Origin of the sequence: Streptomyces chumphonensis (assembly GCF_014779715.1) — a bacterium.
Lineage (GTDB): Bacteria > Actinomycetota > Actinomycetes > Streptomycetales > Streptomycetaceae > Streptomyces > Streptomyces chumphonensis.
In genome coordinates, this window is record NZ_JACXYU010000005.1 from 170242 (window position 1) to 226951 (window position 56710).

The window sequence follows — 56710 nt, forward strand, 5'->3', positions numbered from 1 at the left end:
GCTCCTTCACCGCCACGGTGCGGCCCAGGACCTCGTCCCGCGCCCGCCACACCGTCCCCATGCCGCCCCGGCCCTGGACGCCGCCGAGCCGGTACCGGCCGGCGAGCAGACGTCCGGTCTCCCGGCCCCTGGCGACGGCCCCGCCGTCCTCCGACCCGTCCTCGTCCGCCTCGCCGGGCGGTGCGTCCTCGGTGACGGGCGCCGCGTCGGACCCGGAGGCGGATGCGGCGTCATCCTCGCGTGCGGACCGGGCGTCGGACGAGGTGCCGGACGGGGCATCGGTCGAGGCGCCGCGCTCCGACGCGCCGACGGGCTTGTCCCCGGCGGCTTCGCCCTCGTCCGCGCCCTTCTCGTCGCCCACCTCGGGCTTCTCGCCGCTCCGGGCAACGTCCCCGCGCGCGGTGGCGTCCGTGTTCCCGGTGCGTTCTCTGCGCTTGGCGGCGTCCGTGCCGTCGGTGGCGGCGTCGGCCTTGACCGTCCTGCCGTCGTCCTCGCCCATACTTCCCCTCGCGATCGCCCGCCCAGCAAGTCGACCCATTGTCACCCATGCGGCGGGCACCGAAGGAACAACCCCGGTGCGGGCGGTGGGTGAGAGGCCGTGGGCGCGAAGCGGTGAAGGGAAGGGGCCCGCTCACCCCCCGACGATCTCCGGCGCCCCGAGGCGGGCCGCGTCGGCGGTCTGGTCGTCGGGCTGGCGCTGCGACTCGCGCTCGGCCTCAACCCGCTTCTGGTAGTGCTCCACTTCGCGGGCGATCTGCCCCTCGTCCCAGCCCAGCACGCCGGCCATCAGCTCGGCGCATTCGCGGGCGCTGCGCGTCCCCCGGTCGAAGGTCTCGATCGAGATGCGCGTTCGCCGCGTCAGCACGTCGTCCAGGTGCCGCGCCCCCTCGTGCGAACAGGCGTAGACGATCTCGGCCTTCAGGTAGTCGTCGGCGGCGGGCAGCGGCTCGCCCAGGTGCGGTTCCCGCTCGATGAGGTCCAGGACCTCGTCGGCCAGCGTCCCGTAGCGGTTCAGCAGGTGCTCGACCCGTGCGACGTGGAGGCCGGTGCGGGCGGCCGTCCGCGCCCGTGCGTTCCACCGCGCCGCGTAGCCCTCGGCCCCGGCCAGCGGCACGTCCTCCGTGCAGCAGGCGGCGACCCGGTGGTCGAGCCCGCGCACGGCCTCGTCCACCGCGTCCTTCGCCATCACCCGGTACGTCGTGTACTTGCCGCCCGCCACGACGACCATCCCCGGCACCGGGTGCGCGACGGTGTGCTCGCGGGACAGCTTGCTCGTCGCGTCCGACTCCCCGGCCAGCAGGGGACGCAGCCCCGCGTAGACCCCTTCGACGTCGTCGCGCGTCAGCGGGGTCGACAGCACCGAGTTGACGTGTGCGAGCAGGTAGTCGATGTCGGCGCTGGACGCCGCCGGGTGGGCCTTGTCCAGCTCCCACCCGGTGTCCGTCGTCCCGATGATCCAGTGCCGGCCCCACGGGATGACGAACAGCACGCTCTTCTCCGTGCGCAGGATCAGGCCCGTGGACGAGTTCACCCGATCGCGTGGAACCACCAGGTGAATCCCCTTGGAGGCGCGGACGTGGAACTGCCCGCGCTCCGCGATCAGCCCCTGGGTGTCGTCCGTCCACACCCCGGTCGCGTTGATGACCTGCTGGGCCCGCACCTCGAACTCACCGCCCGCCTCCAGGTCCTTCACCCGCGCCCCGACGACCCGCTCCCCCTCCCGCAAGAAGCCGACGACCCGCGCGCGGTTCGCCGCGTGCGCCCCGTACGAGGCCGCCGTGCGCACGAGCGCCGTCACGAACCGGGCGTCGTCCGTCTGCGCGTCGTAGTACTGCAACGCGCCCGCGAGTGCGTCCTCACGCAGGCACGGCGCCACCCGCAGCGCCTTCCGCCGGCTCAGGTGCCGGTGCAGCGGCAGCCCGCGCCCCCGCCCGGAGGACACCGACATCGCGTCGTACAGCGCCACGCCCGATCCGGCGTACCAGCGCTCCCAGCCCCGGTGCTGCAACGGGTAGAGGAACGGCACCGGCTTCACCAGGTGCGGGGCGATCCGCTCCAGCAGCAGCCCGCGCTCCTTCAGCGCCTCCCGCACGAGCGCGAAGTCCAGCATCTCCAGGTAGCGCAGCCCGCCGTGGATGAGCTTGCTGGACCTGCTCGACGTCCCCGACGCCCAGTCCCGCGCCTCCACGATGCCCGTCGACAACCCGCGCGTGGCGGCGTCCAGCACCGTGCCGGCGCCGACCACCCCGCCGCCCACCACGAGAACGTCCAGCTCCCGTTCGGCCATTCGGGCGAGGGACTCGGCCCGCTCCGCCGGTCCCATCGTCGCTGTCCTCATCGTTGCCTCCCGGGTGTCGCACCGTCGTCAGGCCCACACGTCGATGCTCCCCCATGACGCCGACCTTGACCCGCTCGTTGTCCACAGCCTGCGTAATCCACCATATCTGTCATATATGCGCTTAACCTGACGTAGCGGTTCATAGCGCTGGCCGCCCGGGGACACGTCAGGGGAAGGGAATCGCCGTCATGCCCGCAGATCTCGCCGTGGTCGGCCTCGGACATCTCGGCCTCCCCGCCGCCCAGGCAGCGACGGCGGCGGGCATCAGCACCATCGGCTACGACGCCGACGAACGCGCCGTCACCGACCTGGCCACCGGACGCCAGCCGCCCTGCGGCACCCTCACGGCCGCCGACATCCGCCGCATGCTCGCCACCGGCTTCGCCCCCACCGCTGACCCGGCGGCCCTCGGCCGCGTCCGCACGGCCCTCCTCTGCGCCCCGACCCCGCTGGGGGCCGACGGCGCCCTGGACCTCACCGCCGTCCGCGCCGCCGCCACCACCCTCGCCGCGCACCTGCGCCCCCGGACGACGGTCGTCGTCGAGTCGGCCGTCTACCCCGGCACCACCGAGACCGAGATCCGCACCCTGCTCGAACGCGGCTCCGGCCTCCGCGCAGGCCACGACTTCCACCTCGCGGTCTGCCCCGCCCGCCTCGACCCCGGCAACCGCGCCTTCCGGCACGGCGCCGTCCCCCGCGTCATCGGCGGCTACACCCCCGCCTGCACCGAGGCCGCCGCCGCCGTCTACGGCCGCCTCACCGACAAGGTGGTACGCGCCCGGGGCCTGCGCGAGGCCGAGACGACCCACCTGCTGGAAGTCAACTACCGGCACCTCAACATCGCCCTGGCCAACGAGATGGCGATCCTCTGCCACGACCTGGACGTCGACCTGTGGGACGTCATCCGCTGCGCCGAGACGAAGCCCTTCGGCTTCGCCCCCTTCCGCCCCGGGCCCGGCGTCGGCGGCCACGCCGCGCCCGTCGACCCCAACTACCTCGCCTACCGCAACCGCACCCTCGGCCACCCGCTCCGCCTGGTCGAGCTGGCCCGCGAGGTCAACGACCGGATGCCGCGCTACATCACCCAGCGCGCGACGACCCTGCTCAACGAACACGGCAAGTCCGCACGCGGCGCCCGCATCCTCCTCCTCGGGGTCACCTACAAGCCCGACCTCGCCGACCAGGCCGGCTCCCCCGCCCGCGAGATCGCCACCCGCCTCCTCGACCTCGGCGCGCAGCTCAGCTACCACGACCCGCACGTCCCGCAGTGGCACGCGGCCGGTCGCCCCATCCCCCGCGCCGACAGCCTCTACGACACGGCGGGCGCCGCCGACCTCACCCTCCTCCTGCAACCCCACCGCACCTACGACCTCGCGGGGCTGGCCGCCAAGGCCCAACTCCTCCTCGACACCCGCGGCACCACCCCGACCGGCACCGCCTACCGGCTCTGACCACCTCCGCAGGCCGCGTAGGAGAAACTCCCTTCCCCCACCTCACGGCCGAAAACCGTGCACGCCCCCGTTCGACACGATGGCGTGAGAGAACCCCGTGTCCCGGTTCCTCACCTCACACCCGACGTTGAGCACCGTGCCCGCCGCGCGGCGGGCACGAGAGGAGAGACGACGTGAGGAAGAACGTGACGGGCCGTCGCCTGGGCTTCGCCGTTGCCGCCCTGGCGCTGGCCGCCACCGGCCTGACCGGAGCGGCCGGGACGGCGGCCGCCGACACCACGGTGCGGACGGTGATGGGTCCCGAGATGAAGGCCGGCGAGACCAGCTACGCCCAGTGCCCCGAGGGCACCCAGCTCATCGGCGGCGGCTACGCCGCGAACGGCGCCTTCGCCAACAACGGCGACCTGCTCGACACCGTCGACGTCTCCGCCCCCTCCGCCTACCGGCAGGGCGCCTGGGCCGCCCAGATCCACACCGGCACGATCAGGGCGTACGCGCTGTGCGACAGCGCGTCGGCGCCCACGAAGGCCGTCGCCGGACCGTCCGTCGACTCCTCCCAGACGTCCTACGCCCAGTGCCCCGAGAACACGAGCCTGATCTCCGGGGGCTTCGTGATGAGCCCGTCCTACAGCTACGGCGGCGCCGCCTACGACATGATCGAGGTCAACGCGCCCTCCCAGTACCGGCAGAACGCCTGGGCCGCCAAGGCCGCCAGCGGCTACGCCGCCGCCTACGCCCTCTGCCGCAGCTGACCCCGCACACCCCACCCCCGGCCCGGCGCCCCCAGCGCCGGGCCGCCGTACGTTCAACGCTCCCCCTCAGCCACCCCACCACGCCGTTCCCGCCCCGTAGCCCCCTCGCACCGGCCACAGCGGCACGGCGGCCACCCGGAGAACTCCGGAACCCACCCCTGCGCCGTCGGACGCCTCACCTCGCGCGTCGAGAGCACCGTCCGCCTGCCGTCCGCGCCGACGCGGTAGACCGTCATCGTCATCATGGCCGCTCCTCCTCCGCGAGGTCCGCGCAGAGGGCACGCGGCATCCCGTGCCAGATCCCGGTCACTCCCCCGGACACCGCGACGACGACCAGCATGACAGCGGCCGCTTCCACCACGCCCCGCGTCACGCCATCCCCTCCGCCCTACACGCCGCGTTGAGCTGGGAAGCCACCATCTCGGGACGGACCATGACCGTGACGTCGTCGTCGCCGGGCAGCCAGACAACACAGCGTGCCCCGCCCGACAGGAACGGCGACGACCAAACCAACACAACCACCCTGCCTCTGACGACGCGTGCGGGCCCGGCAGAACTGCCGCCCCGACGCCACCCCAAGCGCCCCACCTCTCCCCTGAAGCCCCCCATTCTTCGCAACACGACACCGCCCCTTCATGGAGTCCGAACACCAACCGCTCCAGACTCGCGGTGAACGGCGCACTCACACGGCGGCTGACAAGACGTCATGTCGGCGACGACTAGGGCGTCATTTCGGTGTCATAGGCGACGCAAGCGGCGTACCGTAGCGAGGCATGACGACACCGAACAGCGCTCTGCGTGCCGCCCGGATGGGACTCTTGATGAGTCAGGACGACCTGGCCCGCGCGCTACGCGAAGCAGGCGTACCGGGCGCCTCCAAGCGACTCGTCCAGAGGTGGGAGGCCGGGACGATCACCAGCCCGCGCCCCCTGTACGCCAAGGCCCTCGAACGCGTCACCGGACTTCCCATCGAAGCACTCGGCTTCCCCCCGATCGCCGCCCTCGCCCGCGTCACGGACGACGGCCACGGCGGTCACGACACGGCCCCCGCCCCTACCGCAACAGGCTTCCGCCCCTCCCCCTCACCCACCACATCGACCGCCTCACCCCGCACCAACTACTCCGGCGTCTGGCTCTCACGCTACGAGTACTTCAGTTCCGGCCGGGACGCCGTCTTCACCGGCCTGCACTACGTCGTGATCCTCCAACACGGAACCCGCCTGACCGTCCGCAGCCTCCCCGGCTCTTCACCGTCGCCCCTGACGATGGACCTTGAGGCCGACCGGAACATCGTCACCGGCACCTGGACCGAGCAGACCGCCGACGACAGCTACTACCGAGGCGCCCGCTACCACGGCGCCGTCCAGCTCCTCGCGGAACCCACCGGCCGCCGCATGACCGGCAAGTGGGTCGGCTTCGGCAAGGAGTTCGACATCAACACCGGCCCCTGGGAACTCACCCTCCAAGACTCCTCCACGACCAAACCCACCCTGGACACCTACAACCGCCAACCACTGAATAACTCCACCACTGCGTGAACATATCCAAGTAATACTAACGCACGCATCACACCGACGACCACATAGCCCTACACGGACTCTTGAGAGATGCAAAAATTTACAAGTTTCTTCTCTCGGATAGCATTCCAAACAGAGTCTCGCTTCACCAATCCGAGCCACTCCCCGAAGCGCGCCTCGTCCTCATAGAAGCACCAGGAACTGTGGCTTGCCAGGGATGACAGAGACGCGTCAACTGAATACTGGTATTCAAGCTGAACTTGCGAGTACCCCTCATGCTCTCCCCCAGCGTCAACGATTTCCATCTGCCGCACGAACCCCACGGCAAATACAGGCTCAGAGTACCAGTTCACTTCGCCATACTGGAAAAGAAAGCCATCCGAATCGGACTCGTTCGGCACGTCGAACTGAACTCGCGCGAAACTAGCGATAGCATCCATGGCATCTTGGAAATTGGGAACCCCTGACCCTGAGGTCAACTCGTCAACGATACTTAGCAGAACGCTTTGTGCAGAGTCGACTGGTCGCTTCATCGATCGTACCCCTCGAACTGATCTATGGCGAATTAGAGAAATCGTAGACGCACTGAAATGGACTACACCTCAAGCTTAGGGCCACCTCCCGTCCTGCAACTGACCTCGCAGATGTTGTAGAACGTCTCGAGCCTCTTTTGCATTTCTCGCACCGCCGATCATCTTGTTTACGTAAGCGTAGTAGTCGTTCGTGTGTATTCGCGAGTGAACGGACGCACCTGTCGGGTTTGCCGACTTGGACCCGCGTGGCAAGAACACACCGTTACTAGCATCGTTGATGTCTATTCCGAAGCTCGCGAGTCGCTGACGTGCAGCTGCAGCCTTCGGCGAAGTACTGGCCACGATATGATGCGCAGCAGATTCCGCAGGCCGCGCGGCACCACTAGCTTGAAGGTTGTCGCTGAGAATCTTGGCATTACTGGAACAGTTCGCATTGTGAACGAGGACGGCAGTTGCCCCGACCAGCACATAGTACGTGTGCTGCTCGCTGATTGTCAGGTTGTGGACTACTGAGTGAGCAGCGCTACGCCTGATGGCTGAGATCTGAACCTTGGTGCCTGCGCTCGTTTGCAGCCATTGCCCTGGTTTCAAGTCCTCGGCGTCGAGCCACGCTTCGGCTTGAGGGACCCAGAATGGGTGCTTGGCTGTTGCAGTCAGCGTGTTTGTGGACTCTCCACGATCGTCATCGGAAGTCTTAACGGTTATGCGGATAAGTTCTTTTTGGCCTTCGCTCTTGATGACCGCAGTTACCGTTTGGCTGCTCGTTTCGCCAGACGATGCGTCGCCAGCAAGTACGCGATCACCGTTCGCCAACTCTTCGATGGGTTTGACGGAACCGTCAGCCATGAGAACGCCGGTGTCTGGAACGAAGCTATTGCAACTCCCTCGTCGCAGTGCAGGCGATCGGCCGGGTGTAACGCCGAAGGCGCCAAAACCCATAGATACCGCGCCTGAGATGGTCCACATCTCGTCCGGGCAACCGCCGGCCTCGTGACAGGCGAAACCAACCGCCTGATAGACGGTGTAAGCATTGGAAGGCACTGATGTGTCCTCGTAGCACCTACCGTCTGGGCGGTAGCACAGTTCCTTCAGCTTGGAGAAGAGAGAGTCACGGAATTCAGGGACGATGCCCTTGTGTTCCACGGGGACGTAGACGCTGTGATAAACGAAAATGTAGCCGTCCCCATCCCAGTCAACGCCCGTGGAGCCTTCCTCTTCATAAGTGGAAACCTGACTCTTCCAGTCGTTGTAATACGTCTTCTGCTGCGTGAGCAGACCCTTGTACGCCGGGGTAGGCCGATTGTTGGCGTCACGGAGGCCCTGGTGCTGCTGGGTGCTGTGCAGTACCTGCTGGTTGCCGTAGCCCTGGCCCGTCGCGTCGTCCCAGATCATGAGGCCCGTGGGGTCGGAGAGGGTGACCGGGTTGTTGTTGGCGTAGGCGTAGCCGTTCATCTGGAGGGGGTCGGTGATGTCGATGATCGGGTCGACGGAGATGAAGCGGCCGGTGGTGGGGTCGTACTCGCGGGCGCCGATGTGGGTCAGGCCGGTGAGGGGGTCGTCGATGCCGGTGCCGAGGAAGGAGTCGCGGCCGGGCCAGGCGGTGGGCTCCTCGCCCCGGGAGTTGCCGAAGGGGTCGAACTTCCGCCGCGCCACCGTCATGTTCGCGTCCAGCGTCACCGCCGTCGTGGCCGTGTTGTGGTGGTCCGAGGCCAGGACGGACAGCTCGTGGTCGTCCAGGTCGGCGCTGCCGCCGGTGGTGCGGACGGTGGTCGGCGCGCCGGGGTGGGTGTAGTAGCGGCGGGCCTCGATCGCGCGGCCGGCGGTGTCGACGGTGACCTGGGCGTCGCCGAGGAAGAGGGTGGAGTCGGTGGCTGTCGTCTCGATGAGGCGGTTGCCGTCGGCGTCGTAGAGGTAGGAGACGTCGTCGACGCCGTCGCCGGTGGTGTCGGTGGCGGTGAGTTTGTTGTCGGGGTTCCACGTGAGCTGTTGTGTGTCACCTCCGATCTGGCGCTCCGTGGTGTTGCCCGTGGTGTCGTAGGCGTAGGTCTGGAGGCTTTCGACGGTCCCGGTGGCGTCGACCTCGGTGGAGTTGACGGCGGTCAGGGCGTGGGGCTGGGGGCCGTCGTAGCTGTAGGTGTGGGTGTCGGTGAGCGCCGGGTCGGTGAGGTCGTGCTCGGTGAGCCGGGTGCGGTTGCCGATGGCGTCGTACTCGTAGGTGTGCCAGTAGCCGTCGCCGTCGGGGCCGAGGGTGAGGTCCGCGGGGTCGGGGGCGGAGTCGCGGGCGCCCGTCGCGCGGGGGCAGCCGCCGGTGGCGGCGGTCCAGGCGTGGCGGAGCTGGCCGATGGCGTTGTAGCTGAAGCACTGCCGGTCGCGCATGACCGGGGTGGCGATGTCAGTGATGTAGGTGACGTTGCCGACGATGTCGTAGCCGTACCAGTTGTCGGACAGCCGGTGCGGGCCGGACTTCTCGCGGTCGGTGACGTGGCGGTCCAGGCGCCGGGTGTTCGGGTCGTACTCGTAGGTGGACCAGATCCGCTGCGGCGCCTCGCCGGAGACGGTCCGCAGGACCTCGCCGTAGGGGCTGTAGTGGGTGCCGCCGGTGTACCAGTCCAGCCCGGAGGTGGTGATCGGTGAACCCTCGCCGTTGTAGCGGGTGATCACCTTCTCGGAGTGCAGACCGCCCGGCGTGGAGGGCAGTGTGCTGGTCTCCGGCTTTCCGGTCTCGGTGTAGGTCTGCCGGTACTCGTAGGTGCCCGCCAGGCCCGCCGTCTTCGGCGTCATGGGGATGGTGAGGCGCGTCCCCGTCGGCCGGTACTCGAGGTCGTAGCCGGTGACTTCGGTGGTGTACGCGGCGCCGTCGGTGTAGCGGGTGGAGGCGACGGGGAGGCCCTCGGCCTGGAGGAGGGTGTCGTAGGTCCAGGTGGCGACGAGGGGGCCGGTGGCGGAGTCGTCGCGCAGGTGGGTCTTGCGGCCGAGGACGTCGTAGGTGGTGTGACGCGTCTGGCCGCGCGAGTCGGTGCTGGTGACCTGGCGGTCGAGGACGTCGTAGGTGTACGTCGCCTCGCCCATGTCCGGGTCGGTGGTGGTGGTGAGACGGCCGCGGGCGTCGTAGGTGTAGGTCCACGCGTTGCCCTCGGCGTCGGTGACCTCGGTGTGGTTGCCGCGCGCGTCGTAGCCGTAGCGGGTGTCGTTCCAGCTGGACGCGGCGGGGTTCGTCGCGTGCTGGACGAGGCTCGTGCGGCCGAGGACGTCGGTCCAGGTCTTGACGGCCTTGCTGCCCCGACGCGTGGACGTGCCCTCCGCGTTGAGGCCGGCGTTGGTGAGCGTCCAGTCGCCGCCGTAGGTCGTGACGGTGGAGTGGTTGGCCGTGCCCGCGTAGAGGGTGGTCTCCTTGACCGCTCGGCCCATGCCGTCGTAGGCGGTCTCGGTGGAGTGGGGGATCTGGAAGACGCTCTGCGGGACGAAGAGTTCGGCCGTGGGCTCGCCGGTGGTCAGGTAGCCGTTGTTCGTGGCGGCGACCGCGCCGAGGGAGTTGTAGCGGGTGTCGGTGACGATGCGGCCGCCGCCGAGGGCCTCGGTCTGGGTCTGGCGCGGGCGCAGGAGGCCGTCGAGGAGGGTGATGGAGTCGTCGTAGGTGCCGTTGTCGCGCAGGCTGCGGGTGGTGACGGCGGGCGGGGTGTCCTCGTCGATCTGGTAGGAGAACCGCTGGGCGGCCGGGTCGAGGGCGGGCTTCTGCGACGGCGTCCACACGGCCGTGACGCGGCCGAGGTCGTCGTAGGCCATCGTCGTCGTGCGGCTGTTGGTGTCGGTGGTGGTGAGCGGGGTGCCCCGGCCGGGGTCGACGGTGGTGGTCGTGGTGTGGCCGAGGGGGTTGGTCGTCGTGGTGGAGAAGACGGGCCCGGTGGCGGGGGCGAACGTCGTGCGGGTGACGTTGTCCTCGGCGTCCTTGACGGCGGTGGCGCGGCCGAGGGCGTCGAACGTGGTGCGGGCGGAGGTGACCCAGCCGGTGCCGTCGGCGTCGACGGTGTCGACCTGGTACGGCAGGCCGCGCGTCGGGGCGTCGCCGAAGGCGTCGAGCGCGTCGTAGGAGGTGCGGGTGTCGGAGACGACGTCGCCGCCCCCGGCGGTCGCCGCCGCCGCGCAGTCGCCGACGGTGACGCGCTGCCGGGAGGTGAGCCCGATGAGGTGCTTCGCCGTGTTGTGGACGTAGGAGGTGGTGGTGCACACCTCGTTGCCCTGGGTGTGGCCGCCGCCCTCCTTCGGCGTGAGGGTGGAGGCGTGGGCGGTCTCGGGCAGCCCGTACACCGGGTCGAAGGTGGTGACGGTGCGGACGGTGCGGGTGCCGCTGCTGGTCTCCTCGACGGCGTCGGTGCGGCGGACGCCGGTGCGGTACGCCTCCAGGTCCGGCAGCCCGTCGCCGCGCGGCCGGGAGGCCCGCAGCTCCGCGCGCGGCCAGGTCACCGTGCGGGACCGGACGTCGCCGCCGGACTGGTCGTAGGTGAGGGCCTCGACGGCCATGCCCTGGTAGGGCAGCAGGTCCTCGGCGATCTCCTGGCCGGTGGAGTCCTCGATCATGACGGTCGCCCGGCCGGCGTCCTTCGACATGCCCCGGAAGTAGCGGGTGCGGGTCTCGGTGCGGACGGTGGCGTCGTGGTCGCCGGTGTTCTCCGTCAGCCCCTTGCGGACGACGACGGAGCCGTAGCCGCGCCACTGGCTGTAGGTGCGCAGTGCGGGCTTGGAGAACTCGTCGGTGTCCTTGGCCCAGGCGGCGTCGCCCTCGTAGGCGTAGGAGGTGACGACGTCGGGCTGGCGGGCGACGCGGTCCTTCTCGACGACCTTGGTGACGACGTACTTGTTGAACCACTCGATCTCCGGCTCCTCCAGCTCCGGGTCCGGGGACCAGTGCACGGGGAAGCAGCGCGAGGCGTTGCTCTCCGGGTCCGGGGAGGCGCCGATCGGGCAGGGGTCGGAGTAGGTGACCTGGAGTTCGCCACCGGTCTCGGTGCGGATCGTCTCGACGCGCAGCCGGTCGAAGTCGGGGGTGGGGTCGCTGGTGGAGCGGGCGACGCGGTTGGGCATGTCGACGACGTTCGGCAGGAACGTCACCGGGGGCAGGGTGGTGCCCGAGCCGTCGGCGCTGTAGCCGGTGCGGGTGATGGACTCCAGCCACAGCGGCGGGTGGGTGTCGGTGCGCTGCTTGGGGAAGTAGTGGTCGAGCGTCCAGACGTCCACCTTCGACAGCGCGGTGGAGTCGGGGGTGCGCTGGCCGTAGGTGGTGACGCCGGAGAGCCGCTTGCGGCTCCAGAAGGTGGGCGAGGTGACGTAGCAGTTCTCGGCGTCGGCCTTGCAGTGGAGGGTGGAGGGGGTGTCCCACCAGGGCTGCTTGTCGCCGTAGTTGTCGGAGTCGAAGTCGGCGTCCGTGCAGTCGACCTCGCCCTCCTTGATGCACCGCTCGGCGAGGGAGAAGGTGACGCGTCCGGCCGGGGCGCCGTCGAGGTCGTCGGCGCGCAGGCCGTAGTCGATCTTCTTGGGGTGGCCGCCGCGCACGTAGGAGACGTGGTCCTTGAACTTGCCGTTCCTGGCGTAGTGGTTGGTCTCCTTGAGCCAGTCGATGACCATGGCGTTGCCGTGGACGTCCTCGACGTAGTCCAGGTTCCAGCGCCACGCCTGGGTGCAGGAGGAGTCCTTGAAGGCAGTGGCGTGGCAGGGTTCGCCCGTGTGGTTGCCGAAGACGGGGGCGGTGAAGACGGAGTTCGTGTCGGCCCGGCCGCCGCCGACCTTGTGCTTGCCGAACCAGTGCCTCGTGCCGTCCCGGGTGGTGACGACCCAGTACTCGCCGTCGTTGTCGCCGTTGCCGAGCGCGGTGTCCTTCTTCAGCTCGACCTGGGAGCCGTCGTCGTTGGCGGGGGTCCACTTCCCGTCGTCCAGGACGAGTTCGGTGGTGGTGCCGCCGAGGGAGAGGGCGACGTTGTCGCTCGCCCAGCACAGGTCGGACTTCTTCTTGTCGGTGCTGTTGTCGTTGTTGGGCGAGCCGTCGCGGTCGTCGGAGCAGGGGCGGTAGCGGCGCTCGATGAAGCCGGGGTGGTAGTTCCAGCCGTCGCCGATCCAGGACGCCTGGCCGTTGGCGACGGACGTCTTGCCGTCGACGGCCTGCGAGGAGTAGCTGAAGCCGACGCTGGGCGCGGGGCCGGCCGGGGCGGCGGGGACGCTGAGCGGGTAGGCCCAGGTGAAGCCGCCGCCGGAGCCGCCGGCGGTCCAGGTGCCCGTCGGGGAGAGGTCGGTGGCCTTGTAGGTGCCGCCCGCGCCGGCGCCGGAGTCGGTGGCGGCGAGCACCATGGGGCCGCCGCCCGCCTGGGTGGAGAGTCCGGACGCCTGGGCCTGGGCGGGGTCGACGGTCGCCCGGACGGTGTCGGCGCCCGCGTCGTTGCTGGACGGCACGTCGACCGGCGTCGCGCACTCCGGCAGCTCGGGGGTGGTCAGGAAGCACTCGGGGAGCTGGTCGATTTCCAGCCGGGAGGCCCACTCGGTGCCGTAGAGGTCCTCGAACTCCGAGTAGTCCAGCTCGACGTCGACGCGCGTGGCCCCGGCGGAGGGCGGCGTCACGGTGATGACGGCGCCGTCGACGCCGACGCCCTCCACCGCCGTGCGCGGCTCCACCTCGACGTTCCAGGTGCCGGACGGTTCGGGCGGGGCGGGGTCCTCGGTGCTCGGCGTCGCCTTGCCGAGGCGGACGGGGAGGTCGCCCGCCTGGACGAGCTCGTCCCCGGCGGCGTCCAGCGGGACCTGCGCGGTGCCCCCGGCGGGCACGGCCACGTCGGTCGGCTCGTACTCGACGCTCGGGGGCAGGTCGCCCGTCCACTCCTCCAGTTCGGCGGCGGCCGCCGCGTCCAGCGGCGCCGGGTCCTCCTGCTGGAGCGCGGTGAGGTCCGGGCCGCCGCGCGGGTCGCCGGGTGGGAGGGCGACGGCGGTGGCGGGCAGCAGCGTCACGACCATCAGGGCGGACAGGGACACGCCCAGGCCGTTTCTCAGCCGACGGGTGCCGCCGCTTCCCGTGCGCCGCACCGCACGACGGAACCGACCGCGCATCGCATGCGTGGACACCGTGGACCCCCCAGGAAAAGCCGCGCAGACAGCAGGGCAGCCCACACAGAAAAGACATAGAACCGCGGTAACTATGCACAGCCCGTCACAGTGATTCCACATTCTGCGGACCGGTGTGAGATGGCTCACCGGGGAATAGCGGACGGATCTTCCGAGGTGCTGAATGAGGAGCCATCAGCCTGCATGACGTGCATGTACAGATAGTTCACCGAGTGTCCACTCACAGTGGACATGACGCGCGTGAACTGGGCAAACAGCCTGGCCCCTCGTACCGTTTTGCACGCTTTGACGGTGTTCTAACAACGTCAGATGAATCCGGACGCGTCGGCTCCGCATTCTGTGTGCTTTCCCCGCCGTTCGCTCCGTACGCGCCACCACCACAACGACGACCGGTGACGAAATCGTGGAGATGGGTCATGCTCTGCTGGCATTCACTGCGCGCGGCCGATCACGGGGGGACGTATTCCTCCGACCGCCGCACGTGGATGCCCGAACGGATCTGGCACTCCTTGGGGGGAACGACGCATGGCGGCCGTGGATGAAACGAAGGAGGCGGACGGGACGGGGGAGGAGACCACCCCGGCCCGTGCGCGTCGCTTCCGGCGGCCGTCCCGGCGCGGAGCGGCCGTCCTCGCCACGCTCGTCGCCCTCGCGCTGGCGCTGCCCCTCGGCGTCCACCTGACCGGCGAGGACGGGGAGGCACCCGAGCCCGCCGCGCAGCCGAAGGCCGAGGCTCCCCTCGATGCGGAGGCCGCCGCCGAGAAGGCCCGGGAGACGGGCGAGGACGTCGAGGTCGAGACCGAGCGCGACGCCACGTCGACGACCTGGGCCCAACCCGACGGCTACCTGCGCACCCGCGTCCACAGCGACACCATCCGCGCCGAGACCGGGGACGGCTGGCAGGAGATCGACACCGACCTGGAGAAGGTCGAGGGCGGGTACGCGCCCAAGGCCGTCAACGACCCCCTGCTGTTCAGCGCCGGCACCCCGGACGAGGGACCGCGCCCGCAGCTCGGCGGCGACGCCGCCACCGCCACCGAGTGGACCCGCCTGGTCCGGTTGACGACGGACGGCCACGAACTCACCGTCAGCTGGCCCGGCCCGCTGCCCGAACCGCTGGTGAGCGGCCCCCGCGCCCTCTACGAGAACGTGCGCCCCGGCATCGACCTGCTGATGACGGCCCGCGACAGCGGCTACTCGCACGTGCTCGTCGTGCACGACCGGGACGCCGCGCAGGACCCCCTGCTGGAGCAGCTGCGGTACCGCCTCTCCTCGCCCGACCTGACGTTCCGGCTCAACGCCGCGTCCGACACCGTGCAGGCCGTGGACGCCGACGGCAACGAGGTGGCCGCCTCCCCGACCGCCTACGCGTGGGACTCGGCGGGCAAGCCGGCCGTCACGCTCGGCCAGGAGCCCGACGTCATCGAGACGGTGAGCGAGACGCTCAACCTGCCGGGGCTGGCCGGGCCCCGGCCAGGGGCGCACGACGCGGTGCTCGCCGCGAGCCTCGACGAGGGCACCGGCGCGGACGTGCTGACCGTCACCCCCGAGGCGGACCTGCTGGCCGCCGAGGACACCGTCTTCCCCCTCTTCATCGACCCGTCGTTCAAGGGCCGCAAGAAGAACTGGACGCTGCTGTACAAGAAGTACCCGAACTCCAGCTTCTACAACGGCCAGAACTTCAACGACGGCACCAACGAGGCGCGCGTCGGGTACGAGTCGACCACGGGCGGGCTGTCCCGCTCCGTCTTCACCTTCTACCACGACTCCGACCTGCACGGGGCGAGCATCAAGTCCGCGACGTTCCGGACGTTGCAGACGTACTCGTGGGGCTGCTCGGCGCGCAAGTACAACCTGTGGCTGACGAGCCGGATCGACAGCGGGTCGAGCTGGTCCGACCAGCCCTCCTGGTACCGCGTCCTCGACTCGGAGACCAACGGGCACGGCTACAAGTCCGGTTCGTGTCCGGACAAGTGGGTGGGGCTGAACATCAAGTCGGCCGCGCAGGAGGCCGCCGACAAGGAGTGGTCCACGCTGACGCTGGGCCTGCGGGCGGCCAGCGAGACGGACACGAACGCGTGGAAGAAGTTCCGGGCCAACGGTGAGAACTCGCCGTACATCGAGATCGTCTACAACCGCACGCCGAACCAGCCCACGCACCAGACCATGACCCCGGGCCCGGACTGCGACCTCACCAGCCCCTTCTCGTCCGTCGGCAAGCACGACCTGACGTTCCGTGCGCGCGGCTCCGACCCGGACGGCAACCTGAAGTACCTGCACTTCGCGGTGTATCCGACGGGCGACTTCGCGAACGCGGTCTACAGCGACGTGCGCACGCCCGACAGCAACGGGTACGCGTCGATCACCCTGCCCTGGGAGGACTTCACCGACGGCGGCACCTACTCGTGGGGCGTGCGCTCCTGGGACACCGACGGGGCCAAGTCGACGTACGCGCCCCTCGGCCCGGACCCCTGCCGCTTCGTCGTCGACCACTCGGCGCCCCCGACCCCGACCGTGACCTCGTCCGACTTCCCGGCCCCCGGCGACGACGGCGACGTCTGGTCCACCGTCCGGTTCGGCACGGCGGGCCGTGCCACGTTCGCCACCGAGGCGGGCGCGGGAACGGACCACTTCGAGTACAGCCTCAACTCCGGCAGCTTCGACCGGACGTCCCCCGACGCGGCGTCCGACGGCACGGCGACGGTCTCGTTCGAGCCGACCTACCCGGGGCCGAACCTGCTGTACGTCCGGGCGGTCGACGGCGTCGGCAACACGTCCCCCGAGATCCGCTACCTCTTCTACGTGACGCCCGCCGACGCGCTCGACGCCCCCGGCGACCTCAACGGCGACGGCACACCCGACCTGCTCGCCATCGACCGCCTGGGCAACCTGCGGACCTACCCCGCCGCCGACGGCGGACGACTGCACATCCACGCCGCGGGCGCGCACGACGGCGGCGCCGCGCTGGACGACGGCTACTGGTTCGACGACGCGGGCGAGCCCGTCCCGATCAGCCACACCGGCGACTGGTTCCCCGGGGACGGCGTCTCGGACCTCCTCGCCCGCATGCCCGACGGCAGGCTGTACCTCTACCCGGGTGACGGCTACGGCAGCTTCGACGTGGGCGAACGCCTGCCCGTGCTGCTGCCCGAGGACGCGCCCGACCCGGCCACCCTGACGCAGCTCGTCACGACGGAGGACGTCACCGGGGACGGTCACCCCGACGCCTTCGCCCTCGCGGGCGACGAGCTGTGGGCCTTCACCGGCTACACCGGCGGCGCGTTCACCTCGGCGCACCGGCTGGAGACCGACGCGGCCTGGGAGACCAGGGATCTGGTGATCGTCGGCGACCTCACCGGTGACGACGCCGCCGACCTGCTCTTCCGCACCGGCGTCTCCGGTGAGGGGCTGAAGCTCCGGCACGGGAAGCCGGGGTCGGGCGGGGGCGTGGACCTGGAGTCGCTCGGCAGCGGCTCCGCGTCCGGCACCGGCCAGGACGAGGTCTACGGCACCTCCGCGTGGCTGCCGGAGGACCTGCCCGTCCTGCGCGGCACCCCGGACGGGAACGGGGACGGCGTGCCCGACTTCTGGGCGACCACCCACACGGGGCTGCTCTACTTCTACCCCGGCGGCGCCGAGACCCACGGCGCCCGGGTCGAGGTCGGCAGCAGCGGCTGGCAGCGGAGCAACATCCCCGCCCTGGGCTGACCCCGAACCGCCGGAGCCGCGCCCCCGGTTGACCGGGGGCGCGGCTCCGGCGTCCCCCTCCCGACGGCGGGTCCGAGGGGCGGCCTCCCGGATGGCGGCCGGGCTCCGGGTCGTGCGCTCCGCTGCTGGGGTGAGAAGCACCGGAGCAGCCCGACGGCGGCGTGTCCCGGCGGAGCGGACCAGGCGAAAGCAGATGATGGACTGGTCTTATCACCGGCCCACATCTTTGCGTGGGCATCCACAAGAACTCGGGAGAACCCCATGCGCACGATTCGCACGGCCGTCGTCTCGGTGGTCATGGCCGCCGGCCTCGGCACGGTCGGCACCGCTTCCGCCTTCGCGTACGGCGGGGGCATCGGCGTCGACCAGGACAACGCCGCAGCCTGCACCCAGGACGTCAAGAAGATCCACACGAGCCTCCTCGGTGACGTGAACCTGGGTCTGGGTCTGGGCCTTCTCGGGCTGGGCGGCGGCCAGGCCGGCTCCGACGAGACGGTCGACTACCGCTGCCTCGTCGAGCAGAAGAACAAGAGCGCGTTCAACTGAGCACGGGTCGCTGAGACCCTGTTCGGCGGAAGCCGGACTCGGGGCGGCTCCCGCCGTACGCCGACAACCACCCGGACCCGTCAAGCCCGCAGGGCCATGGCGGGTCCGGAACACTGTCCGCGCCGGCGCCCGCGACGCCGCGGCGACCCCGATCCCCACCACCTGACCGTTGCAGTCGCAATCAACGAGAACGGGCACATCGGCGAAGACGCCGGCATGACGTTCCAGGCGTCTGTCACCTGGCCCGGACGCACCGGCCGGTCCCCGCGCGCGCTTCGGGCCCGTCCCGCTCGTGGCGGGACGGGCCCGAAGGCGTGCGCGGGGACGGTCAGCGGCTGCGGGAGACGGTGACCTCGACGCGCTGGAACTCCTTGAGGTCGGAGTAGCCGGTGGTGGCCATGGCCCGGCGGAGGGCGCCGAAGAAGTTCATCGAGCCGTCGGGGGTGTGCGAGGGGCCGGTGAGGACCTCCTCCGTGGTGCCGACGGTGCCGAGGTGGACCTTCTTGCCACGCGGCACGTCCTCGTGGACGGCCTCCATGCCCCAGTGGAAGCCGCGCCCCGGTGCGTCGGTCGCGCGGGCGAGCGGGGAGCCCATCATGACGGCGTCCGCGCCGCAGGCGACGGCCTTCGGCAGGTCGCCCGACCAGCCGACGCCGCCGTCCGCGATGACGTGGACGTACCGGCCACCGGACTCGTCGAGGTAGTCGCGGCGGGCGGCGGCGACGTCGGCGACGGCGGTGGCCATGGGCACCTGGATGCCCAGCACGTTGCGCGTGGTGTGGGCCGCGCCCCCGCCGAAGCCGACGAGGACGCCGGCGGCCCCGGTGCGCATGAGGTGCAGGGCGGCGGTGTAGGTGGCGCAGCCGCCGACGATGACCGGGACGTCCAGCTCGTAGATGAACTGCTTGAGGTTCAGCGGCTCGGCGGCCGAGGACACGTGCTCCGCGGAGACGGTCGTACCGCGGATGACGAAGATGTCGACGCCCGCGTCCACCACGGCCTTGGAGAACTGCGCGGTGCGCTGCGGCGACAGCGCGGCGGCCGTGACCACACCCGCGTCCCGGACCTCCTTGATGCGGCGGCCGATCAGCTCCTCCTTGATCGGCTCCGCGTAGATGTCCTGGAGGCGGCGGTTGGCCTCGCCCTCGGGCAGCTCGGCGATCTCCGCGAGCAGGGGCTCCGGGTCCTCGTACCGCGTCCACAGACCTTCGAGGTTGAGGACGCCGAGGCCGCCCATCTCCCCGATGCGGATGGCCGTCGCCGGGGAGACGACGGAGTCCATCGGCGCGGCGAGGAAGGGCAGTTCGAAGCGGTACGCGTCGATCTGCCAGGCGATGGAGACCTCCTTCGGGTCTCGCGTGCGGCGGCTGGGGACGACGGCGATGTCGTCGAAGGCGTACGCCTGGCGGCCGCGCTTGCCGCGCCCGATCTCGATCTCAGTCACTGATGCTGCCCTTCCCTACGGCTGTGCGGCCCCCAGTATCGCGCAAGGGCGTCCGGGAGCCGCATCGCGTCTCGTCGTGCGGCGGCCACCGGCCCGGCGGTGGCCTCAGCGGCGCGAGGAGTAGTTGGGGGCCTCGACGGTCATCTGGATGTCGTGGGGGTGGCTCTCGGTGAGCCCGGCCGCCGTGATGCGCACGAACCGGCCGTGCTCCTTCATCTGCGGCACGGTGCGCCCGCCCACGTAGAACATGGACTGCCGCAGACCGCCGACGAGCTGGTGGACGACGGCGGACAGCGGCCCGCGATAGGGCACCTGGCCCTCGATGCCCTCCGGGATCAGCTTGTCGTCGCCGCTGACCTCCTCCTGGAAGTAGCGGTCCTTGGAGAAGGAGCGCTGCTCGCCGCGCGACTGCATCGCCCCGAGCGATCCCATGCCCCGGTAGGACTTGAACTGCTTGCCGTTGATGAACAGCAGCTCGCCGGGCGACTCCTGGCAGCCCGCGAGCAGGCTGCCGAGCATGACGGTGTCGGCGCCCGCGACGATGGCCTTCGCGATGTCGCCGCTGTACTGGAGGCCGCCGTCGCCGATGACGGGGATGCCGGCCTCGCGGGCCGCCAGGGCGGCGTCGTAGATGGCGGTGACCTGCGGGACGCCGATGCCGGCGACGACGCGGGTGGTGCAGATGGAGCCGGGGCCGACGCCGACCTTGATGCCGTCGCAGCCCGCGTCGACGAGGGCCTTGGCGCCGTCGCGGGTGGCGATGTTGCCGCCGACGACGTCGACGCCGGCGTGGTTGGACTTGATCTTGGCGACCATGTCGCCGACCAGCCGGGAGTGCCCGTGGGCGGTGTCGACGACCACGAAGTCCACACCGGCCTCGATGAGGGCCTGGGCCCGCTCGTAGGCGTCCCCGGCCACCCCGACGGCGGCGCCGACGAGTAGCCGGCCCTCGGCGTCCTTGGCGGCGTTCGGGTACTGCTCGGCCTTGACGAAGTCCTTGACCGTGATGAGGCCCTTGATCCGGCCGTCGTCGTCGACCAGCGGCAGCTTCTCGATCTTGTGGCGGCGCAGCAGCTCCATGGCCTCGGAGCGGGGGATGCCGACCTTGCCGGTGACCAGCGGCATCGGCGTCATCACGTCGCGGACCTGGCGGGTGCGGTCGAGCTCGAAGGCCATGTCGCGGTTGGTGACGATGCCGAGCAGCTTGCCGGCGGCGTCCGTCACGGGCACACCGCTGATGCGGAAGCGGCCGCACAGCTCGTCGGCCTCGCGCAGCGTCGCGTCCGGCCGGATGGTGATGGGGTCGGTGACCATGCCGGACTCGGAGCGCTTGACGCGGTCGACCTGGGCGGCCTGCTCCTCGATCGACAGGTTCCGGTGGAGGACGCCGACGCCGCCCTGCCGGGCCATGGCGATGGCCATGCGCGCTTCGGTCACCTTGTCCATCGCGGCGGAGAGCAGCGGGATGTTCACCCGGACGTTGCGGGAGACGAGCGAGGACGTGTCGATGTCCTGGGGCGCCATGTCCGACTCGCCGGGCAGCAGCAGGACGTCGTCGTAGGTCAGCCCGAGCCGCGCGAACTTCTCAGGCACTCCGTCGACGTTGTCAGTCATGACACCTTCCCTGGTGGTCTTGCCCGTACACGTCCCCCCATGCTAACGGCCAAACGAGGGACCTCGTGCTCGTGTGAAAGTACGGCCGGATGGCGCTGGTCACCCGGCGCGGACCGGACGCTCCGGCGCGGCGCGGGAACGTTCGCGGGTGGGGCTACTGCTCGGCGAGGGCGCGCAGCCGGGACAGCGCGCGGTGCTGCGCGACACGGACGGCGCCCGGGGACATGCCGAGCATCTGGCCCGTCTCCTCGGCGCTGAGTCCGACGGCGACCCGTAGGAGGATCAGCTCGCGCTGGTGCTCGGGGAGGTTGGCGAGGAGCTTCTTGGCCCACTCGGTGTCGCTGCTGAGCAGCGCGCGTTCCTCCGGGCCGAGGCTGTCGTCGGGCTGCTCGGGCATCTCGTCCGACGGCACGGCCATCAGTCCGGGGTGCCGCATCGCGGCCCGCTGGAGGTCGGCGATCTTGTGCTGGGCGATGGCGACGACGAAGGCGTCGAACGGCTTTCCGGTGTCCCGGTAGCGCGGCAGGGCGCACAGGACGGCCAGGCAGACCTCCTGCGCCAGGTCGTCCACGAAGTGCCGGGCGTCTCCGGGCAGCCGGCTCAGTCGCGTGCGGCAGTAGCGCAGGGCGAGGGGGTGGACGTGCGCCAGGAGGTCGTGCGTGGCCTGCTCGTCCCCCGAGACGGCGCGCCGCACGACGGCACCGATGCCCGGTCCACGGCCGGCGGGCACGACAGCGGTGCCCGGTGTGGTGTCGTCGCGCATCGGTCCATGGTGCACCGAGTCCGACGTATTCGCCGCACCGCGCCCCTGGTTATGCCCTGAAGCGTTATATCGGAGTGCGCCCATGACCATCTGGCTAGCCCTCCCCCTCTCGGGTTCCTCACACCGTCCCGGTCGGCTGCCGCCGGCTGCTTCCGGCGTTCGGCCGGACAGGAGTCCACCACCAAGCATGCGGCATCGCGCGCGCTGCCGCGGGGACCGGGGCGGAACAGGAGCAGCCGACGGGGGCGTGGCGGGCCTCTGACGTGCGGCGCCGCGCCCCCGGACCGCGGGAATTCAGCGGACGAGGCCCCAGCGGAAGCCGAGCGCGACGGCGTGCGCCCGGTCGGAGGCGCCCAGCTTCTTGAACAGGCGCCGGGCGTGCGTCTTGACGGTGTCCTCGGAGAGGAAGAGCTCTCGGCCGATCTCGGCGTTGGACCGCCCGTGGCTCATGCCCTCCAGCACCTGGATCTCGCGGGCGGTGAGGGTGGGGGCCGCGCCCATCTCGGCGGAGCGCAGTCGGCGGGGGGCCAGCCGCCAGGTCGGGTCGGCCAGCGCCTGGGTGACGGTGGCCCGCAGCTCGGCGCGGGAGGCGTCCTTGTGCAGGTACCCCCGGGCGCCGGCGGCGACGGCGAGGGCGACGCCGTCGAGGTCCTCCGCGACGGTGAGCATGATGATGCGCGCTCCCGGATCGGCGGAGAGCAGCCGGCGCACCGTCTCCACGCCGCCCAGCCCGGGCATGCGGACGTCCATCAGGACGAGGTCGGAGCGGTCGGCGCCCCACCGGCGGAGGACTTCCTCGCCGTTGGCCGCCGTCGTCACGCGCTCGACGCCGGGCACGGTCGCGACCGCGCGGCGGAGCGCCTCCCGGGCGAGCGGGGAGTCGTCGCATACGAGGACGGAAGTCATGGCCGCCCTCCGCTGCTGATGCGCATCACCTTGAGCCTCCAGGCTGTTACGAGTCGTCACCTGTGCGGTTGAGCGCCCGCGCCGCCGTGACCGGGGCACGTCCCCGGCCCCGGGCCGGGGACTCGGTGTCCTGCCAACCGCCTCCGCACTCTCAACGACGGTCACCCAAAAGAGTTACGGGCAGCGCAGCCCGCCTTCGGCACTCTACGTGTGGGCGGGAACACCCAGAAGGACGCACGGCCGCGCAGGGCGGTGTACATCCCTCGGACGCACCCCGTCGCGTAGCGCGCCTCGGACCACTGTGCCCTATTTGGGCGCTTTTGCTTCCACTTTGTGGCGTCCGTGGCTAAATTCGGCAAAGAGTCATATTTACAGCTACTCACACCACACACATCACCGACGGGGATGGACGGACACCACGGCCCACACACCCCGGGCCACCGGCGCGGGGGCATCCCGACCGCCCGCGCGGGTACCCGGGGCCGGACGCCGATGCCGGCGGCCCCACCCGGGACCGGCGGACCCGGCGGGGCGCCCGGGGGCCGACAGGTCCGTCGCACAGCCGCAGCAACGCTCCGAGAGGACGAGCAATGGCAGATTTCTCCCGCCTTCCGGGCCCCAACGCCGACCTGTGGGACTGGCAGCTCCTGGCCGCCTGCCGAGGGGTCGACAGCTCGCTCTTCTTCCACCCGGAGGGTGAGCGCGGCGCGGCCCGCAGCGCGCGCGAGGCATCGGCGAAAGAGGTGTGCATGCGCTGCCCGGTCCGTGCGCAGTGCGCGGCCCACGCCCTGTCCGTGCGGGAGCCGTACGGCGTCTGGGGAGGTTTGACGGAGGACGAACGCGAAGAACTGATGGGCCGGGCACGGCACCGCCTGGTGACGACCGGCGGCGCGGGCGCGCCCGGTTCCGGCCCGGCGGCCGACACCCCGACGGGGGCGTGAGCGGCCGGATACCGGGAGACCGCACGCAGAAACGTATCTGCGCGCGGCGGTCGCCCCTATCCCGCCGCGCGTCGGCCCGGTCGCGCGTGCTCGGTAGGCGACGGCGCACCGGTGCGCGCCGCGGCCGACACCGCCAGATGGTCCAGCGTGGCGGCGACCGCGGGAACGCGGCCGAGGTCGGGCAGCGTCAGCGCCACGACCTCGCGCCGCACCCGCGGCGTGACGGCGACCAGGGCCACCCCCTTCGGACGCACCGACTCGACCGCCAGCTCCGGCAGCACGGCGACTCCGAGACCCGCTCCGACCAGGCCCACCACGGCCGGGTAGTCGTCCGTGGCGAAGTCGATCCGGGGCGCGAAGCCCGCCGCCCCGCACACGTCCTCCAGATGGCGGCGGCACCGGGGGCACCCGGCGATCCACGACTCGTCCGCCAGCGCGGCGAAGGGCACCTCAGCCCCCGTGGCCAGCGGGTGGCCCTCCGGGAGGAGCCCCACGAGCCGGTCGGTCAGCAGCGGCCGCACGACGAGGTCGTCCCACTCGGCCGCCGCCGACCCTCCGGCGGCATCGGGGGCGGCGCCGTCGGAGGAGACCGGGTAGCGGTAGGCGAGCGCGACGTCGCAGTCCCCGGCGCGCAGCAGTTCCACCGAGCCGGGCGGCTGGGCCTCCACCAGGGAGACCCGGGTGCCCGGGTGCTCGGCGCGCAGCGCGGCGACGGCGCCGGGCAGCAGCGTCGAGCTGGCGCTGGGGAAGGAGACCAGCCGCACCCGCCCGGCCCGCAGCCCCGCGATGGCGGCGACCTCCTCCTCGGCCGCCGTCAGCCCGGCGAGCACGGTGGCGCCGTGCCGGGCCAGGACCTCGCCCGCCTCGGTCAGCCGGGTCTCCCGGCCCGTCCGGTACAGCAGCGGCGTCCCGACCGACTGCTCCAGCGCGCGCATCTGCTGGCTGACGGCGGGCTGCGTGCAGCCCAGCTCGCGGGCGGCGGCCGAGTACGAACCGGCGGCCGCCACGGCGCGCAGGACGCGGAGGTGGCGGGCTTCGAGCATGCCCCCACCCTAAGACGGCCCGGCCGCCGACCCGCCCGGCCCACGGCCCGCTCCGGTCCGGCCCCGGACCCGCCGAACGGGGCCCGTAACCTGTGGCCCATGCACATACTCTCGGTGAACCGCGGCGCCCTCCGGGCGACGGAACACAGCTCGGCCGGCCACACGGGCATCGGCAAGACGCCGGTGAGCGGCCCGGTGCTGGTCAAGGCCCCGGGGCCGCGGGGCACCGGCGGCAGCGGCATCGTGGGGGACGCGATCGGGGACCTGCGGTTCCACGGCGGCGACGACCAGGCCGTCTACGCCTTCGCCCGCGAGGACCTGGACGCCTGGGAGGAGGAGCTGGGCCGCGAGCTGCCGCCGGGTACGTTCGGCGAGAACCTGACCACCTCCGGCTACGACATCAACCACGCGCTGGTCGGCGAGCGCTGGCGCGTCGGCCCCCAGGTGGTGCTGGAGGTGTGCCACGTGCGGCTGCCCTGCCGGACGTTCGCCGGGCACCTCGGCGAGGCGGGCTGGGTGAAGCGCTTCACCCGCGCCGCCCGTCCCGGCCCCTACCTGCGCGTCGCCGAGGGAGGCGAGATCCGGGCCGGGGACGCCGTCGAGGTGGTGCACCGGCCCGACCACGACGTCACGGTCTCGCTGATGTTCCGCGCCCTCACCACCGAGCGCGAGCTGCTGCCCCGGCTGCTGGCCGCGCGGGACGTCCTGCCGGAGCGGGTGCTCGCCGAGGCGCGCGGCGAGTGAGCCGCGGCGCGGTGCCCACCGGCGCGGTGCGCGCCGCGCCGGCCCGCGCGTCCGGACAGGTGGCGGGCGGACGCAAGGACGGGAGCCGCGCGGGGCGTTGAGCCGTGGGCCGCTACGGTTCCCGGTATGACGACTGCACTGATCACAGGGGCGACGGCCGGAATCGGCGCCGCGTTCGCCCGGCGGCTGGCCCGGGACGGACACGACGTGGTGCTGGTCGCCCGGGACGCCGAGCGGCTGGCGCGCCAGGCCACCGAGCTGCACGACCGGCACGGCATCGAGGCGTCCACGCTGCGGGCCGACCTGGCCACCGAGGAGGGCATCACCGCCGTCGCCCAGCGGCTGGGCGACCGGCGCCACCCGGTGGACCTGCTGGTCAACAACGCGGGCTTCGGCACCAAGGGCCGCTTCCTGGAGGTGTCGGAGGAGGACGAGCTGCGGATGCTGCGCGTGCACTGCGAGGCGGTGCTGCGGCTGACGTCGGCGGCGGCCGGGGCGATGCGGGAGCGCGGCCGGGGCGGGGTGGTGAACGTCGCCTCCGTGGCCGCGTTCGTGCCGCGCGGGACGTACGGGGCGAGCAAGGCGTGGGTCGTGCAGTTCACGCAGGGGGCCGCGCAGGACCTGGCGGACTCGGGGGTGCGGATGCTGGCGCTGTGCCCGGGGTTCGTGCGGACCGAGTTCCACGAGCGGGCGGGCATGTCGGCCTCGGACGTCCCGGGGTGGATGTGGCTGGACGCCGACCGGGTCGTGGACGCCGCGCTGAAGGACCTCGCCCGGGGCCGGACGCTCTCCGTGCCCGACGCCCGGTACAAGACGCTGCTGGGCGCGAGCAAGCTGGTGCCGCGCGGGCTGCTGGGCCGGGTGTCGTCCAGCTCGGGTCGCAAGTACGCGCCGAAGTAGCGGCGCCTGCGGCCCGCGCCGCCGGCGCCGCCGCCCGCGCCTTCGCCCACGCCGCCGCCCAGGCGTCGGTTTCGCCGGAGGCATAGCCTGGAGGTGTCCCCATTCGCCGATGGCCGACTGTAAGGAGGCCGTCATGACATTCGTGCAGCTCATCGACTGCAAAACGAGCCGGGTCGACGACATGAACCGGCTCCTGGACGCCTGGGTGGAGGCGACCCGGGGCAAGCGGACGGCGACCCACGCCCTCGTCGGCCGCGACCGGTCCAGCTCCAACCACGTCGTGGAGATCGTCGAGTTCCCCTCCTACGAGGAGGCGATGCGGAACTCGAACCTGCCCGAGACCGACCGGATCTTCCAGGAGATGGTGGCGCTCTGCGACGAGATGCCGCAGTTCACGGACCTGGACGTGGTGCGGGACGAGCAGCTGAACAAGGGCACCGCCCGCAAGGTCTTCGAGGAGGTGCTGTCCACGCGCGACTACGCCGCGCTGGAGGACCACTTCCACCAGGACTACGTCGAACACGACCCGGCCAACCCGACGGGCGACCTGCACGGTCTCGAAGAGGCCCGGGAGAACCTCCGGGAGCAGCTCGACCCGTTCGAGCCCCGGTTCACGGTGCTGGGCGCGGCGGCCGACGGTGACCTGGTCAGCCTGCGCTTCCAGGCCGTGGGACGGCACGTGGGCCCGTTCATGGGCATCGAGGCGACCGGCAGGGACTTCACCCTCACCGGCCACGTGACGTTCCGGTTCCAGGACGGCAAGATCGCCGAGAGCTGGTTCAACTGGGACAACGCCCGGCTCCTCGCGGACATCGGCCTCGTCGACATGCCCCGGCCGTAGGCGCGGGGCCGCACCACGCCCGGACGCCGACAGGCCCCCACCCGCCAGGGGTGGGGGCCTGCGTCAGGCGGTGTGCCGGGTCGGTCAGTGCGCGTGGCCGTGACCGTGGCCGTGACCGGCGTCCTCCTCCTCGGCCGGCTTCTCGACGACCAGGGTCTCGGTCGTGAGGAGCAGGGAGGCGATGGACGCGGCGTTCTCCAGGGCGGAGCGGGTGACCTTCACCGGGTCGATGACGCCGGCCTTGACCAGGTCGACGTACTCGCCGGTGGCGGCGTTGAAGCCGTGGCCCTTCTCCATCTCGGCGACCTTGGAGGTGATGACGTAGCCCTCCAGGCCGGCGTTCTCCGCGATCCAGCGCAGCGGCTCGACGACGGCGCGGCGCACGACGGCGACGCCGGTGGCCTCGTCGTCGGACTTGCCCAGGCTGTCGGCCAGGACCTTCGCGGAGTGGACGAGCGCGGAGCCGCCACCGGAGACGATGCCCTCCTCGACCGCGGCGCGGGTCGCGGAGATGGCGTCCTCCAGACGGTGCTTCTTCTCCTTGAGCTCGACCTCGGTGGCCGCGCCGACGCGGATGACGCACACGCCGCCGGCCAGCTTGGCGAGGCGCTCCTGGAGCTTCTCGCGGTCCCAGTCGGAGTCGGTGTTGTCGATCTCGGCCTTGATCTGGGCGACGCGGGCCTGCACGTCGTCGCTGGTGCCGGCGCCGTCGACGATGGTGGTGTCGTCCTTGGTGACGGTGACGCGGCGGGCGGAGCCCAGCACGTCCAGGCCGACCTGGTCGAGCTTGAGGCCGACCTCCTCGGCGACGACGGTGCCGCCGGTGAGGGTGGCCATGTCGCCGAGCATCGCCTTGCGGCGGTCGCCGAAGCCGGGCGCCTTGACGGCGACGGCGTTGAACGTGCCGCGGATCTTGTTGACGACCAGCGTGGACAGGGCCTCGCCCTCGACGTCCTCGGCGATGATCAGCAGCGGGCGCGAGCCGCCGGCCTGCATGATCTTCTCCAGCAGCGGCAGCAGGTCGGCGATGGCCGAGATCTTGCCCTGGTGGATGAGGATGTACGGGTCGTCGAGGACGGCCTCCATGCGCTCCTGGTCGGTGACCATGTAGGGCGAGAGGTAGCCCTTGTCGAAGGCCATGCCCTCGGTGAAGTCCAGTTCCAGGCCGAAGGTCTGCGACTCCTCGACGGTGATGACGCCGTCCTTGCCGACCTTGTCCATGGCCTCGGCGATCAGCTCGCCGACCTGCTTGTCCTGCGCGGACAGCCCGGCCACCGAGGCGATGTCGGCCTTGGAGTCGATCGGGCTGGCGGAGGCGATCAGGTCGTCGGAGACGGCCTTGACGGCGGCGTCGATGCCCTTCTTCAGGGCGGCCGGGGAGGCGCCGGCGGCGACGTTGCGCAGGCCCTCGCGGACGAGCGCCTGGGCCAGCACGGTGGCGGTGGTGGTGCCGTCACCCGCGATGTCGTTGGTCTTGGTCGCCACCTCCTTGACGAGCTGGGCGCCGAGGTTCTCGTACGGGTCCTCGACCTCGACCTCACGCGCGATGGTGACGCCGTCGTTGGTGATGGTCGGGGCGCCGAACTTCTTGTCGATGACGACGTTGCGGCCCTTGGGGCCGATCGTCACCTTGACGGTGTCGGCCAGCTTGTTGACGCCGCGCTCCAGGGCGCGACGGGCGTCCTCGTCGAACTTCAGGATCTTCGCCATGGCGTAGAGAGGTCCTCTCAGGGCTTTGTGGGCGTATCACAAACGAACCGCGCCCCGGCCCCGGCTGTCTGTGACGGGGAACCAGGGCGCGGATCAGCACACGGATGTGCGGGGGTGCCTTACTTCTCGATGATCGCGAGCACGTCGCGAGCCGAGAGGACGAGGTACTCCTCGTTGTTGTACTTCACCTCGGTGCCGCCGTACTTGCTGTACAGAACGACGTCACCGACCTTCACGTCGAGCGGCAGGCGGTTACCGTCCTCGAAGCGGCCCGGGCCCACGGCCAGGACGGTGCCCTCCTGGGGCTTCTCCTTGGCGGTGTCCGGAATGACCAGGCCCGAGGCCGTGGTCTGCTCGGCGTCGAGCGGCTGGACCACGATGCGGTCCTCAAGCGGCTTGATGGCAACCTTGGAGCTGGCGGTCGTCACGATCCGACCTCCCCCTTCGGAGATCTCACGGGGTCTTATGTCTAGAGGTGGCGACCTGGTCGATCCGTCGTCGCGGGTGCCGGACCTTCCCGTCGCGCCTGGCACTCCCCGGTGGAGAGTGCCAACGGTGAGACTATGCCTCGGTTAGCACTCGGTCAAGCGGAGTGCCAACGCCACACCGCGCGTCGTCGGATTCGGCTCCCGGAACGGCCGCTTCGACCCCACCGTCCGGCCCCCCGCCGCGCCCGGCCGGTGGGGGGCCGGGGCTCAGATGTAGTCCTCCAGGCGGGCGAGGGCGAAGCCCTGGTCGGTGGCGGTCTTCAGGGTGCGGCGCAGCATGTCGTTCATGGTCCCGCCCCACTCCTGCGGCCCGCGGAAGTGGGTGAGGATGATGTCGCCGGGGTGGAAGACGCGGTCGGCGCGGCCCCAGTCGAACTTCTCGGCCCACGCCTCCTCGGCCCACAGCGGGACGGCCTCGATGCCGCAGGTGGCCGCGGCGCGGAGGGTGTCGCGGTTGTAGGCCCCGTAGGGCGGGCGGAACAGCCGCGGCGTGACCCCGATCTCCTTCTTCAGCACCTCCTGCATGTCGCAGATCTCGCGGCGCTGCTGCGCGTAGGAGAGCTTCGGCATCTCCTTGTGGTGCAGGGTGTGGTTCTGGACGGCGGCGCCGTCGCGGTGCATGCGGCGGAAGTAGTCGTAGTCGTCCTTGGCCACGTAGTCGGAGAGGAACGCGCTGTAGGGGATGTCGAGTTCCCGCAGCATGCGGGTGAAGCGCGGGTCCTTGTGCCAGCCGTCGTCGATCGTGAGGAAGACGACCTTGTCGTCGGTGGGGACGCGGACGACGACCGGCGGCAGCCCCGCGTCGGCGATGAGCCCGGGCGTACTGGCGAGTTCCACCTTCTGCGGGGGCGGCGCCGGGGGGCGCAGCGGGGGCGTGGCGAGGCCCCAGCGTTTCGCGGCGGCGACGCGGCGGGCCTCGGCCCGCTCCAGGGCGTGGGCGTAGTCGGCGAGGGAGGCGGCGGCGTACTCGGCGCCGACACGCTGGGCCTCTCCGAGGGGCAGTCCCTCCACCGCGGCGGCGAGCGGCCGGTCGAGCGGGGCGCGGTCGTCGGGGAGGTGGCCGGCCCCGGAGACGGCGGCGCAGGACACGGCGAGCGCGACGACGGTGGAGGCGCCGACGGCGCGGCGGAGCTGACGCCACCTCCCCGAGGCCCTTCTGTCATTTTGTCTGATTTGTCCGATGATCGGCATAACGCCGGATCGTGCCAGCAGCCCGGGCCCGGACGGCGACGGCGTTCCGCCGGGCAGAGGAAAATGGGCCGCGTGGCCGTATCCGAATCACCCGACACACCGACCCCCGCCTCCCCCGAGGTCGACGCCTTCCGGGCGCTCCTGACCGACGAGGGGGCCGAACTGCTGGCGCTGCTGCGCGACCACGACCCCGCCGACGAGCTGGCCCTCGCCACCCGGCTGCGCCGCGACCACCCCGCCGCCCTCGTCTCGGCCGCACTCGGCCAGGCCCGGCTGCGGCAGCGGGCCGTGGCGAAGTTCGGCCCCGAGGACGCCGCCCGGATGTACTTCACCCCCGACGGCGTCGAGCAGGCGACGCGCTCCGCGGTGGCCGCCTACCGCGCCGAGCGGCTGACCGGACGCGGGGTCCGGCGGCTGGCCGACCTGTGCTGCGGCATCGGGGGCGACGCCGTCGAGCTGGCCCGCGCCGGCGTCGACGTCCTCGCGGTGGACCACTCACCGCTGACCTGCGCCGTCATCGAGGCCAACGCCGCAGCGCTCGGCCTGGCCGACCGGATCACCGTGCGCCGGGCCGACGTCACCGAGGTGGACGTCGACGGGTACGACGCCGTCTTCGTCGACCCGGCACGGCGCGGCGGCCGGGGCCGGGTGTTCGACCCCGAGGCGTACGCGCCGCCGCTGTCCTGGGCGCTGGACGTGGCGCGCCGGGTGCCGCACGCGGCCCTGAAGATCGCCCCCGGCGTGCCGCACGAGGCGCTGCCCGGCGACGCCGAGACGGAGTGGATCTCGGTGTCCGGCGAGGTGAAGGAGGCCGTGCTGTGGTTCGGTACGGGGACGACGCCCGGGTTCCGGGCCACGCTGCTCCCCGGCGGGCACTCCCTTCTGGGCGCCGACCTGCCCGACCCGGAGCCCGGCCCGGTCGGCCGGTACCTGTACGAGCCGGACGGCGCGGTCATCCGGGCCCACCTCGTCGCCGACGTGGCCCGCGACGTGGACGGCCGCCTGCTGAGCCCGGGCATCGCCTACGTGACCTCCGACGTCCTGCGGGCGACGCCGTACGCGCGGGCCTTCGAGGTGACGGACGTGCTGCCCTTCCACGTCAAGCGGCTGCGCGCGCTGCTGCGGGAGCGGGAGGTGGGCGTCCTGACGGTGAAGAAGCGCGGCTCGGCCGTGGAGCCCGAGGAGCTGCGGCGCAAGGTCCGCCTCGCGGGCCCGCACGCGGCGACCGTCTTCCTCACCCGGGTGGCGGGTGCGCCCGCGATGCTGCTCGGCCACCCCGTGTAGGGCCGCGTCGGCCCCGGTCCGCCCGCCGTCCGGCGTCCCCGTGTGGCACGTCGGGCCCGGGGGCCGGAAGGTGGAAGCGACAGCGAGCGGCGCCGCGCACGGAGACGAGGTGAGCACAGGTGCCCGACGATGCCGGAGCCGTCCACGGCGCGCCGTGCTGGGTGAGCCTGATGACGCACGACCTGGACGCCGCCATGCGCTTCTACCAGAGCGCACTCGGCTGGACGTACCGGCCGGGCTTCCGCGACCAGGAGCAGGGCTACCAGCTGGCGCTCGCCGACGGGCGCCCGGTCGCCGGGCTCGGCATGACCGCGCAGACGCGGACCTTCGCCCCGGCGTGGACGGCGTACTTCCAGGCGCAGAGCGTCAACGAGGTGGCCGGACGGATCCAGGAGCGCGGCGGGACGGTGGCCGTCGGCCCGCTCCCCTTCGGCACCGGCCGGGTGCTGTGGGCGGCCGACCGGCAGGACGCGCGCTTCGGCGTCTGGGAGGGCGATCCCGTCCCCGGGTGGCGGATGCGGCACCGGGCGGGCGCACCGGCCCGTCTCCAGCTCGTCACGGGCGACGCCTTCGCGGCGGCCATGTTCTACGGCGGCGTGTTCGCCTGGGACACCCGGGAGCCGGAACGGGTCAGCGTCCGGTTCGAGTCGGACCACGTGGTCCTGTGCGTGGACGGCCACCACGTGGCGGACCTGTGGGGCGGCGCGGTGGAGGAGGCGCCGGACCCGACGGTCCGGCCGCAGTGGCACGTCTACTTCTGCGTCGACGACGTGGACGACGTGGCCGCGCGGACGGAGGCGGCCGGCGGCAGCGTCGTCCAGGCGCCGGAGCTGTCCCACTTCGGGCGGGTGGCCGGGCTGCGCGACCCCGAGGGCTCCCTCTTCCACGTCACCTCGGAGCACACCTGAGGTGCCGGGCCTCAGTCGACCCGGGTGAAGCGCCAGCGGTGCACCGGGCGGTGCAGCAGCCCGGCGGGCGGGTCGGGAAGCTCGCCGAACGGCCCCGGCCCCTCCCAGTGGGTGATGACCAGGACGCGGTCGCCGGGCGCGGTGTAGGTCTCGCGCCGCACGGGCGCGGGGTCGAGGGTCTGGGCCCGTGCCCAGGCCAGCAGCTCCGTACCCCGCCCCTCGGCGGCGCGGGCCTCCCACATCAGGGCGGTCGTCACAGGCGTCGTCATGCGTCGTAGAGGTTCTTCCGGCTCAGTTCGTGCACGTGGTCATGGGAATGGCCGTGGTCATGGGGATGGCCGTGGTCGTGGGAGTGGTCGTGGGAAGGGTCATGGCTTGCGACGGGCGGGGCCGCCGGGACGTGGGGTTCGGTGACGGGCAGCGAGGAGTCGGCCGGCAGGTCCCAGCCGGACGCGGCGCGGCCCCGGGCCACCATCTCCGCACCCAGCGCGGCGACCATCGCGCCGTTGTCCGTGCACAGCTTCGGCCGGGGCACCCGCAGGGTGATGCCCGCGTCGGCGCACCGCTCCTCCGCCAGCGCGCGCAGCCGCGAGTTGGCGGCGACGCCGCCGCCGATCATCAGGTGGTCCACGCCCTCCTCCCGGCAGGCCCGGATCGCCTTGCGGGTGAGCACGTCGGTGACGGCCTCCTGGAAGGAGGCGGCGACGTCGGCGACGGGCACGTCCTCGCCCGCCCGCCGCCGTGCCTCGATCCAGCGGGCGACGGCGGTCTTGAGGCCGGAGAAGGAGAAGTCGTAGGGGGCGTCGCGCGGTCCGGTCAGGCCGCGCGGGAAGGCGATCGCGGCGGGGTCGCCCTCGCGGGCGTAGCGGTCGATGACGGGGCCGCCGGGGAAGCCCAGGCCCAGGACGCGGGCGACCTTGTCGAACGCCTCGCCCGCCGCGTCGTCGATCGTGGCGCCCAGCGGGCGGACATCGGCGGTGATGTCGGGCGCGAGGAGCAGCGAGGAGTGGCCGCCGCTGACGAGCAGCGCCATCGTCGGCTCGGGCAGCGCGCCGTGTTCGAGCTGGTCGACGCAGATGTGCGACGCCAGGTGGTTGACGCCGTAGAGCGGCTTCCCGAGCGCGTAGGCGTACGCCTTGGCCGCCGAGACGCCCACGAGCAGCGCCCCCGCCAGCCCGGGGCCGGCGGTGACGGCGATGCCGTCGAGGTCGGTGGCGGCGACGCCCGCCTGGTCCAGGGCGCGCCGGATGGTGGGGACCATGGCCTCCAGGTGCGCCCGGCTGGCGATCTCGGGCACGACACCGCCGTAGCGGGCGTGGTCGTCGACGCTGGAGGCGACGGCGTCGGCCAGCAGCGTGTGACCGCGCACGACGCCGACACCGGTCTCGTCGCAGGAGGTCTCGATGCCGAGGACAAGGGGCTCGTCGGGAATCATCTGTCGTCGTTCCTAGCTCGGGTCGCTGTCGGGGCCGGACCCGCCGGGGGCGGGGGGCGTCGTCGGGGCGCCGTGCTCGCGGCGCATGACCAGCGCGTCGACGTCGCCCGGCTGGTAGTAGCCGCGCCGCAGTCCCACCGGCACGAAGCCGTGCCGCTCGTACAGGCGCTGGGCGCGCGGGTTGTCGACGCGGACCTCCAGGAGGACCTGGTGGCACTCGAAGGCGGTGGCGGCGGCGAGGAGGTCGGTCAGGAGCCGGGTGCCGAGGCCGCTGCCCTGCCGCTCGGGGGCGGCGGCGATGGTCTGGACGTCCCCGGTGCCGTCGACGGTGGTGGCGAGCCCGGCGTAGCCGACGATCCGGCCGCCGGGGTCCTCCGCGACGGTGTAGTGGTGCGTGGCGCCGGGCCCGCGCGCGTGCGCCAGCTCCGACCAGAACATGCCCGCCGACCACGCGTCCTCGGGGAACAGGGCGCGTTCCAGGGCCAGCACCGGCTCGATGTGCCACCAGCGCATCGTGCGCAGCGTGACGGCGCCGGAGTGCTCGGGACGTCCGGCGACGCGATCCTGCCGCCGGCTCACCGTGGCGTGACCACCTTGTACCCGGCCGGGACCTTGGCGTCCGGGCGGCGCAGGTACATCGGCAGCGGCGGCGGGAACGGCTCCCCGGCGGCCAGCCGTTCGGCGGCCAGCGCGGCGAGCGCGGCGGCCGACTGGTGCTCGGGACCGTCCTCCCGCAGGCCGGTGAAGGTCTCGGGGTAGAGCCGGGCGCCCGCGCCGACGGCGGGGAGGCCGGCGACCTCGGCGGCGATGTCGGCGGGCCGGTCCACGCGCGGTTCGCCCACCCGGGTCCGGGGGTCGGCGTAGCGGGCCCAGTAGACCTCCTTGCGGCGGGCGTCGGTCGCGACGACGAACGGCCCGTCCCCGCCGACGGCTCCGGACCGCCCGGCGGCGTAGGCCAGGCCGTCGAGCGTGCACAGGCCGTGCACGGGGATGCCGAGCGCCGCGCCGAACCCCGACGCCGTCACCAGGCCGACCCGCAGCCCGGTGTAGGGGCCGGGCCCGACGCCGACGACCAGGCCCGTCACCTCGTTCAGAGCACGGCCCGCCTCGGCCAGGACGGCGTCCACCGCCGGGAGCAGCAGCTCACCGTGGCGGCGGGCGTCCACCTGGTCGCGGGCGGCGAGGACCCGCTCGCCGTCGTGCAGGGCGACGGTGATCGCGGGGGTGGCGGTGTCAAGAGCGAGCAGCAGCACGGAGCAAGCCTACGGCGCGCCCGGCGGTGCGGTGTCCGGGCTGCCCCGGAGGGGTACCCGGGGGCTGCTACCGTCGCACTGGCGATCAGTGCGCGCACACCCGCGCGCGCCGGGCGGCGGAGAAGACGACACACGGCATCGAGGGGTGAACCCGGTGGCACGCAGCAGTGCGGGGACGTTCGTGGCCGGACTGACCGCGCTGGCGCTCGCCACGGTCGGGTTCCTCGCCTACCAGGCGTCGGCCGCCCAGGACGCGGCGCACGACGGCAAGCGGTCCGAGCCGTCGGCGTCGCCCGCGCCGGCGGCCGAGGAGTCCCCGGACCCGCAGGCGCTGCCGACCGCCTCCGGGGAGGGACGGCGCGTGGTGTACGCGCTCGGAGCGGACCGCGTGTGGCTGGTCGGTGCGAGCGAGGCGGTGCAGCGGACGTACGAGGTCCGGCCGGGCACCCTCGACCCGGTGGTCGGCACGTACTCCGTGACCTCGCGGGCCGCGCAGGTCACCGGGACGGACGGGGTGCCGGTGCAGCACGTCGTGCGGTTCGCGACGCTCGCCGGGACGGGGATCGGCTTCAGCGCGCCGGTCGAGGACGGCGCCGAGCCGACGGCGGAGCCGGAGCGCGAGACGGGCGGCATCCGGGAGAGCCGGGCGGACGGCGAGGCGATGTGGGAGTTCGCGACGCTCGGCACCGAGGTCGTCGTCGTCCCGTGACGCCCGGCCGCGCCGCACCGGCCTGAGGCGGCGGCGGGCGGCGTCAGGCGGCGTCGGCGGGTCCTGCGGGGTCGGCCTCACGGATGCGGGGCGGACGGGGTTCCTCCTCCGGCGGCCGGGAGACGGCGCGGGCGGCCGCGCACGACGCCAGGAGTTCGCCGAACGGCGGCGTCTGCGGCGCGCACTGTCGTGCGGACGGTGGTGCGGACTCACGTTCCGGCATGGCCCCTCCTCACGCGCTACAAGTTAGGTTCACCTAACCACGCGGGGGACGGCTGCGCAACAGCTTGCCGACACGCCGTCGGGATGCGGTCGGGACGCGGTCGGTTCGCCGTGGAGGGGCGGCCGGGACGGCTCAGGTCACCGCCGACAGGTCGACGTCCGCCCAGCGCGGCCCGACTCCGGTGAGCGTCACCGCACGGACGTCGACGCCACCGTCCTCCGCGCCGTCGGCCGGCCGGGGCTCCGGGACGTCGGTGCCGAGGGTGCGGCCGATCACCACGTGCAGGCGGTCCTCCGTCAGCTCCTCGACCTTGCCCTCGCCCCACTCCACGACGACGACGGACTCGGGCAGCGAGACGTCCAGGTCCAGGTCCTCCATCTCCTCCAGCCCACCGCCGAGCCGGTAGGCGTCGACGTGGACGAGCGGCGGGCCGCCCCCCGTCGGGGGGTGCACACGGGCGATGACGAACGTCGGCGAGGTGACGGCGCCGCGCACGCCCAGCCCCTCCCCCAGCCCTCGGGCGAGCGTCGTCTTCCCGGCGCCCAGCTCGCCGGAGAGCAGCACCAGATCCCCGGCGCGCAGGAGACCGGCGAGGTCGCGGCCCAACTCCCGCATGCGCTCGGGCGTGCTGACCGTGAGCCGGGCCTCGGCCCGGGGTGTGGCCGTCTGTGTGGCTTCGTGCATGGCTCCGATGCTAGGCCGTGCCGGGCGCCCGTGCGGCGCCCTCCGGCCCGGCGGTGTCCAGCAGGGCGCGCAGGAGGGCGTTGACCTCCTCGGGGCGTTCGAGCATCAGCAGGTGTCCGGTGTCGGGCAGGATCTCCAGGCGGGCGCCGGGCAGCGCGGCGGCGATGGCCTCGCTGTGCGGCTGCGGGGTGAGCTGGTCCCGGTCCCCGGCGGCCACCAGGGCCGGTCGGCCCGCGAAGGCGGCGAGGGCGGCGGTCTGCTCGTGCCCCTCGAAGGCGGGGTAGAACTCGGCGACGACGTCGATCGGCGTCGCCTCGATCAGCCGCTCCGCGAACCGGGACACGGCCGGGTCGACCGCGCGGGGCGTGCCGAAGGAGTAGTGCCGCACCAGCCCGGCCAGCAGGTCGGCGCCGGCCTCCCGGCCGCGCTCCACCAGCGCCGGGTGCGCGGAGAGCAGTTCGAGGACGCCCGGCAGCACGCGGCGCACCGCGCGCACCCCGGCGGCCGGGAGGCCGTAGGTCACCTCGGCCAGGCCCCCCGCCGAGGTGCCGAGGAACGCGGCCCCGGCGACGCGCCGCTTCACCCACGCGGGGTACTGGGCGGCGAGCGTCATCATCGTCATGCCGCCCATGGAGTGGCCGACGAGCACCACGGGCCCGCGCGGTGCCGCCGCGTCCAGCACGGCCCTCAGGTCCCGGCCGAGCCGGTGGAGCAGCTCCGGGGCGTCCTCCGGACGGTCGGCGCCGCCGCGCCCGGACCGGCCGTGGCCGCGCTGGTCCCAGTAGACGGCGCGCACCCCGAGGGCGCGCAGGGCGGCGCGCTGGAAGTGCCAGGAGTCCTGGTTGAGGCAGTAGCCGTGGCTGAGGACGACGGTGAGGGCGCCGTCGGCGGTGGCGCCGGTGGCCCCGTCGGCTTCGGGAGCGTCCGTCTCGTAGTACAGCTCGGTCCCGTCGTCGGCGTGGACGGTGCCGGGGACGCCGCGCAGGGTGCCGTAGGGGCCCTGCGCGTCCAGGGAGAGGCGGGCCCGGCGGCGGACCGTGCGGTGCACCGTCAGCCGTTCGACGGCCACGCCGGCCGCGACGACGCCGAGCGCGGCACCGGCGAGCCCGGCCCGGCGGCGCGGGCTCATGTCCCCCAGGCCCATGGCCCTACCCGGCCCCGGCGTCGGACTCGGCGTTCAGGTGGACGCGGGGGACGCGGGCGCCGACGCGGGTGACGATCTCGTACCCGATCGTGCCGACGGCCCGCGCCCAGTCCTCCGCCGTCGGCTCGCCGGCGTCGCCGGGGCCGAACAGGACCGCCTCGTCGCCCGCCTCGGCGCGGTCGCCCCCGAGGTCCACGACGAACTGGTCCATCGCCACGCGTCCGGCCACCGTCCGCAGCTTCCCGGCGACGAGGACGGGACCGCGGCCCGACGCGTGCCGGGGGACGCCGTCGGCGTAACCGGCCGGGACGAGGGCCAGCGTCGTCGGACCCGGCGTGGTGTAGCCGAACCCGTAGGAGACGCCGTGCCCGCCGGGCACCCGCTTCACGTTCGCCAGGTCGGCGCTGAGCCGCATGGCCGGGCGCAGCCCGAAGTCCTCCGGCACCCCGATCTCGGGGGCGGGCGAGAGCCCGTAGACGGAGACGCCGGGGCGCACGAGGTCGAAGTGGGACGCGGGGAGGCTGAGCGTGGCGGGCGAGTTGGCCAGGTGCCGGACCTCGGGGCGCAGCCCGGCCCGCTCGGCCCGGGCCAGCGCCTCACGGAACGCGGTCAGCTGCGCGGCGATCGAGGGGTGGCCCGGCTCGTCGGCGCAGGCGAAGTGCGACCAGAGGCCGGTGACGCGCACGGCGCCCTCCGCCTCGGCGGCGCGGGCGGCGGCCACCAGGTCCGGCCAGTCGGCGGGCTGGCAGCCGTTGCGGCCCAGCCCGGTGTCGGCCTTGAGGTGGACGCGGGCGGTGCGGCCCGTCGCCCGGGCGGCGGCCACGATCTCGTCCAGCGCCCACCGCGCGCTCGCGGAGACGTCGATGTCCGCCTCGACGGCGCGCGCCCAGGGGCCGCCGGGTGTCCACAGCCACGCCAGCAGCGGGCCGGTGTCGCCGGCCGCGCGCAGGGCCAGCGCCTCCTCGGGGGTGGCGGTGCCCAGCCAGTCGGCCCCGGCCAGGCGGGCGGCGCGGGCGCACGGGAGCAGGCCGTGCCCGTAGGCGTCCGCCTTGACGACCGCCATGAGCCCCGCGCCTCCGGTGGCCCGGTCCCGCAGCGCCCGCACGTTCGCGCGCACGGCGGCGAGGTCGATCTCGGCCCGGACGCGCGGCGGACGGAAGGCGGGTGCGCTGTTCACGGCACCAGTGTCTCAGGCACGCCGCGGGCGGGCCGCGCACACCTCGCGCCAGGCCGCCGGGAGGGCGGCGGCGACGTCGGACGCGGCGGGCGGCGCCGGGGCCGTCCGGCCCGCCACCCCGTGCAGGTGGGCCCCGGCGGCGGCGGCGTCCCGGGCGTCGAGCCCGGCGGCGAGCAGCGCGCCGATCAGGCCGGAGAGGACGTCGCCGCTCCCGGCGGTGGCGAGCCAGCCGGTGCCGGTGGGGTTGGCCCGCACGGGTCCGCCGTCCGGTCCGGCGACGAGCGTGGCGGAGCCCTTGAGCAGGACGGTCGCCCGGTAGCGGTCGGCCAGGCGCCGCACGGCGTCGAGCATGCCCGCCTCGACGGCGGCCCGGGAGGTGTCCAGCAGGGCGGCGGCCTCACCGGCGTGCGGGGTCAGCACCGTCGGGGCCCGGCGGGCCCGCACGGCGTCGACGTCGGCCAGGCGGAGCCCGTCGGCGTCGATCAGCACCGGGACGTCGGCGTCCAGCACCTCGCGGACGGCCCGCTCGGCCCCGGCGCCGTCGCCCAGTCCCGAGCCGACGGCCCACGCCTGCACCCGGCCCGTGTGCTCCGGAGAACCGTCGGTGACCAGCGCCTCGGGGTGCCGTGCGAGCACCTCGGCGGCGGCCGTCCCCGCGTAGCGCACGGCCCCGGCGCCGCCGCGCAGCGCCCCGGAGACGGCCAGCACGGCGGCGCCGGGGTACCGCGCCGAGCCGGCGGCGACGCCCACGACGCCCCGCCGGTACTTGTCGGTGTCGGTGCCCGGCCGGGGCAGCAGGGCGGCCACGTCGGCGTGCTGGAGCGCCACCACGTCGGGGGTGGCGGGCAGGTACGGCGCCAGGCCGATGTCGACGAGCCGCACCGCCCCGGCGTGGCTGCGGGCGGGCTCGACGAGCAGGCCGGGCTTCCACGCCCCGAACGTCACCGTCGCCGCCGCCCGGACGGCCTCGCCGTCCACCTCGCCGGTGTCGGCGTTCACCCCGCTGGGCAGGTCCACGGCGAGGACGGGGGCGGTGACGCCGCGCAGCAGGCGGGCGGCGTTCTCCCGCAGACCTCCCCGGCCGCCGATGCCGGTGATGCCGTCCAGCACCAGGTCGGCCCCGCCCAGCACGGCCCTACCCGACGCGGCCTCCTCGGCCCCGACGGCACGGCCGCCGGCCCGGCGGAGCGCGGCGAGCCCGCCGGGGTGGACGCGGTCGGGGCTGAGCAGCACGGCGGTGACCCCGGCGCCGCGCCGCGCGAGCCGGGCGCCCGCGTACAGGGCGTCGCCGCCGTTGTCGCCGCTGCCGACGAGGAGGGCGACGCGGGTGCCGTAGACGCGGCCGAGCAGGTCGGCCGCGGCGGCGGCCAGGCCGGCGGCGGCCCGTCGCATGAGGGCGCCCTCGGGGAGCCGCGCCATCAGCTCCCGCTCGGCGTGCCGTACGACCTCGACCCGGTAGGCGTTCCGCATGGCCGCCAGCGTAGGCCGTCCGCGCGGTGGACGCCCGGGGCACAGGTGACGCCGGGGGCGCCGGGCGGTTACGCCTCGGCGATGACGACGGCCGAGGCCACGCCCGCGTCGTGGCTGAGCGAGACGTGCCAACGCCGCACGCCGAGCAGCGCGGCGCGGTCCGCGACCGTGCCCCGCACGACCAGGGACGGCGCGCCGGTGTCGGCCGTCAGCACCTCCGCGTCCGTCCAGCGCAGCCCCCGGGGCGCGCCCAGGGCCTTGGCCAGCGCCTCCTTCGCCGCGAACCGGGCGGCCAGGGAGGCCACCCCGCGCCGCTCGCCGCTGGGCAGGAACTGCTCAGCGGGGAGGAACAGCCGTTCCGCCAGCGCCGGGGTCCGTTCCAGCGACTGCGCGAAGCGGTCGATCTCGGCGACATCGATCCCCACCCCCACGATCACGGTGCGCTCACTCCACCGTCACGGACTTGGCGAGGTTGCGGGGCTGGTCGACCTCGTTGCCCCGGGCGGTGGCCAGCTCGCACGCGAAGACCTGGAGCGGGACCGTCGCGACGAGCGGCTGGAGGAGCGTCGGCGTGGCGGGGACGCGGATGAGGTGGTCGGCGTACGGCACGACGGCCTCGTCGCCCTCCTCGGCGACGACGATGGTGCGCGCGCCCCGGGCCCGGATCTCCTGGATGTTGGAGACGATCTTGTCGTGCAGCACGGAGCGGCCGCGCGGCGAGGGCACCACGACGACGACCGGCAGGTCCGGCTCGATCAGCGCGATCGGGCCGTGCTTGAGCTCCCCGGCCGCGAAGCCCTCGGCGTGCATGTACGCCAGCTCCTTGAGCTTGAGCGCGCCCTCCAGCGCCACGGGGAAGCCGACGTGCCGGCCGAGGAAGAGGACGGTGTCCTTGTCGGCCAGGGAGCGGGCCAGCTCGCGCACCGGCTCCATCGTCCCGAGCACCGTGTCGACCTCGGTGCCGATGTGCGCCAGCTCGCCGACGACGGAGTTGATCTCGTCGCCCCACTTCGTGCCGCGCACCTGGCCGAGGTAGAGCGCGACGAGGTAGCAGGCCACGAGCTGGGTGAGGAACGCCTTGGTCGAGGCCACGGCGACCTCGGGGCCGGCGTGCGTGTAGAGGACGGCGTCGGATTCGCGAGGGATGGTGGAGCCGTTGGTGTTGCAGATGGCCAGCACCTTGGCGCCCTGCTCGCGGGCGTGCCGCAGCGCCATGAGGGTGTCCATCGTCTCGCCGGACTGCGAGATGGCGATGACGAGGGTGCGCTGGTCCAGGATCGGGTCGCGGTAGCGGAACTCGCTCGCCAGCTCCGTCTCGCAGGGGATGCGGGTCCAGTGCTCGATGGCGTACTTCGCGATCATGCCGGCGTGGTAGGCGGTGCCGCAGGCCACGACGACGACCTTGGTGACCTCGCGCAGGACGGCGGCGGGGATGCGGACCTCGTCCAGGTGCAGGGCGCCCTGGGCGTCGATGCGGCCCAGCAGCGTGTCGGCGACGGCCTTCGGCTGCTCGGCGATCTCCTTGAGCATGAAGTAGTCGTAGCCGTCCTTCTCGGCGGCGGACGCGTCCCAGTCGACGTGGTAGGGCCGCACGTCGGCGGGCGCGCCGTCGAAGTCGGTGACGGTGACGGACTCCCGGGTGAGCGCGACGACCTGGTCCTGGCCCAGCTCGATCGCCTCGCGGGTGTGCTCGATGAACGCCGCGACGTCGGAGGCGAGGAACGCCTCCTCCTCCCCGACCCCGACGACCAGCGGCGAGTTGCGCCGTGCGCCGACGACGGTGTCCGGCTCGTCCGCGTGCACGGCGACGAGTGTGAACGCCCCCTCCAGCCGCCGGCACACCTGGCGCATGGCCTCGGGCAGGTCGCCGCAGGAGGAGAACGCCTCGGCCAGCAGGTGGGAGACGACCTCGGTGTCCGTCTCGGAGGTCAGGTCGTGGCCGCGCTCGGTCAGCTCGGCGCGCAGGACGGCGAAGTTCTCGATGATGCCGTTGTGGACGACGGCGACGCGTCCGGCGTTGTCCAGGTGCGGGTGGGCGTTGCCGTCGGTGGGGCCGCCGTGGGTGGCCCAGCGGGTGTGGCCGATGCCCGTGGTGCCCGAGGGCAGCGGGCGCTCGTCGAGCACTTTGCCGAGGTTGGCGAGCTTGCCCGCCTTGCGCGCCGAGGCGAGCCCGCCGTCGGCCAGCACGGCCACCCCGGCCGAGTCGTAGCCCCGGTACTCCAGCCGCCTCAGTCCTGCGATGACCACGTCGAGGGCGGACTGCCCTCCCACATAACCCACGATGCCGCACATGGCACGGCAGCCTACGCGGTGCCGTGCGGCGTGCCCGTGAGGGCGCCGGGGAACCTCCGGCCGCGCCGTACGGCTCCGGCGCGGGCGTCCGGTATCGCACAGGGGCGCGCGGACGGCCTCCAGCGCCCCCGGATGAGCGTCCGCGCCGGGCGGGCGCACAATGGGCGCGTGCCCCGCTCACCTGGCCCGTCCGTGCCCCCCGCCGACCTCCGGCCCGGGGAGTCCCCGCCCCCGCCGCCGTCCCCCGGGCGGCGCCGCGCCGACGTCACCCCGTACGTGGACCTCAGCCGCGCCGAGTGGAGCGCGCTGCGGGAGCGGACGCCGCTGCCCCTGACGGCCGAGGAGGTCGAGCGGCTGCGCGGCCTCGGCGACGTCGTCGACCTCGACGAGGTCCGCGACATCTACCTGCCGCTCTCCCGGCTGCTGAACCTCTACGTCGGCGCCACGCACGGACTGCGCGGCGCGCTGAACACCTTCCTCGGCGAGGGCGCCCAGCCGGGCACCCCGTTCGTGATCGGCGTGGCCGGGAGCGTCGCCGTCGGCAAGTCCACGACGGCGCGGCTCCTCCAGGCCCTGCTGGCCCGCTGGCCCGAACACCCCCGCGTGGAGCTGGTGACGACCGACGGCTTCCTGCTGCCCAACGCCGAACTGCACCGGCGCGGGCTGATGTCGCGCAAGGGCTTCCCCGAGTCCTACGACCGCCGCGCCCTCACCCGCTTCGTGGCGGACGTCAAGGCGGGCCGCGAGGAGGTCTCCGCCCCCGTCTACTCGCACCTCATCTACGACATCGTGCCCGGCAAGCGGCTCACCGTGCGCCGCCCCGACATCCTCATCGTCGAGGGGCTGAACGTGCTCCAGCCCGCGCTGCCCGGCACGGACGGCCGCACCCGCGTCGCCGTCGCGGACTACTTCGACTTCTCCGTCTACGTCGACGCGCGGCTGGAGGACATCGAGCGCTGGTACCTGGAACGGTTCCGCAAACTGCGGCGCACGGCGTTCCAGAACCCCTTCTCCTACTTCCGCAGGTACACCCAGGTCTCGGAGGAGGAAGCGCTGGACTACGCGCGCGGCACCTGGCGGGACATCAACCGCCCGAACCTGAAGGAGAACATCGTGCCGACGCGCGGCCGGGCCAACCTGGTGCTGCGCAAGGGCGCCGACCACACGGTCCAGCGCCTCTCGCTGCGCAAGCTCTGACGTCCCCCGGGCCCCGCTCCGAGCCGGTCGGGGCGGGGCGGGGCGGGGCGGGCGGGCGGGTGTCAGCCCAGGGCGGACTTCACGGCGTCGGCCAGCCGCCCGGCCACGGCGTGGGCCTGCTCGATGTCCGCCGCCTCGACCATCACCCGCACCAGCGGCTCGGTGCCGGAGGGCCGCAGCAGCACGCGTCCGGTCGCGCCCAGCTCCCGCTCCGCGTCCGTGACGGCCGCGCCCAGCTCCGCCGAGGTGGCCACCCGCGACTTGTCGACGTTCGGCACGTTGATCAGCACCTGCGGCAGCCGCTCCATGACGCCCACCAGTTCGGCGAGCGTCCGGCCCGTCGCGGCGACGCGGGCGGCCAGCAGCAGGCCGGTCAGCGTGCCGTCGCCCGTCGTGGCGTGGTCGAGGGCGATGACGTGCCCGGACTGCTCGCCGCCCAGGGAGAACCCGCCGCGCTTGAGCTCCTCCAGCACGTACCGGTCGCCCACCGCCGTCTGCACGAGGGTCAGCCCCTCACGTTCCATGGCGAGCTTGAAGCCCAGGTTGGACATGACGGTCGCCACCACGGTGTCGCCGCGCAGGGTGCCGGCCTCCCGCATGCCGAGGGCCAGGACGGCGAGGATCTGGTCGCCGTCGACCTCCTCGCCCCGCGCGTCCACCGCCAGGCAGCGGTCGGCGTCACCGTCGTGCGCGACGCCCAGGTCCGCGCCGTGCTCGACGACGGCCGCGCGCAGGCCCTCCAGGTGGGTCGAGCCGCACTCGGCGTTGATGTTCAGGCCGTCGGGCTCGGCGCCGATGGTGACGACCTCCGCGCCGGCCCGGGCGAAGGCCTCCGGCGACACGCGCGCCGCGGCGCCGTGCGCGCCGTCGATGACGACCTTCAGCCCGTCCAGGCGGTTGGGCAGGACGCCCACGAGGTGCGCGACGTAGCCGTCGAAGCCCTCGCCGTGGTCCCGGACCCGGCCGACGCCCGCGCCCGTCGGGCGCTGCCAGGGCTCGCCCGCGGCGTGCTCGTGGTACGTCGCCTCGATGCGGTCCTCCAGCTCGTCGGGGAGCTTGTGACCGCCCCGGGCGAAGAACTTCACCCCGTTGTCCGGCATGGGGTTGTGGCTCGCGGAGAGCATGACGCCCAGGTCCGCCCCGAGCGACCCGGTCAGGTAGGCGACGGCCGGGGTGGGCAGCACACCGACGCGCAGGACGTCCACGCCCGCGCTGGCCAGCCCCGCCACGACGGCGGCCTCCAGGAACTCCCCCGAGGCGCGCGGGTCGCGCCCCACCACGGCCACCGGTCGGTGCCCCTCGAACGAACCGGCCTCACCCAGCACGTGGGCCGCCGCCACGGACAGGCCCAGCGCCATCTCGGCCGTCAGATCCACGTTCGCGACCCCGCGCACGCCGTCCGTTCCGAAGAGTCGTCCCACCGTGGTACCTCCGAGAGTTCGAGCCGACGCCGCCGACGGATAACCGAAGCGGCGCCCTGTGCAAGGTATGACCAGAAAAGCGCGGCCTCAGACCGGGATTCACTGGTTCTTTCCGGTATACGCCACCTGTATCCCGGAACTGCCGACCATCCGGGACGGACCGCGCGCGGCACGCGCGGCCCGTCCGGATAGGGGAACGCCCCGGCGGCACGGATGTACCGCCGGGGCGTTCGGAGCGCGGCGCGCGAGGCGTCAGCGCTTGCTGTACTGCGTACCCTTACGGGCCTTCTTGAGACCGGCCTTCTTGCGCTCGACGGCGCGGGCGTCACGGGTGAGGAAGCCGGCCTTCTTGAGCGGGCCGCGGTTGTTCTCCACGTCCGCCTCGTTCAGGGCACGGGCCACGCCCAGGCGCAGCGCACCGGCCTGACCGGAGATGCCGCCGCCGCTGATGCGGGCGACGACGTCGTAGCGGTCGTCCAGCTCGAGCACCTTGAAGGGCTCGTTGACTTCCTGCTGGTGCACCTTGTTGGGGAAGTAGGTCTCCAGGGTGCGACCGTTGATCTTCCACTTGCCGCTGCCCGGCACGATGCGCACGCGGGCGATGGCGTTCTTGCGGCGCCCGGTGCCGGCACCCGGCAGCGGGTCGCCGAAGCGGGAGGCGAGCGACTCGGTCGAGTACTCGCCCTCGACGCCCTCGGGCGTCTCGGTGCTGTAGTGCTCGATGTCCTCGGTGTCGACGACGGGGGTCTCAGCGGTGGTCTCGGCCACGATGCTCCTCGGTTCTCTGTGTTCCGGTAGTGGCCGGATTACTGGCTGATCTGGGTGATCTCGAACGGTACGGGCTGCTGCGCGCCGTGCGGGTGCTCGGCGCCGCGGTAGACCTTCAGCTTCGAGAGCATCTGGCGGCCCAGCGTGTTCTTGGGGAGCATGCCCTTGACGGCCTTCTCGACGGCCTTCTCCGGGTTGTTCTCCAGCAGGTCCTCGTAGCGGACGGAGCGGAGACCGCCCGGGTACCCGGAGTGGCGGTAGGCCAGCTTCTGGGTCCGCTTGTTGCCGGAGAGGTGCACCTTCTCCGCGTTGATGATGATGACGAAGTCACCAGCGTCAACGTGCGGCGCGTACACGGGCTTGTGCTTGCCGCGGAGGAGGGTCGCGGCCTGCGAGGCCAGACGGCCCAGGACGACGTCCTGCGCGTCGATGACGTGCCACTGGCGCTTGATGTCGCCGGGCTTGGGGCTGTACGTACGCACGGTCGTATGCCTTCGCTTCTTCTGAGTGAGTCCTGACAGGGCCACCAGATGGATCACGACAGCCTGGACCGCACGACGGTGACGCGGGCCGTGTGCAGATGCTGGTCATCTACCGGTGGGCCGGTGTAGGGCCCCCCTCACGTGAGAATGAGGCAGACCGGTACACAACGATCTCGCAGAATACCGGCCGCCCCCCGATCGGGTCAAAACCGGGCCGTCCCTCAGCGCTGCGCGGGGAACTCCGCGGTGTCGAGCTCCACGATCCGCCCGTCCGCGAGCGGCAGCCGGACGGGCTCAGCGGGGGCGGGCGACGCGGCGTTCGTCCCAGACGGGCTCCGCGGACTCCCGGACCCGGCCGTCCGCCCCGAAGACGAGGTAGCGGTCGAAGGAGCGGGCGAACCAGCGGTCGTGGGTGACCGCCAGCACCGTGCCCTGGTACGCCTCCAGCCCGGCCTGGAGGGCCTCGGCGCTCTCCAGGTCCAGGTTGTCCGTCGGCTCGTCCAGGAGCAGCGCCGTCGCCCCGCCCAGCTCCAGCAGCAGGATCTGGAACCGGGCCTGCTGCCCGCCGGACAGCCGGTCGAAGGGCTGCTCGGAGGCGCGGTCCAGTTCGTAGCGGCGCAGCGCCGACATCGCCGCGCCCCGGTCCAGCGCGTGTTCCGTCCACAGGATGTCCCGCAGCGGCCGTCCGGCGAGCTCGGGGTGGGCATGCGTCTGCGCGAAGTGCCCCGGCACGACGCGCGCGCCCAGCCGCCAGCTCCCGGTGTGGGCGACGGGGTGCTCGGGGTCGTCCGCCAGCAGCCGCAGGAAGTGCGACTTCCCCGACCCGTTCGAGCCGAGGACGGCGACCCGTTCGCCGTAGAACACCTCCAGGTCGAAGGGGTGCATCAGGCCGGTCAGCCCCAGCCGCTCGCAGGTGACGGCCCGCACCCCCGTGCGTCCGCCGCGCAGCCGCATGGTGATCCGCTGCTCGCGCGGCGGCTCCTGCGGCGGGCCCGCCTCCTCGAACTTCCGCAGCCGCGTCCGCGCCGCCTGGTAGCGGGAGGCGAGGTCGCTGTTGAACGCGGCCTTGTTCTTGAGCGTGTTCACCAGCTGCCTGAGCTGCGCGTGCTTCTCGTCCCAGCGCCGCCGCAGCTCCTCGAAGCGGGCGAAGCGCTCGCGCCGGGCCTGGTGGTAGGTGTCGAAGCCACCGCCGTGCACCCAGACGTCCGAACCGGCCGGGCCGGGCTCGACACTGATGATCTTCTCGGCCGAGCGGGCCAGGAGCTCACGGTCGTGGGAGATGAACAGCACGGTCTTGCGGGTCTCCCGCAGCTGCTCCTCCAGCCAGCGCTTGCCGGGGACGTCGAGGTAGTTGTCCGGCTCGTCCAGCAGCAGCACCGCGTCGGGGCCGCGCAGCAGCGACTCCAGGACGAGGCGCTTCTGCTCGCCGCCGGAGAGCGTGCGCACCTCGCGCCACCGGGCCTTCTCGTAGGGGACGCCGAGGGCGGCCGTCGTGCAGATGTCCCACTGGGTCTCGGCCTCGTAGCCCCGGACCTCCGCCCAGTCGCTGAGGGCCTGCGCGTACGCGAGCTGCGCGGGCTCGTCGTCCCGCTCCATGACCGCGAGCTCCGCCGCGTCCACGGCCTGCGCGGCCTCCCGCACGCGGGGCGGGGCGACGGAGACCAGCAGGTCCCGCACCGTGCGCTCGTCCCGCACCGAGCCGACGAACTGCGGCATCACGCCCAGCCCGCCGGTGACCGCCACCGTGCCGCCGTGCGCCTCGACCTCACCGGCGAGGATGCGCAGCAGCGTCGTCTTCCCCGCCCCGTTGGCGCCGACCAGCGCGACGGCCGCCCCCTCGCCGACCCGGAACGAGGCGTCGGCCAGCAGCAGCCGCCCGTCCGGCAGGTAGTACTCGACGTGCGCGGCTTCGAGGTGTCCCATGAGGCCGGATTGTGGCCGCCGCCGGCGGGGAAAGGCCAACCCTTTTCCCCGCCCCTCCCGACGGCGGACCCGCGCGGGCGGCCGGTCTAGGATGCGGGCCATGAGCTTTGGTCAAGGGGGGCCCGGCTGGGGGCCCGGGGACCAGCGGACACCCGACTGGAACGCGCTCGCCGACACCGCCGCCGCGTCCCGCGCGCGCCGCCGGCGCTGGGCGCTGATCGGCGGCGGCGCGGCGGCGACGGTGGCCGTCGCCGCGATCGTGGCCGTGGCCGTCGTCCGGGGCGGCGGAGACGGCACCTCCGACGACCCGACGACCGCGTTGCCGACCCCCGCCGACCTGCCCTCCGGCCCCTCCCAGCCGGAGCCGGACTTCACCGAGGCGCCCCCGCCGCCGAACCCCTACGAGTTCATCTCCGACCCGGACAAGGACACCGCCCCGCGCACCGCGGAGGGCTTCTTCCCCGCCGAGACGATCGAGGTGGAGGGCCGCACGTTCGCCCGCGTCGCGGCGCAGTCCACCGACGACTGCTCCTCGGCCGCCCGCGAGGAGCTGGCGAAGGTCCTGACCGACGGCGGCTGCGCCGAGCTGCACCGGGCGACGTTCACCCGCGACGGCGTCGCCATCACCGTCGGCATCGCCGTCCTGCCCTCGGAGAAGGCCGCGGTGCAGGCCAAGGAGGACGCCCGGCCCTACGTCGCGCCGCTCGCCGCGGGCCCGGTGCCCGAGGACTTCTGCCGGTACTCGGCCTGCCGCTCCAGCGCGAACGCCTACGGGCGCTACACCTACTTCACGCTCTCCGGCTACCTCGACGGCACGAACGTCACGCCGGAGGAGGAGAAGGCGCTGAACGCGGGCCGCGACCTGGCCGCCCACACGCAGGACCGCATCCACCTCCGGGGCGAGGAGCAGGCCGCCGCCGCCGCGACGGCCCCGCCCGCCGACTGACCGTCCGGCAGCGCGGCGCACGTCCCCGGGGAGGCCGTCAGCGGCAGGGCGGCAGCGAGCGGAGGTTGCGGGCCTCGGCGTTGCGCGCGGCGAGCGCGTCGTCCGCCGGGTAGCCGACCTCCTCCAGCGTCAGCCCGTGCGGCCGCACGACGTGCACCGCCGAGTCGCGGACGCCCGCCGCCAGGACCTCGCCCGGCCACGCGGGGGGCCGGTGGCCGTCCCCGACGAACAGCATGGCGCCCACCAGCGAGCGCACCATGTTGTGGCAGAACGCGTCCGCCCTGACGGTCGCCTCCAGCACGCCGTCCGGGCGCCGCTCCCAGCGCAGGTCCAGCAGCCGGCGGATCGTCGTCGCGCCGTCCCGCTTCTTGCAGTACGCCGCGAAGTCGTGCTCCCCCAGCAGGTGCGCGGCCGCCGCGTTCATGGCGTCGAGGTCGAGCGGCCAGTTGTGCCACAGCACGTGGCCGCGCAGCAGCGGGTCGACGCCGCCGGGGTCGTCGGTGACCCGGTAGGCGTAGCGCCGCCAGATCGCCGAGAAGCGGGCGTTGAAGTGCTCCGGGGCGGGTGTCAGCCGCCACACCCGGACGTCGTGCGGCAGCCGGCCCGCGAGGCGGCGCAGCAGCTGCTCGCGGTGCGCCTCCCACAGCTCGGCGGGCAGGTCCACGTGGGCGACCTGACCGCGCGCGTGCACGCCCGCGTCCGTCCGCCCGGCGACCGTCAGCTCGAACGGCTCGGCGGAGCGCGTCACGACGCGCAGCGCCTCCTGGATCTCGCCCTGCACCGTGCGGCGGCCCCGCTGCACCGCCCAGCCGGAGAAGTCCCGGCCGTCGTAGCCCAGGTCCAGCCGTACCCGGACGCATCCGGGCTCCACCCACTCGCTCACCCGCGTCGTTCCTCTCTCCCCGGCCCTCGGCAGCCCCGCCCGGGTAAGCGGACGGGCCCGCCCCCGGTGAGGGAGCGGGCCCGTCGAGCACACCGGGCGGTGGTGCTCAGGCGTCCTTGGACTCCTCGGCGGCCTCGGCCGACTCCTCGGCCGGGGCCTCGGCGTCGTCGGCCTTCTTGAGGTCCGCGGCCTTCTCGCCCTCGGCGTCCTTCGCGGAACGCTTCGTGGCGGCCTCGGCCTCACCGACAGCGGTCTGCTGCACGGTCAGGGCCTCCACCAGCTCGATGACCGCCATGGGCGCGTTGTCGCCGCGACGGTTGCCGATCTTGGTGATCCGGGTGTAGCCACCCGGGCGGTTCTCGTAGCGCGGGCCGATCTCGGTGAAGAGCGTGTGCACGACGGACTTGTCCAGGATCGTGCGCATGACCTGGCGACGGTTGTGCAGGTCGCCCTTCTTCGCCTTGGTGATCAGACGCTCCGCGACCGGGCGCAGGCGGCGGGCCTTCGCCTCGGTGGTGGTGATGCGGCCGTGCTCGAAGAGGCTGGTGGCGAGGTTCCCCAGCATGGCCTTCTGGTGCGCGGCGCTGCCGCCCAGACGGGCACCCTTGGTGGGCTTCGGCATCGTGTTTCTCCTTGGTGTCTGCACCGGCCGTGTCAGGTACCGGTGTCAGGGTCCGCACGGGCTCGTTCCCGCGCGGAACCCGGGGCCCGCCCGGCTGGGCGGGCCCCGGACGAATCAGTACTGCTCGGTCTCGACGAAGCCCTGGTCGGCGTCGTCGTCCGCGCCGTAGGCGTCGGCCGCGGCGGTCGGGTCGAACCCGGGCGGGCTGTCCTTGAGCGCCAGGCCCATGCCGTGCAGCTTGGCCTTGACCTCGTCGATGGACTTCGCACCGAAGTTGCGGATGTCCAGCAGGTCCGCCTCGGAGCGGGCCACGAGCTCGCCCACCGAGTGGATGCCCTCGCGCTTGAGGCAGTTGTAGGAGCGGACCGTCAGCTCCAGCTCCTCGATGGGCAGCGCCAGGTCGGCCGCCAGGGCGGCGTCGGTCGGCGACGGGCCCATGTCGATGCCCTCGGCGTCGACGTTGAGCTCGCGGGCCAGGCCGAACAGCTCGACCAGCGTCTTGCCGGCGGAGGCGACGGCGTCACGCGGACGCATCGACTCCTTCGTCTCGACGTCGACGATCAGCTTGTCGAAGTCGGTGCGCTGCTCGACACGGGTCGCCTCGACCTTGTAGGTGACCTTGAGCACCGGGCTGTAGATGGAGTCGACCGGGATACGGCCGATCTCCTGGCCCGCCTGCTTGTTCTGCACGGCGGAGACGTAGCCGCGGCCGCGCTCGACCGTCAGCTCCATCTCCAGCTTGCCCTTGCCGTTGAGCGTGGCGAGGACGAGGTCGGGGTTGTGCACCTCGACACCGGCCGGGGGCGCGATGTCGGCGGCGGTGACCAGACCCGGGCCCTGCTTGCGCAGGTACATCACGACCGGCTCGTCGTGCTCGGAGGAGACGACGAGCTGCTTGATGTTGAGGATCAGGTCGGTGACGTCCTCCTTGACGCCCGGCACGGTGGTGAACTCGTGCAGGACGCCGTCGATCCGGATGCTGGTGACGGCCGCACCGGGGATCGAGGAGAGGAGCGTACGACGCAGGGAGTTACCGAGGGTGTAGCCGAAGCCCGGCTCCAGCGGCTCGATCACGAACCGGGAACGGAACTCGTCGACGACCTCTTCGGTCAGGGAAGGGCGCTGAGCGATCAGCATGGGGATGTGCCTCCAGTCTTCGGCAACCGCTATTTGATGCCGGACTCCCCGGACGGCCCACCGGCCGACCGGGCTCTACCGCAAGGGTACGGGCGGCCCGGGGTGAAGCACCCGCGGACCGCCCGCCCCGTGTGAGCCGGACCCGACTACTTCGAGTACAGCTCGACGATCAGCTGCTCCTGCACCTGGGTGTCGATCACCTGGCGCTCGGGCATGCTGTGCACGAGGATCCGCAGCTTGGAGGGGATGACCTCCAGCCACGCCGGGACGGTCTTGTCCCCGGCCTCGGCCTGCGCCACCTGGAACGGCGTCATGTTCCGGGAGGACTCGCGGACCTCGATGATGTCGCTCGGGGAGACCCGGGCGGAGGGGATGTCCGTCTTGCGGCCGTTCACGAGGATGTGGCCGTGGCGGACGAGCTGACGGGCGTGGTCGCGGGACTTGGCGTAGCCGGCCCGGTACACGACGTTGTCCAGCCGGGTCTCGAGGATGCGCAGCAGGTTCTCACCGGTCTTGCCGGACTTCCTGTTGGCCTCGTTGTAGTAGCCCCGGAACTGCTTCTCGAGGACACCGTAGATCCGCGCGCACTTCTGCTTCTCACGCTTCTGCAGCAGGTACTCGCTGTCCTTGGTGCGCCCGCGTCCGTGCTCACCCGGGGGGTAAGGACGGATCTCGATCGGGCACTTCGCGCTCTCGCACTTCGCTCCCTTGAGGAAGAGCTTCTGCTTCTCCCGACGGCAACGCTTGCAGTCGGCCCCGGTGTAACGCGCCATAGTCTCTTGTCTCCTACTTCAGCTGGTCAGACGCGGCGACGCTTGGGCGGGCGGCAGCCGTTGTGCGGGGTGGGGGTGACGTCCTGGATCGAACCGACCTCCAGGCCGGTGGCCTGGAGCGAACGGATCGCGGTCTCACGGCCGGAGCCGGGACCCTTCACGAAGACGTCCACCTTCCGCATGCCGTGCTCCTGCGCGCGACGGGCGGCCGACTCGGCGGCCATCTGCGCGGCGAACGGCGTCGACTTGCGCGAACCCTTGAAGCCCACGTGCCCGGCCGAGGCCCAGGAGATCACGTTGCCGGTGGGGTCGGTGATGGAAACGATGGTGTTGTTGAACGTGCTCTTGATGTGAGCGTGCCCGTGGGCGACGTTCTTCTTCTCCTTGCGGCGCACCTTCTTGGCGCCCGCAGTACGGCCCTTCGGAGGCATAAAGATCTACTCCCGTGGAGGTGGTCGGTCCAGCAGCTCGGACCGCTTGTAGCGTCCGGTGCGGACTACTTCTTGCCCGGCTTCTTCTTGCCGGCGATGGCGCGACGCGGGCCCTTGCGGGTGCGGGCGTTGGTCTTGGTGCGCTGACCGCGGACCGGCAGGCCGCGGCGGTGCCGCAGACCCTGGTAGTTGCCGATCTCGACCTTGCGGCGGATGTCGGCCTGGATCTCGCGACGGAGGTCACCCTCGGTCTGGATGTTGGCCTCGACGTACTCGCGGAGCTTGACCAGCTCCTCCTCGGTGAGGTCCCGGACGCGGGTGTCCGGGTTCACGCCGGTGGCGGAGAGGGTCTCGCGGGACCGGGTACGGCCGATGCCGAAGACATAGGTGAGGGCGACCTCCACACGCTTGTCGCGCGGGAGGTCAACGCCTTCGAGGCGTGCCATGGATGTGGCTCCTGAATGTTCACGGAGGTCTTCCGCAGCACCGTTCCCGTACGGCTCCCGAGGGGGCCTACGAGCCGGGTCCCCGGCCTCCGGACCGGGGGTGTCGTCCCCACACGTGACGTGGGGGGTCGGGTGACTGCGTATCTACGTGTGCTCGCGTCGCGCGAAGTACTGCGAGGTGCGGGTCGTGCTGCGTCAGCCCTGGCGCTGCTTGTGGCGCAGGTTGTCGCAGATGACCATGACCCGGCCGTGACGGCGGATCACCTTGCACTTGTCGCAGATCTTCTTGACGCTCGGCTTGACCTTCATGGGATTGAGGTTCTCCGGGTCTGGCCAGCACCTCACGGGAGCGAGGTGAGGGCTCGATCTACTTGTAGCGGTAGACGATCCGTCCACGCGTCAGGTCGTAGGGAGACAGCTCCACCACGACCCGGTCGTCAGGAAGGATACGGATGTAGTGCATCCGCATCTTGCCGCTGATGTGCGCGAGGACCTGGTGACCGTTCTGGAGCTCCACCTTGAACATGGCGTTCGGCAGAGACTCGACAACGGTGCCCTCGATTTCGATGGCCCCTTGTTTTTTGGCCATACTTGAGGTTTTCACCTTCCGGGATCGGCTACCTGGACCGGTCCGGGCATAGGGGTACACCGGGACCGACGAGCCAGTCTACGCCAGGGTGGCCCGGAGAACGAAATCGGGGCGATCGCGTAAGCCTTCCCACTCGGCCGCGCCCTCACACGTCCACCCCGGACGACGGCGAGGGGCGCGTCCGGGAGGCCGACGCCCGTCAGCCCAGCGGGTCGGGGGCGGCCGTGACGCCGTACTCGGCCAGCTTCGCCCTGCCGCCGTCCACGGCCGTCAGCACCAGCGGACCCCTCTCCGTCAGCGCGACGGAGTGCTCCCAGTGGCTGGACCACGAACCGTCGTCCGTCTCCACCGTCCACTCGTCCTCCAGGACGTGGGTGCGCGGCGTGCCCAGCGAGAGCATCGGCTCGATCGCCAGGCACATGCCGGTCACCAGCTTGGGATTGTGCCGCCCGACCAGCCGCCGCCGGTCCACGTAGTTCAGCAGGTGCGGGTCCATGTGCATCTGGCTGCCGATGCCGTGGCCGCCGTAGTCCTCGATGATCCCGTACTTCCCCGACGCCGGGCGGGGCTGCCGCTTCACGTAGCCCTCGACCGCCCGGGAGATCTCCACCAGCCGCGAGCCCCGCCGGAACGCGGCGATCCCCGCCCACAGGGACTCCTCCGTCACCCGGCTCAGCTCGTGCAGCTCGGGCGCGTGCCCCTCGCCGACGAAGACGGTGATCGCCGCGTCGCCGTGCCAGCCGTCCACGATGGCTCCGGCGTCGATCGAGATGATGTCGCCCGAGCTGAGCACCGTCTCCCGGTCCGGGATGCCGTGCACCACGACCTGGTTCACCGAGGTGCAGATGTTGCCGGGGAAGCCGCCGTAACCGAGGAAGTTCGGCTTCGCCCCGTGCTCGGCGAGCACCTTCGCCGCCACCTCGTCCAGATCCTTCGTGGTGGCACCGGGCACCGCGGCCTCCGCGCACGCCCGGTGCATGGCGGCGACGACCAGCCCCGCCTCGCGCATCTTCGCGATCTGCTCCGGGGTCTTGATCTCCACCATGACGGCTGGGCCCTCTTTCCACGTCCGACGAGGGCGCGGCCCACGACCGGCCGACGCCCCCTCCACCATACGGCCTGCGAAATCCCCGCCAACCCGGGCGGCGCCGGGCCGGGGGGCGCGCGGTCCGCTCCGAGCCGCCCGACCGACGCCAGGGCCCGGAAACGCCGCAGGCCGCCGCCCCGAGGGGGGCGGCGGCCTGCACGGCGCGGTGACGCGGCGCGACTACGCCGTGTCGGGCAGCGCGGCGAGCGCGCGCTGCGTGACGTCGGCGACGGCGCCCAGCGCCGACAGCGTCGTCACCAGGCCCTGCGCCTTGTAGTAGTCGATGATCGGCTCGGTCTCGCTGTGGTAGACCTCCAGCCGCTTGCGCACCGTGTCCTCACGGTCGTCGTCCCGCTGGTACAGCTCCCCACCGCACACGTCGCACACGCCCTCCGCCTTCGGCGGGGTGTAGTCGACGTGGAAGATGTGGCTGCTGTCCTGGCGGCACATGCGGCGGCCGGCGATGCGCCGGACCACCTCGTCCTCGGGGACCTCCAGGTCCAGCACGGAGTCCAGCGCCAGGCCGACGTCGGTGAGGATGCCGTCGAGCGCCTCGGCCTGCGCGAGGTTGCGCGGGAAGCCGTCGAGCAGGAAGCCGTTCGCGGCGTCCGGCTGCTCCATGCGGTCCTTGGCCATGCCGATGGTGATCTCGTCCGGCACCAGCTCGCCCTTGCGCATGAAGTCCTGCGCGCGGCGGCCCAGCTCCGTGCCCTCGCTGATGTTGGCACGGAAGAGGTCACCGGTGGAGATGTGCGGAATGCCGAGATTCTTGGCGAGCAACGCGGCCTGCGTGCCCTTGCCCGCACCAGGCGGCCCGACGAGGAGGATACGCATCAGCGGAGGAACCCTTCGTAGTTGCGCTGCTGGAGCTGGCTCTCGATCTGCTTGACCGTCT

52 protein-coding genes (2 of these 52 running past the window's edge) are annotated in these 56710 nt (G+C 72.5%); 14 read left to right on the forward strand and 38 right to left on the reverse strand.

Going from position 1 to position 56710, the window contains the following annotated elements:
* Together IF129_RS12605 and IF129_RS12610 are read right to left on the reverse strand one after the other, a co-directional pair.
* On the reverse strand, positions 1–499 hold the 5' portion of the coding sequence (locus IF129_RS12605) for a serine/threonine-protein kinase (protein WP_224754854.1). The gene continues 1751 nt to the left of window position 1, outside the view; 499 of the gene's 2250 nt are visible here — the first part of the coding sequence; its start codon is at positions 497–499; its stop codon lies beyond the left edge, outside the window.
* 132 nt (positions 500–631) lie between these two features.
* A complete protein-coding gene (locus tag IF129_RS12610) occupies positions 632–2338 on the reverse strand; it encodes a glycerol-3-phosphate dehydrogenase/oxidase (protein ID WP_191209686.1) in 1707 nt (568 codons plus the stop codon).
* Between the two features lie 188 nt (positions 2339–2526).
* On the opposite strand from IF129_RS12610, the gene IF129_RS12615 reads away from it, so the two are divergent.
* Together IF129_RS12615 and IF129_RS12620 are read left to right on the forward strand one after the other, a co-directional pair.
* Positions 2527–3789 (forward strand): nucleotide sugar dehydrogenase, encoded by a 1263-nt coding sequence (locus tag IF129_RS12615; RefSeq protein WP_191209687.1) that lies wholly within the window; start codon positions 2527–2529, stop codon positions 3787–3789.
* 173 nt (positions 3790–3962) lie between these two features.
* On the forward strand, positions 3963–4541 hold the full coding sequence (locus tag IF129_RS12620; RefSeq protein WP_191209688.1) for a hypothetical protein: 579 nt from the start codon (positions 3963–3965) through the stop codon (positions 4539–4541).
* A gap of 241 nt (positions 4542–4782) precedes the next feature.
* On the opposite strand, the gene IF129_RS26725 is transcribed toward IF129_RS12620, so the two are convergent.
* Positions 4783–4914 carry a hypothetical protein gene (locus IF129_RS26725; RefSeq protein ID WP_263576220.1) on the reverse strand — a complete coding sequence of 44 codons (132 nt, stop codon included), beginning with the start codon at positions 4912–4914 and terminating at the stop codon, positions 4783–4785.
* A gap of 400 nt (positions 4915–5314) precedes the next feature.
* On the opposite strand from IF129_RS26725, the gene IF129_RS12625 reads away from it, so the two are divergent.
* Positions 5315–6079 carry a helix-turn-helix domain-containing protein gene (locus IF129_RS12625; RefSeq protein ID WP_191209689.1) on the forward strand — a complete coding sequence of 255 codons (765 nt, stop codon included), beginning with the start codon at positions 5315–5317 and terminating at the stop codon, positions 6077–6079.
* A 587-nt stretch (positions 6080–6666) separates the two neighbouring features.
* Here IF129_RS12625 and IF129_RS26730 read toward each other — a convergent pair.
* A complete protein-coding gene (locus IF129_RS26730; protein ID WP_191209690.1) occupies positions 6667–13602 on the reverse strand; it encodes an AHH domain-containing protein in 6936 nt (2311 codons plus the stop codon).
* Between the two features lie 615 nt (positions 13603–14217).
* On the opposite strand from IF129_RS26730, the gene IF129_RS12635 reads away from it, so the two are divergent.
* Positions 14218–17400: a DNRLRE domain-containing protein gene (locus IF129_RS12635; RefSeq protein WP_191209691.1), complete on the forward strand. Its 3183-nt coding sequence runs from the start codon at positions 14218–14220 to the stop codon at positions 17398–17400.
* A gap of 261 nt (positions 17401–17661) precedes the next feature.
* Positions 17662–17946 carry a hypothetical protein gene (locus IF129_RS12640; protein ID WP_191209692.1) on the forward strand — a complete coding sequence of 95 codons (285 nt, stop codon included), beginning with the start codon at positions 17662–17664 and terminating at the stop codon, positions 17944–17946.
* Between the two features lie 328 nt (positions 17947–18274).
* Here the strand turns inward: IF129_RS12640 and IF129_RS12645 are convergent, their stop codons facing one another.
* From IF129_RS12645 to IF129_RS12660, 4 genes are all read right to left on the reverse strand, one after another.
* Positions 18275–19390, reverse strand: a complete 1116-nt coding sequence (locus IF129_RS12645) for a GuaB3 family IMP dehydrogenase-related protein (RefSeq protein WP_191209693.1) — start codon at positions 19388–19390, stop codon at positions 18275–18277.
* Between the two features lie 105 nt (positions 19391–19495).
* The gene (gene guaB / locus IF129_RS12650; protein WP_191209694.1) at positions 19496–21004 is read right to left on the reverse strand and encodes an IMP dehydrogenase; all 1509 of its coding nucleotides are present in this window, start codon (positions 21002–21004) and stop codon (positions 19496–19498) included.
* Positions 21005–21158: 154 nt separating this feature from the next.
* Positions 21159–21767 (reverse strand): sigma-70 family RNA polymerase sigma factor, encoded by a 609-nt coding sequence (locus IF129_RS12655; protein WP_191209695.1) that lies wholly within the window; start codon positions 21765–21767, stop codon positions 21159–21161.
* Positions 21768–22061: 294 nt separating this feature from the next.
* Positions 22062–22673 (reverse strand): response regulator transcription factor, encoded by a 612-nt coding sequence (locus IF129_RS12660; protein WP_028426699.1) that lies wholly within the window; start codon positions 22671–22673, stop codon positions 22062–22064.
* Positions 22674–23263: 590 nt separating this feature from the next.
* On the opposite strand from IF129_RS12660, the gene IF129_RS12665 reads away from it, so the two are divergent.
* Complete coding sequence (locus tag IF129_RS12665; protein WP_191209696.1) at positions 23264–23614, forward strand: WhiB family transcriptional regulator; 351 nt, start codon at positions 23264–23266, stop codon at positions 23612–23614.
* Positions 23615–23670: 56 nt separating this feature from the next.
* Here IF129_RS12665 and IF129_RS12670 read toward each other — a convergent pair whose 3' ends face one another.
* A complete protein-coding gene (locus tag IF129_RS12670; protein WP_191209697.1) occupies positions 23671–24657 on the reverse strand; it encodes a LysR family transcriptional regulator in 987 nt (328 codons plus the stop codon).
* A gap of 99 nt (positions 24658–24756) precedes the next feature.
* Here IF129_RS12670 and IF129_RS12675 point away from each other — a divergent pair, with 99 nt between their 5' ends.
* The 3 genes from IF129_RS12675 (at position 24757) to IF129_RS12685 (ending at position 27142) form a co-directional block, all read left to right on the forward strand.
* Positions 24757–25401, forward strand: coding sequence for an MOSC domain-containing protein (locus IF129_RS12675; RefSeq protein ID WP_191209698.1), 645 nt, complete (start codon positions 24757–24759; stop codon positions 25399–25401).
* A gap of 126 nt (positions 25402–25527) precedes the next feature.
* Entirely contained in the window at positions 25528–26301 is a 774-nt protein-coding gene (locus IF129_RS12680) for an SDR family NAD(P)-dependent oxidoreductase (protein ID WP_191209699.1), read from the forward strand.
* Between the two features lie 133 nt (positions 26302–26434).
* The gene (locus IF129_RS12685; protein WP_191209700.1) at positions 26435–27142 is read left to right on the forward strand and encodes an ester cyclase; all 708 of its coding nucleotides are present in this window, start codon (positions 26435–26437) and stop codon (positions 27140–27142) included.
* Positions 27143–27226: 84 nt separating this feature from the next.
* Here the strand turns inward: IF129_RS12685 and groL are convergent, their stop codons facing one another.
* From groL to IF129_RS12700, 3 genes are all read right to left on the reverse strand, one after another.
* The gene (groL, locus tag IF129_RS12690; protein WP_191209701.1) at positions 27227–28852 is read right to left on the reverse strand and encodes a chaperonin GroEL; all 1626 of its coding nucleotides are present in this window, start codon (positions 28850–28852) and stop codon (positions 27227–27229) included.
* A 119-nt stretch (positions 28853–28971) separates the two neighbouring features.
* Complete coding sequence (gene groES, locus IF129_RS12695; RefSeq protein ID WP_191209702.1) at positions 28972–29280, reverse strand: co-chaperone GroES; 309 nt, start codon at positions 29278–29280, stop codon at positions 28972–28974.
* 267 nt (positions 29281–29547) lie between these two features.
* Complete coding sequence (locus IF129_RS12700) at positions 29548–30522, reverse strand: polysaccharide deacetylase family protein (RefSeq protein WP_425579813.1); 975 nt, start codon at positions 30520–30522, stop codon at positions 29548–29550.
* Between the two features lie 72 nt (positions 30523–30594).
* Between IF129_RS12700 and IF129_RS12705 the strand changes: the two genes are divergently transcribed.
* Both IF129_RS12705 and IF129_RS12710 read left to right on the forward strand, forming a co-directional pair.
* On the forward strand, positions 30595–31815 hold the full coding sequence (locus tag IF129_RS12705; protein ID WP_191209704.1) for a class I SAM-dependent methyltransferase: 1221 nt from the start codon (positions 30595–30597) through the stop codon (positions 31813–31815).
* A gap of 119 nt (positions 31816–31934) precedes the next feature.
* A complete protein-coding gene (locus IF129_RS12710; RefSeq protein ID WP_318153703.1) occupies positions 31935–32723 on the forward strand; it encodes a VOC family protein in 789 nt (262 codons plus the stop codon).
* Positions 32724–32734: 11 nt separating this feature from the next.
* Here IF129_RS12710 and IF129_RS12715 read toward each other — a convergent pair whose 3' ends face one another.
* The 4 genes from IF129_RS12715 to tsaB form a co-directional block, all read right to left on the reverse strand.
* A complete protein-coding gene (locus tag IF129_RS12715) occupies positions 32735–32992 on the reverse strand; it encodes a hypothetical protein (protein WP_191209705.1) in 258 nt (85 codons plus the stop codon).
* Complete coding sequence (tsaD, locus tag IF129_RS12720; RefSeq protein WP_191209865.1) at positions 32989–34155, reverse strand: tRNA (adenosine(37)-N6)-threonylcarbamoyltransferase complex transferase subunit TsaD; 1167 nt, start codon at positions 34153–34155, stop codon at positions 32989–32991. The genes IF129_RS12715 and tsaD overlap by 4 nt, the downstream gene beginning before the upstream one ends.
* 15 nt (positions 34156–34170) lie before the next feature.
* A complete protein-coding gene (gene rimI / locus IF129_RS12725) occupies positions 34171–34671 on the reverse strand; it encodes a ribosomal protein S18-alanine N-acetyltransferase (RefSeq protein ID WP_191209866.1) in 501 nt (166 codons plus the stop codon).
* Positions 34672–34733: 62 nt separating this feature from the next.
* Positions 34734–35411 carry a tRNA (adenosine(37)-N6)-threonylcarbamoyltransferase complex dimerization subunit type 1 TsaB gene (gene tsaB, locus IF129_RS12730; RefSeq protein WP_191209706.1) on the reverse strand — a complete coding sequence of 226 codons (678 nt, stop codon included), beginning with the start codon at positions 35409–35411 and terminating at the stop codon, positions 34734–34736.
* 154 nt (positions 35412–35565) lie between these two features.
* On the opposite strand from tsaB, the gene IF129_RS12735 reads away from it, so the two are divergent.
* Positions 35566–36120, forward strand: coding sequence for a hypothetical protein (locus IF129_RS12735; protein WP_191209707.1), 555 nt, complete (start codon positions 35566–35568; stop codon positions 36118–36120).
* Between the two features lie 43 nt (positions 36121–36163).
* On the opposite strand, the gene IF129_RS12740 is transcribed toward IF129_RS12735, so the two are convergent.
* The 7 genes from IF129_RS12740 to glmS form a co-directional block, all read right to left on the reverse strand.
* Positions 36164–36343, reverse strand: a complete 180-nt coding sequence (locus IF129_RS12740) for a hypothetical protein (RefSeq protein ID WP_191209708.1) — start codon at positions 36341–36343, stop codon at positions 36164–36166.
* Between the two features lie 132 nt (positions 36344–36475).
* Complete coding sequence (tsaE, locus tag IF129_RS12745) at positions 36476–37027, reverse strand: tRNA (adenosine(37)-N6)-threonylcarbamoyltransferase complex ATPase subunit type 1 TsaE (protein ID WP_191209709.1); 552 nt, start codon at positions 37025–37027, stop codon at positions 36476–36478.
* Positions 37028–37037: 10 nt separating this feature from the next.
* Positions 37038–38156, reverse strand: coding sequence for an alpha/beta fold hydrolase (locus tag IF129_RS12750; protein ID WP_224754856.1), 1119 nt, complete (start codon positions 38154–38156; stop codon positions 37038–37040).
* 19 nt (positions 38157–38175) lie between these two features.
* On the reverse strand, positions 38176–39348 hold the full coding sequence (gene alr, locus IF129_RS12755; protein WP_191209711.1) for an alanine racemase: 1173 nt from the start codon (positions 39346–39348) through the stop codon (positions 38176–38178).
* A 12-nt stretch (positions 39349–39360) separates the two neighbouring features.
* Positions 39361–40818: an NAD(P)H-hydrate dehydratase gene (locus IF129_RS12760; protein ID WP_191209712.1), complete on the reverse strand. Its 1458-nt coding sequence runs from the start codon at positions 40816–40818 to the stop codon at positions 39361–39363.
* A gap of 68 nt (positions 40819–40886) precedes the next feature.
* Complete coding sequence (locus tag IF129_RS12765) at positions 40887–41255, reverse strand: holo-ACP synthase (RefSeq protein ID WP_191209713.1); 369 nt, start codon at positions 41253–41255, stop codon at positions 40887–40889.
* A gap of 7 nt (positions 41256–41262) precedes the next feature.
* Positions 41263–43110, reverse strand: coding sequence for a glutamine--fructose-6-phosphate transaminase (isomerizing) (glmS, locus tag IF129_RS12770; RefSeq protein WP_191209714.1), 1848 nt, complete (start codon positions 43108–43110; stop codon positions 41263–41265).
* Between the two features lie 276 nt (positions 43111–43386).
* Here glmS and coaA point away from each other — a divergent pair, with 276 nt between their 5' ends.
* Positions 43387–44307 carry a type I pantothenate kinase gene (gene coaA, locus IF129_RS12775; protein WP_318153715.1) on the forward strand — a complete coding sequence of 307 codons (921 nt, stop codon included), beginning with the start codon at positions 43387–43389 and terminating at the stop codon, positions 44305–44307.
* 62 nt (positions 44308–44369) lie between these two features.
* Here the strand turns inward: coaA and glmM are convergent, their stop codons facing one another.
* The 4 genes from glmM to IF129_RS12795 form a co-directional block, all read right to left on the reverse strand.
* Complete coding sequence (gene glmM, locus IF129_RS12780; protein ID WP_191209716.1) at positions 44370–45728, reverse strand: phosphoglucosamine mutase; 1359 nt, start codon at positions 45726–45728, stop codon at positions 44370–44372.
* A 252-nt stretch (positions 45729–45980) separates the two neighbouring features.
* Complete coding sequence (gene rpsI, locus IF129_RS12785; RefSeq protein ID WP_191209717.1) at positions 45981–46496, reverse strand: 30S ribosomal protein S9; 516 nt, start codon at positions 46494–46496, stop codon at positions 45981–45983.
* Between the two features lie 38 nt (positions 46497–46534).
* On the reverse strand, positions 46535–46978 hold the full coding sequence (rplM, locus tag IF129_RS12790) for a 50S ribosomal protein L13 (protein ID WP_191209718.1): 444 nt from the start codon (positions 46976–46978) through the stop codon (positions 46535–46537).
* Positions 46979–47272: 294 nt separating this feature from the next.
* A complete protein-coding gene (locus IF129_RS12795) occupies positions 47273–48901 on the reverse strand; it encodes an ABC-F family ATP-binding cassette domain-containing protein (protein WP_191209719.1) in 1629 nt (542 codons plus the stop codon).
* Between the two features lie 100 nt (positions 48902–49001).
* Here IF129_RS12795 and IF129_RS12800 point away from each other — a divergent pair, with 100 nt between their 5' ends.
* On the forward strand, positions 49002–49847 hold the full coding sequence (locus tag IF129_RS12800) for a hypothetical protein (protein ID WP_191209720.1): 846 nt from the start codon (positions 49002–49004) through the stop codon (positions 49845–49847).
* Between the two features lie 37 nt (positions 49848–49884).
* Here IF129_RS12800 and truA read toward each other — a convergent pair whose 3' ends face one another.
* The 11 genes from truA to secY all read right to left on the reverse strand — a co-directional run.
* A complete protein-coding gene (gene truA / locus IF129_RS12805; RefSeq protein ID WP_191209721.1) occupies positions 49885–50730 on the reverse strand; it encodes a tRNA pseudouridine(38-40) synthase TruA in 846 nt (281 codons plus the stop codon).
* A 106-nt stretch (positions 50731–50836) separates the two neighbouring features.
* Positions 50837–51352, reverse strand: coding sequence for a 50S ribosomal protein L17 (gene rplQ, locus IF129_RS12810; protein WP_191209722.1), 516 nt, complete (start codon positions 51350–51352; stop codon positions 50837–50839).
* A gap of 114 nt (positions 51353–51466) precedes the next feature.
* Entirely contained in the window at positions 51467–52489 is a 1023-nt protein-coding gene (locus IF129_RS12815; protein WP_191209723.1) for a DNA-directed RNA polymerase subunit alpha, read from the reverse strand.
* A 146-nt stretch (positions 52490–52635) separates the two neighbouring features.
* Entirely contained in the window at positions 52636–53262 is a 627-nt protein-coding gene (rpsD, locus tag IF129_RS12820; RefSeq protein WP_191209724.1) for a 30S ribosomal protein S4, read from the reverse strand.
* 26 nt (positions 53263–53288) lie between these two features.
* Positions 53289–53693: a 30S ribosomal protein S11 gene (rpsK, locus tag IF129_RS12825; protein WP_004571845.1), complete on the reverse strand. Its 405-nt coding sequence runs from the start codon at positions 53691–53693 to the stop codon at positions 53289–53291.
* Positions 53694–53758: 65 nt separating this feature from the next.
* Complete coding sequence (gene rpsM, locus IF129_RS12830; protein ID WP_191209725.1) at positions 53759–54139, reverse strand: 30S ribosomal protein S13; 381 nt, start codon at positions 54137–54139, stop codon at positions 53759–53761.
* A gap of 195 nt (positions 54140–54334) precedes the next feature.
* A complete protein-coding gene (rpmJ, locus tag IF129_RS12835) occupies positions 54335–54448 on the reverse strand; it encodes a 50S ribosomal protein L36 (protein WP_003956441.1) in 114 nt (37 codons plus the stop codon).
* Positions 54449–54506: 58 nt separating this feature from the next.
* Complete coding sequence (infA, locus tag IF129_RS12840; RefSeq protein WP_003948620.1) at positions 54507–54728, reverse strand: translation initiation factor IF-1; 222 nt, start codon at positions 54726–54728, stop codon at positions 54507–54509.
* Positions 54729–54927: 199 nt separating this feature from the next.
* Positions 54928–55773, reverse strand: a complete 846-nt coding sequence (map, locus tag IF129_RS12845; RefSeq protein ID WP_191209726.1) for a type I methionyl aminopeptidase — start codon at positions 55771–55773, stop codon at positions 54928–54930.
* Between the two features lie 222 nt (positions 55774–55995).
* Entirely contained in the window at positions 55996–56649 is a 654-nt protein-coding gene (locus IF129_RS12850; protein WP_191209727.1) for an adenylate kinase, read from the reverse strand.
* A protein-coding gene (gene secY, locus IF129_RS12855) for a preprotein translocase subunit SecY (RefSeq protein WP_191209728.1) crosses the window boundary here: on the reverse strand, positions 56649–56710 show its end. It continues 1255 nt past the right edge of the window; only the last 62 of its 1317 coding nucleotides appear in the window; the start codon falls outside the window, past its right edge; the stop codon is at positions 56649–56651. The genes IF129_RS12850 and secY overlap by 1 nt, the downstream gene beginning before the upstream one ends.

Excerpts from the sequence above, each read along its gene's own strand:
- IF129_RS12850 (WP_191209727.1), bottom strand. The coding sequence starts at position 56,649 with ATGCGTATCCTCCTCGTCGGGCCGCCTGGTGCGGGCAAGGGCACGCAG.
- IF129_RS12680 (WP_191209699.1), top strand. The coding sequence starts at position 25,528 with ATGACGACTGCACTGATCACAGGGGCGACGGCCGGAATCGGCGCCGCG.
- IF129_RS12750 (WP_224754856.1), bottom strand. The coding sequence starts at position 38,156 with ATGAGCCCGCGCCGCCGGGCCGGGCTCGCCGGTGCCGCGCTCGGCGTC.
- IF129_RS12615 (WP_191209687.1), top strand. The coding sequence starts at position 2,527 with ATGCCCGCAGATCTCGCCGTGGTCGGCCTCGGACATCTCGGCCTCCCC.
- IF129_RS12795 (WP_191209719.1), bottom strand. The coding sequence starts at position 48,901 with ATGGGACACCTCGAAGCCGCGCACGTCGAGTACTACCTGCCGGACGGG.
- IF129_RS12635 (WP_191209691.1), top strand. The coding sequence starts at position 14,218 with ATGGCGGCCGTGGATGAAACGAAGGAGGCGGACGGGACGGGGGAGGAG.
- rplQ (WP_191209722.1), bottom strand. The coding sequence starts at position 51,352 with ATGCCGAAGCCCACCAAGGGTGCCCGTCTGGGCGGCAGCGCCGCGCAC.
- rpsD (WP_191209724.1), bottom strand. The coding sequence starts at position 53,262 with ATGGCGCGTTACACCGGGGCCGACTGCAAGCGTTGCCGTCGGGAGAAG.
- IF129_RS12675 (WP_191209698.1), top strand. The coding sequence starts at position 24,757 with ATGCACATACTCTCGGTGAACCGCGGCGCCCTCCGGGCGACGGAACAC.
- rimI (WP_191209866.1), bottom strand. The coding sequence starts at position 34,671 with ATGCGCTGGTGGCACATCGAGCCGGTGCTGGCCCTGGAACGCGCCCTG.
- groL (WP_191209701.1), bottom strand. The coding sequence starts at position 28,852 with ATGGCGAAGATCCTGAAGTTCGACGAGGACGCCCGTCGCGCCCTGGAG.
- IF129_RS12685 (WP_191209700.1), top strand. The coding sequence starts at position 26,435 with ATGACATTCGTGCAGCTCATCGACTGCAAAACGAGCCGGGTCGACGAC.
- glmS (WP_191209714.1), bottom strand. The coding sequence starts at position 43,110 with ATGTGCGGCATCGTGGGTTATGTGGGAGGGCAGTCCGCCCTCGACGTG.
- rpsK (WP_004571845.1), bottom strand. The coding sequence starts at position 53,693 with ATGCCTCCGAAGGGCCGTACTGCGGGCGCCAAGAAGGTGCGCCGCAAG.
- map (WP_191209726.1), bottom strand. The coding sequence starts at position 55,773 with ATGGTGGAGATCAAGACCCCGGAGCAGATCGCGAAGATGCGCGAGGCG.
- IF129_RS12625 (WP_191209689.1), top strand. The coding sequence starts at position 5,315 with ATGACGACACCGAACAGCGCTCTGCGTGCCGCCCGGATGGGACTCTTG.
- IF129_RS12655 (WP_191209695.1), bottom strand. The coding sequence starts at position 21,767 with ATGCGCGACGACACCACACCGGGCACCGCTGTCGTGCCCGCCGGCCGT.
- guaB (WP_191209694.1), bottom strand. The coding sequence starts at position 21,004 with ATGACTGACAACGTCGACGGAGTGCCTGAGAAGTTCGCGCGGCTCGGG.
- IF129_RS12715 (WP_191209705.1), bottom strand. The coding sequence starts at position 32,992 with ATGACGACGCCTGTGACGACCGCCCTGATGTGGGAGGCCCGCGCCGCC.
- IF129_RS12665 (WP_191209696.1), top strand. The coding sequence starts at position 23,264 with ATGGCAGATTTCTCCCGCCTTCCGGGCCCCAACGCCGACCTGTGGGAC.
- infA (WP_003948620.1), bottom strand. The coding sequence starts at position 54,728 with ATGGCCAAAAAACAAGGGGCCATCGAAATCGAGGGCACCGTTGTCGAG.
- IF129_RS12760 (WP_191209712.1), bottom strand. The coding sequence starts at position 40,818 with ATGCGGAACGCCTACCGGGTCGAGGTCGTACGGCACGCCGAGCGGGAG.
- rpsM (WP_191209725.1), bottom strand. The coding sequence starts at position 54,139 with ATGGCACGCCTCGAAGGCGTTGACCTCCCGCGCGACAAGCGTGTGGAG.
- IF129_RS12705 (WP_191209704.1), top strand. The coding sequence starts at position 30,595 with ATGGGCCGCGTGGCCGTATCCGAATCACCCGACACACCGACCCCCGCC.
- IF129_RS12610 (WP_191209686.1), bottom strand. The coding sequence starts at position 2,338 with ATGAGGACAGCGACGATGGGACCGGCGGAGCGGGCCGAGTCCCTCGCC.
- IF129_RS12640 (WP_191209692.1), top strand. The coding sequence starts at position 17,662 with ATGCGCACGATTCGCACGGCCGTCGTCTCGGTGGTCATGGCCGCCGGC.
- IF129_RS12740 (WP_191209708.1), bottom strand. The coding sequence starts at position 36,343 with ATGCCGGAACGTGAGTCCGCACCACCGTCCGCACGACAGTGCGCGCCG.
- IF129_RS12670 (WP_191209697.1), bottom strand. The coding sequence starts at position 24,657 with ATGCTCGAAGCCCGCCACCTCCGCGTCCTGCGCGCCGTGGCGGCCGCC.
- rpmJ (WP_003956441.1), bottom strand. The coding sequence starts at position 54,448 with ATGAAGGTCAAGCCGAGCGTCAAGAAGATCTGCGACAAGTGCAAGGTG.
- IF129_RS12815 (WP_191209723.1), bottom strand. The coding sequence starts at position 52,489 with ATGCTGATCGCTCAGCGCCCTTCCCTGACCGAAGAGGTCGTCGACGAG.
- IF129_RS12660 (WP_028426699.1), bottom strand. The coding sequence starts at position 22,673 with ATGACTTCCGTCCTCGTATGCGACGACTCCCCGCTCGCCCGGGAGGCG.
- IF129_RS12800 (WP_191209720.1), top strand. The coding sequence starts at position 49,002 with ATGAGCTTTGGTCAAGGGGGGCCCGGCTGGGGGCCCGGGGACCAGCGG.
- tsaE (WP_191209709.1), bottom strand. The coding sequence starts at position 37,027 with ATGCACGAAGCCACACAGACGGCCACACCCCGGGCCGAGGCCCGGCTC.